This window comes from Pseudomonas lalkuanensis, assembly GCF_008807375.1.
GTDB classification, from domain to species: domain Bacteria; phylum Pseudomonadota; class Gammaproteobacteria; order Pseudomonadales; family Pseudomonadaceae; genus Metapseudomonas; species Metapseudomonas lalkuanensis.
The window spans coordinates 4,893,926-4,947,589 of sequence record NZ_CP043311.1 but is presented as its reverse complement, the minus strand read 5'-3'; the positions used below and the strand labels follow the sequence as shown (position 1 = coordinate 4,947,589).

Below are 53,664 nucleotides of genomic sequence, written 5' to 3'. Positions count from 1 at the left end.
TGAAGCTGGCCTGTTCATCGGGCAGGGCCAGTGCCCCGTTGTGACCGTGGCGAATGTGCTGGGCGGCGGCGGCCTGGTCGAAGGCCACCACTGCAAGGCCGGAAGCCAGGGCCTCCAGCACTACGTTGCCGAAGGTTTCCGACAGGCTGGGGAACAGGAAAAGGTCTCCGGATGCGTAGTGCCGCGCCAGTTCCTCGCCGCGCTGCACGCCGCAGAAGATGGCTTCAGGCAGGGCGCGCTGGAGCTGCGCCCGCTGCGGGCCATCGCCGACCACCACCAGCTTCAGGTTCCGCTGTGGATAATGCTGTTGCAGGCGCTGGAAGGTGTCGCCGAGCAGGTTGAGGTTCTTTTCCGCAGCCAGGCGGCCGACATGGATCACCACGATGTCCTGCTCGCCCACGCCCCACTGCGCACGCAGGTCAGGGCAGCGGCGGGCCGGGTTGAACAGCTGGCCGTCGACACCGCGGGAGAGCAGCTGCAGGCGCTCGAAGCCGCGCCGGGTGAGGTCCTGCAACTGGCTGACGCTGGGTACCAGGGTCAGCCGCGTGGCGTTGTGGAACCAGCGCAGGTAGTTGGTCAGCAGACGAGTCAGCAGGCCGGCGCCGTAGTGGCCGGTGTACTGCTGGAAATTGGTGTGGAAGCCGCTCACCACCGGAATCCCCAGGCGCCGTGCAGCGCGCAGGGCGGAAAAGCCCAGCGGGCCCTCGGTGGCGATGTAGAGCACATCCGGCTTGCGCTGGCGCCAGCGGCGCAACAGCTTGTGCAGGCAGGACTGGCCCCATTGCAGGCCGGGGTAGCCCGGCAGTGGCCAGCCGCGGATCAGCATCAGGTCGTCGTCGCTCCTGCGGCCCTGGTCGCAGGACTGGCGTGGGCGCACCAGTTGCAGCTTGTGGCCGGCGGCGCGCAGCCCGTCACAGAGGCGGCCAAGGGTATTGGCCACGCCATTGACTTCCGGCAGGAAGGTTTCGCTGATCAGCGAGATGTACAGGGGCGCTATGGTCATGACGCCAGTGTCGACACGGGCCGTGTAGCCCGTGTGACGAGGAGATGACGCCTGTGTGACGAGGCCCCGAACGGTGACTCAGGCCTCGGGGACGAGGTGCCTGTCGCCACCCTCGCGCACCCAGAACAGGGTCGCGCCGGCCACGGCGGCGGGCATCATCAGGATGTTGACGAAGGGAATCATCAGCGCCAGGTAGGTGATGCCGCCAAAACCCAGGCTCTGCCAGCGCTTTTCGCGCAGCCAGGCGAGCATCTCGTTCCAGCCCAGCTTGTGGTTGTCCGCCGGGTAGTCGATGTACTGAACCGCCATCATCCAGACGCCGAACACGATCCACAGCGGCGCGGCCACCAGGTTGACGACGGGGATGAAGGAGAGGATCAGCAGGGCGCCGGCCCGTGGCAGGAAATAGGCCAGCTTGCGCAACTCGCGGCCAAGGGTGCGAGGGATCATCGCCATCAGTTCGGCCCAACTGAAAGCCGGGAACTCGTCCTTGCCGCGTACCACCACTTCCACCTTTTCCGCGAGGAAGCCGTTGAACGGCGCGGCGATGATGTTGGCCAGCATGGTGAAGCTGAAGAACACCAGCACCAGGACCAGCAGCACGAAGAGCGGCCAGAGCAGGTACTGGAGGAAGCTCAGCCATTCGGGGAGGCTGGGCATGAAGGCGTCGACCCAGCCGCTGAATTCCTGCACGGCGAAACCGATAAGGGCGGCGAACAGCAGCAGGTTGACGGTCAGCGGCAGCAGGACGAACAGGCGCAGTCCGGGGCTGAGGACCAGTTTCAGTCCTTCGCCGAGGTACTGCGGTCCGGAAAGTGCGGGTGCAGGCATGGTGGTCCCTCGAGGTTGCAAACGCGCCGACCTTAACGGCTTTGCCGGCGGCGTGGAAAGCCTGGAAAAGGCTCGGAACAAATTTGATCGCGGTTATGCAAATAGGTGTCACCTATGGCCGGGATTGAGAGCGGGTATTTCCGCTATAGAATGCCGCCCGGTAACCTTGCGACCATTGCTGGCCAGTCGGAAACGGCCAGCCCCTGTTCAACGGGGCCACTGCATCCAACGCCTTCCCCAAGTGCCGCAGTGGCCCCTTTTTATGCCCCAAGGGGCGGGAGTCAGCCATGTCCGAAGCACGTCATTCGCGGGTCATCATCCTCGGTTCCGGCCCTGCCGGTTACGCCGCGGCTGTCTATGCCGCCCGCGCCAACCTCAAGCCGCTGCTGATCACCGGCATGCAGGCGGGCGGACAGCTGACCACCACCACCGAAGTCGACAACTGGCCCGGCGACCCCCACGGCCTCACCGGCCCGGCGCTGATGCAGCGCATGCAGGAACACGCCGAGCGTTTCGAGACCGAGATCGTCTTCGACCACATCAATGCCGTGGATCTGGCCGGCAAGCCGTTCACCCTGGTGGGTGACAGCGGCACCTACACCTGCGACGCGCTGATCATCGCCACCGGCGCCAGCGCCCGTTACCTGGGGCTGCCTTCGGAAGAGGCGTTCATGGGCAAGGGCGTTTCCGCCTGCGCCACCTGCGACGGCTTCTTCTACCGCAACCGTGAAGTGGCGGTGGTCGGTGGCGGCAACACCGCCGTGGAGGAGGCGCTGTACCTGGCCAACATCGCCAGCAAGGTGACCCTGGTGCACCGCCGCGAGACCTTCCGCGCCGAGAAGATCCTTCAGGACAAGCTGATGGCGCGGGTCGCCGAAGGCAAGATCGTCCTCAAGCTGAACGCGGAAGTGGACGAAGTGCTGGGCGATGACATGGGCGTCACCGGCGTGCGCCTGAAGCGCAATGACGGCGGCAGCGACGAGCTGAAGGTGGACGGCCTGTTCGTCGCCATCGGCCACACCCCGAACACCTCGCTGTTCGAAGGCCAGCTGGCGCTCAAGGACGGCTACCTGGTCGTCAACGGCGGCCGTGACGGCAACGCCACCGCCACCAACATTCCCGGCGTGTTCGCCGCCGGCGACGTGGCCGACCACGTCTACCGCCAGGCCATTACCTCGGCCGGTGCGGGTTGCATGGCTGCCCTGGACGTCGAGCGTTATCTCGACGCGCAATGAGTTCAGCCTGATGAGGAAAAGCCCCGCCGATGCGGGGCTTTTTCTTTTGCGTAGGGCAAACCAAGCTTGCTTGGCGCCAGGCTACACAAGCGCTTCAGGAGGGCTTGGGCCGGGCCGACGCGAGTCACCCCTCGCCCTCTGGGGTGAAGCGGCACGCAGTTGGAAGCATCGCTTCCGGTGCCGATGAACGCCTGAGCGCGCAGCGATCGGGCCGGGGCGCAGGGCGGGGGCTGGGGGAGAGGGATGGGGGCCGCGTGGCAGTCCTTCGGCCTGCTTGGCGAATGAATTCGCCCCTACAGGCAGGGGCGGGTGTCGCCCCGCTGCGGATCAGACCCAGGTATTCAACGACAGCGTTCGCGCGCTCATACGCTGGTAGAGGCCTTGGGCTTCCAGCAGCAGGGACTGGCGGTCCACGGTCAGTTCGATTGCCTTGCGGCCTTCCGCCTCGCAGCGATAGAGGCTGTTCTGGGCTTGCTGGCGCAGGCAGTGGTAGCGCAATTGACGGGCTTCCACCCGCAGGCTCGGCAGGTCGATGTAGGCGACCTGCAATTGCTCGCTCTGGCCTGTGTCCAGGCCGCAGCGTTGCAGGGCCGGCGTGTGGGTGAAGGGCGTGGCGGAGAGCATCACCAGCTGGCACTGGTCGAGGTCGTGGCGGCGCTGGCCGTCAAGCAGCCAGCGTCCGCGGATGTCACGGTCAAGGCGCAGGCTGCGCGAGCCCTGGTTTTCCACCTTCAGCCAGAGATGGCGGAAGCGCCAGCGCGGGTCGCTGTCCAGCACGTAGGTGGCGGCGATGCTCTGGCCGTTGCGGTTCTGCACCAGATGGCTGCTGGCATGGATGCCCTGTTCATCCATGGAAAGATGCAGGCTTTCCACGCCGGACGTCGTCAGGGGCTTCCATACGAGGGTTTGCTGCATCCATGCGCTCCGCAAGAGGTGTTGTCGCTGGGCAATCGTGTGGGAACGATCAGGCCAAACATCCATAACAGATGAGAATCCTACGCGTTTTGCAGAAGAATACTGTCAGCCATTGCCGACAGAATGCGGAAGCCAAAGCGTAAGAAAACCGCCCCGGACGGGGCGGTTGGATGGGGTCAGGCCTTGCGTTGTAGCGGCGGGCGCTCGAAGCGAACGCCGGCCAGGCCCGTGCTCATCAGGGCGCGGATGTTGCCGTGGTCGTTGCCATCCGGCGTGGCCAGCACGGAGCGGTAATGCTCACCGAAGGCCAGCAGGGTTTCTTCCAGGCTGAAGCCTTCCAGCAAGGCCAGGCCGAGGGTCTTGCAGGAGCCTTCGTTCTGGCCGGCGGCGTTTTCCACCGGGCCGTTGGCAAAGGCGCTCTGCTGGTAGTCGTAGCCTTCGGCGATGAAGGCCAGGGTCTCGGCGAAGAGGAACTGGTCGCTGTGCAGGCGGGCGCGGAAGTCGTTCAGGTTGCTCATTCTTTGTTCGCTTTGTTGAAGGCCGATTGTTGCCCGGCGCTGGCTTCTTTCTGGTACTTGGCCTTCCAGTCGGCGTAGGGCATGCCGTAGATCTCTTCGCGGGCCTGGTCTGGCGTCACTTCCAGGCCCAGGTCGTCGGCGGCGGCCTTGTACCACTTCGACAGGCAGTTGCGGCAGAAGCCGGCGAGGTTCATCAGGTCGATGTTCTGCACATCGGGGCGGCTACGCAGGTGTTGCACCAGACTGCGGAAGGCTGCGGCCTCGAGTTCAAGGCGTTCTTGCTCGGTCATGGCAGGATTCTCCTGGGGCTTTCGGGAGGGACTGGCGGGGATGATAGGAGCCCTCCTTGGCCCCGGCAATCGGCTCTGAACAGGTCCGCGACGAACCGGGCCTGTTACTCGCGATGGCTGGCAAGTGTGATCGACACCGATTCGGCGAAGCGCAGCGCGTGTGGCTTGTCCACCTCCACCTCGGCGTAGCGCACGCTGGGGTTGGCCATCACCAGGTCGAGGATTTCCTGGGTCAGGCGTTCCAGCAGGGCGAAGCGGTTCTCTTCGACGTGGCGGATGATCGCCTTGGTGATGGTGCGGTAGTTCAGCGCGTGGTCGATGTCGTTGTCGCGTACGGCCTCGGTGGCCGGGTAGAGGATGGTGAGGTTGATCAGCACATCCTGCTTGTTGAGGATTTCTTCCTCCTTGATTCCGATGAAGGTGCGCAGGCGCAGGTCCTTGACGCGGATTCGCGCCATTCCGGGCTCCAGTCTCGGCATTCTCTAGTTACTCCGTCCGATCAATTTCAGGAATTCGTGGCGGGTGTTCTGGGATTCCCTGAAGGCTCCGAGCATCACCGAGGTGCTCATCACCGAATTCTGCTTTTCCACGCCGCGCATCATCATGCACATGTGCTGGGCTTCGATCACCACCGCCACGCCGGCGGCGCCCGTCACCCGCTGCACCGCATCGGCGACCTGGCGGGTGAGGTTCTCCTGGATCTGCAGCCGTCGCGCGAACATGTCGACGATGCGGGCGACCTTCGACAGCCCCAGCACTTTGCCGGTGGGAATGTACGCCACATGGGCCTTGCCGATGAAGGGCAGGAGATGGTGTTCGCAGAGGGAATAGAGCTCGATGTCCTTCACGGTCACCATCTCGTCGTTGTCCGAGGCGAAGAGGGCGCCGTTGACGAGCTCGTCCAGGTTCTGCTCGTAGCCGTGGCACAGGTAGCGCATGGCCTTGGCGGCGCGCTTGGGGGTTTCGCGCAGACCTTCTCGGTCTGGGTCTTCCCCCAGCCCCCGCAGGATTTCCCGGTAATACAGGTCCAGTTCATCGCTCATGGTGGCAGTCCTCGCGGCGCCTACTTGAGGTGGCGGCCGCCGTTGAGTGTCAGGGTCGTTCCGGTGACGTAGGAATTGTCCAGGAGGTAGCGCAGGGCCTGGTAGACCACCTGCGGACCGGGCTCGATGCCCAGTGCCGACTTGGCCAGGGTCTTCTTGCGGTAGGCGTCATCGTCTTCGGCATTGAACATCACCAGTGCCGGGGCGATGCCGTTGACCTTGATGTCTGGCGCGAAGCGGGCGGCGAAGGACAGTGTGAGGTTGTCCAGCCCGGCCTTGCTGGCGCAGTAGGCGATGCGCTTCTCGCTGCCCCGGCGCGCCACATCGTCGCTCAGGTGGATGATGTCCGCGGGGCTGCTGCGGCGCAGCAGTTCCTCGCAATGCAGGTTGATCAGGTAGGGCGCCAGCATGTGCACGCTGAACATGCGCTGGAAGGCGTCGGCCTCGTGGCCGGGCGTTTCCGTCAGCCAGTCCGACGCATTGTGGACGATGGCGCGCAGGCTGTCGGTGCAGCCCTTGAGCTCATCGATGAAGGCGAGGATGCCGGCTTCGCTGGAAAAGTCCGCAGCGAGCGCCGTGGCGCCGCGTTCGCGCAGGTGCCTCACGCCGTCGCGTTCGGTGCGGTAGCTGATGATCACCGGCTGGCCTTCGTCCAGCAGACGTTCGGCACAGTAGAGGCCGACGCGCTGGCTGGCGCCGGTGATGAGGATGGGAGCGGGTCGGCTCATTGACGCCTCGAAGCAGGAGGTACTGAGGGCGATGGCCGGAAGGTGGTGCAGACGGCCTGATCTGCACCAAGTTATACCAGGGGTGGGGCTTGTACAAATTGCCGGGGCCGGCCTCAGCGGGGTTGCACCGCCGTTGCGCCGCGGACCGGGGCGGGGCGGCTCGACTGCAGCCATGGTGCCAGCAGGCGAGTGGAAAGCGGGATGAACCAATAAGTCATCAGCGGCGTCAGCGCCAGGGTGCTGAGGAATATCCGCAGGGCCAGCGGCAGGTCGCCCAGCCAGCCGCCGAACAGCAGGTTGAAGGCCAGGGACACGGGAAAGAAGGCCAGCCAGATGGCCACGCTCTGCTTCCAGCGCGGCGGCCGCTGCTCGGCCTTGCCGAACCAGGCATCCAGGCCGAGGGCGCGATGCTCATGGGGCTGCTCGAACAGTCCGGCGCCACGCTCCAGCCAGGCGCGGCGCGAAGCGGAGTGCTCCCAGGCGGCCAGGGTCGGCTCGTCGGTGAAACGGAAGATCATCTGGAACTCGTCGTCATCCGGAGGCGGTGCCAGCACGCCAGAGCCGAGGTATCCGGGGAAGTCGGCGGCCAGTTGCTCGCCTTCGCGCAGCCAGGCCATGAAGTCGTGGTAGCGCTCGCGGGCGACGCGGCGGGCCACCATCAGGGTGACGGGATCGGCAGACATCGTGTATCTCCTTGCAACCGAGTGCCCGCCCGGATAGGGCCGGGGCACGTCACGCAGCGCCGGGGTGGTGGGCTGCGCTGAAAAAGAGGCAAGGATTATTCCGGTTTTTCGCCAAAGCGCCAGCGGGAAGGATGACCGGCGGGTCGTCCCCGCGCCTGCCGTGGCCTGTGGTCGATTGGAATCCCCGCAACAAGGTTTAAACTGCGTGAATCCTCCCACTGACGATTTCCACGCCATGACCGACTCCGGTGCATCCATCGCCTCGGCCGCCCCGAAACAGGAAGAACTCTTCCCGATCCGGGAGGTTTCGCGCCTGACCGGGGTCAATCCGGTCACCCTGCGAGCCTGGGAACGGCGTTACGGACTGATCCAGCCGACCCGTACCGAAAGCGGCCACCGCCTGTATTCCCTGGCGGATGTCGAGGCGGTGCGCAGCATCCTCGCCTGGATCGAGCGCGGCGTTTCGGTGAGCAAGGTGGGCAAGCTGCTGGCCCGTAGCAATGCCGCCAGGCTGCCGGTGACACCGATCCACCAGGATGCGGCTTCGGGGGAATGGAACGAGCGCCGAACCCAGGTGCGCAACGCCGTCTCCACCCTGGACGAGGCCGAGCTGGAGCGGGTCTATGGCCAGGTGTTTTCCACTTATCCACTGCACGTGGCGTTCGCCGATGTGCTGATGCCGGTCTGGCAGTCGCTGCTGTTGCGCCAGGACGAGTTCGGTCGCGGCAGCGAATGGGTGTTCTTCGACAGCTTCCTGCGCGCCCGCGTCCTGCAGCGCCTGCAACTGTCGCGCAATAACCAGCAGCAGCGGGTGCTGCTGGCCCCCTTGCCGGGGCAGGGGCGCGAGCTGGAGTTGCTGGTGGCCGGCCTGTTGCTGGGCAGCGGCGAGGTGGTGGTGAACGTGCTCGGCCTGGGTCAGCCACTAGCGGAACTGGCGCTGGTGTGCGGCAAGCTGCAACCCCAGGCGCTGGTGCTGTTCTCCAACCAGCCGCCGGCCGACGACCTCGGCCAACAGCTCAACCGCCTGGCCCTGGGGCTGGACTGCCCCATGGCACTGGCCGGCGAAACCGCCGATCTGATGAGTGAGGAACTGGACGGCACCCCCGTGGCCTGCCTCGGCAGCGAGGGGCGACTGATGCAGCGCCGCCTTCGGCAGTTCCTGGCCGGGCATCTGGATACCTGAACCGGCCGTTGTCCCGTTGCCGGAGCGAGTTCTGCTCGCGAAAGATCCAATCAAAGCGCTTGGCGAGCCCCGCGCGATCCTACCTCTTGAGTTCCGCCAGTTCTGCCTTGAGCCCAGCCACTTCTTCTTCCAGTTCGCGCACCCGCTGGCGGGCTTCCACCTGCTCGGTAACGTCTTTCTGGATGCCGATGAAATAGGTGAGCTGGTCCGACTCGTTGAATACCGGGGTGATGGACAGCTCGTTCCAGAAGGCGCTGCCGTCCTTGCGGTAGTTGCGCAGGATCTGCCGGCACGGCTGGCCATTGCGGATGGCCTGGCGGATGGCGGGGATGCCCAGCTGATTGCGGTCCTTGCCCTGGAGGAACCGGCAGTCCTGGTAGAGGATTTCATCGCGAGCGTAGCCGGTGAGGCGCTCGAAGGCGGCATTGACGTAGATCAGGATGTTGTCTTCACCCTCTTGCTCGGCGACCACGATACCGTCGTTGGACGCGTCTATTACCAGTTGCAGCAGCTTGGCGTTGATCATGTTCCTGGCTCTGTCGATCTGATCGGAAGCAGTCTACGGCATCCTGCGGACCTCGCCAGTTGCGGCATAATGCGAGGCATTTCGCCCCTCTGTTCGGAGTCCCCATGAAAGTCGCCATCCTGTCCGGCTCGGTGTACGGCACCGCCGAAGAAGTCGCCCGTCACGCGGAAAAGCTGCTCAAGGCCGCTGGCCTGGACGCCAGCTACCTGCCCCGGGTGAGCCTGGACGACCTGATCGCCTTCGACCCCGAGGCGCTGCTCACCGTGACGGCCACCACCGGAATGGGCGAGTTGCCGGATAACCTGCTGCCGCTGTATTCCGAGCTGCGCGACCGCCTGCCCAACTGGCGTGGCCGCTCGGGTGCCATCCTCGCCCTGGGGGATTCCAGCTACGACGTGTTCTGCGGCGGCGGCGAGCTGATGCGTGAGCTCTATGCCGAGCTCGGCCTGCGCGAAGTGGTGGAGATGCAGCGCCTGGACGCCAGCGAAACCGTTACCCCTGAACTGGATGCCGAGCCCTGGCTCAATGCCGTCATCGCGGCGCTGAAAGCCTGATGCACCCGCGCGCCGAATTCCTCATCCGCGAACTGCAACTGGAGCCGCACCCTGAAGGTGGCTTCTATCGCCGGGTGTTCGAATCGGCCACCCATCTGCCGGGTGGCCGCGCTGCGTCGTCGTCCATCTTCTTCCTGTTGCCGCAGGGTGGTGTGAGCCGCTGGCACCGGGTAGATGCCGACGAGGCCTGGCACTTCTACGAAGGCGACCCGCTGGAACTGCTGGTCGCCGAATCGCCTGGCGAGGTGCGCCGGGAACTCCTCGGCCCGGTGGCGGAGGGCAGCCTGCCCCAGCGCACCGTACCCGCCCACGCCTGGCAGGCCGCACGTTGCCTGGGTGCCTATACCCTGGTGGGCTGCAACGTGGCGCCCGGCTTCGAATTCGCCGGCTTTCGCCTGCTGTCCGACGACCCGCAGGCGCAGCGGGAATGGCCGTTGCTGGATCGCGATCTGCTCTGAGCCTGTGGGGGCGAACGCATTCGCGATTGCAGGGCGAAGTCCTGCCGTAGGGTGGATGGCGCTTTCTCCATCCACCGGTCAGTGCCAGGCCACACTCCCGAATGGTGGACCGGTGAAGTGTGGTCCACCCTGCGACGTTGCCCCACGGAAGACTGCTCAGGCCTTGCCCTGATCGAGCGGCGAATACTCCCGCAGTAACTCCAGCCAGGCCTGCGCCGCCCGCGACAGGTAGGCACCGCGCCGCCAGACGAAGGCGATGTCCCAGCGCAGGTCCGGCTCGCGCAGCGGTACCAGGCGCAGGCCGGGGCGCTGCAAGGGGCGGGCGACGATGCGTGGCAGCAGCACCACGCCCTGGCCGGCGGCCACCAGCGCGGCGAGGAAATCCGCCTGGCCGCTGCGACCTGCTTCGCGCGGTGTGAAGCCGGCCTGCCGACACGCCTGCAACAGGCGGTCGTTGAGGGTGAAGCTCTGCTGGTAAAGCAGGAAGGGCGATTCGGCCAGTTGCGCCAGCGCGAGGCTTTCTTCGCCCGCCAGGGGATGGTCCTCGGGCACGAGGATATCCAGCGGCTCGTTGCAGAACGCTTGGTAGTCCAGCGCGGGGTCATTGGGGGTGAGGCTGCCGGCCAGTTCCAGTTCCCCCTGCAGCAGCGCCGCTTCCATCAGCTTGCTGCCGCCTTCGAGCAGACTCACCACGATGTTCGGGTAGCGCCGCCGGTATTGGACGAACAACTCGGCGAACAGCACTTCGCCCCCCAGCAGTGGTAACCCCAGGCGCAATTCGCCTCGCCGCAGCTGGCTGAGATCGTCCAGCTCGCTATGCAGGTCCTGACGCTGGCGCAGCATGTCCTCGGCATGGCGCAGCACCACGGCGCCGGCATCGGTCAGGCGCAGGTGCGGGCCGCTGCGCTCCAGCAGTTGCACGCCCAGGCGCTGTTCCAGCTGGGCCACCTGCTTGCTGACGGTGGACTGGGTGGCGTGCAGGGTCTTGCCGGCCTGGGTGAAGCCGCCCTGACGGACCACTTCGACGAAGCTGCGTAACTGGCGGAATTCCATGGCTATTCCAATCTCGAATGGCTGCAAGTCGAACAATTCGCTTTTGGGATGATAGGCGCGGACCTAAGCTGGCCACCAGTACCGAGGGTCACCGCCATGAACCGTTCCCGCCTGCTCCGTATCGCTCGTCTCGCTGCCGAACTCGTTGCCCTTGTCGGCCTTTATGCCCTGGGCTGCAAGCTCGCGGCCGTGCTGGGCTGGCCGATTCCCGGTGGCGTGATCGGCCTTGGCCTGCTGCTGGCGGCCTTCGCCAGCGGCTGGGTGAAACCGGCGGCGCTGCAACTGGGCGCCGGCCTGCTGATGGCCGAGATGCTGCTGTTCTTCATTCCGGCGTTGATGAGCCTTTTGGACTACGGCGCGCTGCTGCGTCAGGACGGATTGCGCATCCTGCTGGTGATCGGCGCCAGCACCCTGCTGGTGATGCTGGCCACCGCGCTGACTGTTGAAGCCGTTTGCCGCTGGAGGATGCGCCATGAACATTGAGCCCATGTCCTGGTTCTGGCTGGCCCTGACACTGGCCGGCTACCTGGCCAGCCGCTGGATGTACCGGCGCACCGGACGCTACCTGCTGTCGCCGCTGATCTTCGTGCCGGCATTGCTGCTGGCGATTGCGGTGCCGCTGCATACCGCCTATGCCGAATACGCCGGCGCCACTCACTGGCTGATGCTGCTGCTGGGCCCGGCTACCGTGGCCTTCGCCGTGCCCATCTGGCAGCAGCGTACCTTGCTCGCCCGCCATTGGCCGGCACTGATGCTGGGCATGCTGGCCGGCAGTGGCGTGGCCATCGCCAGCTCCTGGTGCCTGGGCAATGCGCTGGCGCTGGAGCCCCAGGTGAGCCTGTCGTTGGTGCCGCGCTCCATCACCACGCCCTTCGCCATGCCGCTTGCCCAGGACCTCGGCGGCGTTCCGGAACTGACGGCCGTCTTCGTCATGCTCACCGGCGTATTCGGCGCTGTCGCCGGCGGCCTGCTGATCCGCTGGCTGCCGCTGAAGAGCGCCCTGGCCCGTGGCGCGCTGTTTGGTGTCGGCGCCCACGGCGCGGGGGTCAGCCGGGCCCGGGAAGTGGGCCGCGAAGAGGGCACGGTGGCCGGTCTGGTGATGGTGCTGATGGGCTTGCTCAACCTCTTCGCCGCACCCCTGGTCGCCGCGCTGATCTGACTCGCAAGGCCATTAAGCTGGCTGCCAAGGCGACTATCGCCCTGGCCGCCCGGGGCTAGACTCGTCGCACATACAACAACAACGAGGTTCCGCCATGACCGCCGCTCAAGCCCTCCCGTCGCTCAACCTCAAGGACAAGGTGTCCGCCGCCGAATGGCAGACCCGTGTCGATCTGGCCGCCTGCTACCGCCTGATTGCCCTGTACGGCTGGGATGACCTGATTTTCACCCACATCTCCGCCAAGGTCCCCGGCACCGAAGACTTCCTGATCAACCCCTACGGGCTGATGTTCCACGAGATCACCGCGTCGAGCCTGGTGAAGATCGATCTGGCCGGCAACAAGCTGATGGACAGCCCCTACGACATCAACCCGGCCGGCTATACCATCCACAGCGCGGTGCACGAGGTGCGACCGGACGTGGGCTGCGTGCTGCATATCCACACCACCGCCGGTATCGCCGTTTCCGCGCAGAAGAACGGCCTGCTGCCGCTGTCGCAGCAATCGCTCTTCGTGCTCGCCAGCCTGGCCTACCACGGCTACGAAGGCGTGGCCCTGCACCACGAGGAAAAGGCCCGCCTGCAAGCCGACCTCGGCCAGGCCAACTTCATGATCCTGCCCAACCATGGCCTGCTCACCGCCTTCGGCAGCATCGCCGATGCCTTCCTCGGCATGTTCACCATGCAGCGCGCCTGCGAGATCCAGGTGATGGCCCAGGCCGGCGGCGGCGAACTCATCCACATCCCGCAGCAGATCCTCGACGGTGCCCGGGCGATGATCGCCGGCGTGATGAAAACCTCCACCGGCATGGGCGGTGCGCTGCCGTGGCCGGCGCTGCTGCGCAAGCTCGACCAGCAGTTCCCCGGTTACGACCAATGACGGCCCTGGCCGGCATCCCCCTGGGCGACTGGCGCGCCCAGGCCGGGGACATGGACTTCCGCGGCCTGCGCATCCGCTACTGGACGGCGGGTGAGGGCGAGCCGCTGCTGCTGATCCACGGTTTTCCCACCGCCTCCTGGGACTGGCACTACCTCTGGCAACCCCTGGCCCGGCGCTTTCGCGTCATCGCCTGCGACATGCTGGGCTTCGGTTACTCGGCCAAGCCGCGCGGACATGACTACCGGCTGCTGGAACAGGCGGACCTGAAGCAGGCGCTGCTCGCCCACCTCGGCGTGGAGGGGGCGGTGCACGTGCTGGCTCACGACTACGGCGACAGCGTTGCCCAGGAGTTGCTGGCGCGGCATCACGAAGGGCGCTTCAAGTTGGCCAGCTGCGTCTTTCTCAATGGCGGACTGTTCCCGGAAACCCACCGTCCGGTGCTGCTGCAGAAGCTGCTGCTGAGCCCCCTGGGTGGCCTGGTCGGGCGGCTGTTCTCACGGCGCAAGCTGGCTGCCAGCTTCGCCCAGGTGTTCGGTCCCGACACCCAGCCCAGCGACAGCGAGCTGGACGACTTCTGGCAACTGATCGCCGAGCGGGACGGCCCCGCCGTCATGCACCGGCTGATCCACTACATTCCCGAACGGCGCGAACAGCGCGACCGCTGGGTGGCCGCGATGCAGAGGGGAGGGGTGCCGTTGCGGGTGATCGACGGGGCGGTGGATCCCATCTCCGGCGCCCACATGGTGGCGCGTTACCGCGAGCTGATCCCGGATGCGGACGCCGTTCTGCTCGAAGGCATCGGTCACTATCCACAGACCGAAGCGCCGGAGCAGGTGCTGGAGCATTACCTGGCTTTCCAGGACCGCCTCTGACAACGGAATCGGATCATTCCTAGACCGCCTCCACGGGGCATGGCACTAGTATCCAGACCTCCCTGAACCGCCGGGCAGCGATTGCCCGGCAGCCTCGAGGTCCGTTCATGCTCTTCCGTCTCCTGGTATTCCTCTATCCCGTCATCCGTACCCTTGGGCCGGGCGTCGCGGCCCTGCTGTTCATCTGCAGCCTCAGCCTCATCGGCTATGCCATCCTGCGCGATCCGTGCCTATGGAGCTGGCTGGCCGCGATCGGCTGCCTGCTGGCATCCGCCCTGCTCGCGCTGCTCTGCCACAGCTACAACTGGTGGTTGTTCAAGCTGCGTCCATGCGGAACCCTGTTCATTCCCATCAAGTAACGTCGCCCTTATCGGGCACCATTCATAGCGGCTCCGATTCTTGTGGGGCCGGGGAAGCTGCCGGAGACTCGGCGAATAACCAGAACCCGCCAAGGAACCTGCCCATGAGCGATGCAATCCGCTTCGAAGACAAAGTCGTAGTCGTCACCGGCGCCGGTGGCGGTATTGGCCGCGCCCATGCGCTGCTGTTCGCCCGCCATGGCGCCCGGGTTGTGGTCAACGACCTGGGGGGCAGCACCCACGGTGAAGGCGCCAACGCTTCGGCCGCCGACCGCGTGGTAGCGGAGATCCGCGAAGCCGGCGGCACCGCCGTGGCCAGCCATGACTCGGTGACTGACGGCGAGAAGATCGTCCAGGCCGCCCTCGACCACTTCGGCCGCGTCGACGTGGTGGTGAACAACGCCGGCATCCTGCGTGACAAGACCTTCCACAAGATGGAAGACGCCGACTGGGACCTGGTCTACAAGGTCCACGTCGAAGGTGCCTACAAGGTTACCCGCGCCGCCTGGCCGCACATGCGCGAGCAGGGCTACGGCCGCGTCATCTTCACGTCGTCCACCTCGGGCATCTACGGCAACTTCGGTCAGTCCAACTACGGCATGGCCAAGCTCGGCCTCTACGGCCTGACCCGCAACCTCGCCATCGAAGGCCGCAAGAACAACATCCTGGTCAACGCCATTGCCCCCACCGGTGGCACGCGCATGACCGAGGGCCTGATTCCGCCGCAGGTGTTCGAGCAGCTCAAGCCCGAACTGGTCAGCCCGCTGGTGGTGTTCCTTGGCAGCGAGCAGTGCCAGGAAACCTCCGGCCTGTTCGAAGTGGGCGGCGGCTGGATCGGCAAGGTGCGCTGGGAGCGCAGCCTGGGCTTCGGCTTCGATCCGAAGGCTGGATTCGACGCCGAGGACGTGGCAGCCAACTGGAAGGCCATCTGCGACTTCGAAGGCGCCGCCCACCCTGCGGACAACGTCGAAGCCCTGCGCGAGATGATGGCCAACCTGCAGAAGTACGCCCTCTGATCCCGCCGTTCACCGGGGCAGTTCCGCCAGCAGGCTGAACATTGCTGCCGGGAAGCACTATGTTGAAGGCCGGCCTTGTTGCCGGCCTTTTCATTTCGCTCCCACAAGTACTCCCTTTTCCTACCCAGGAGCTCCCATGAACGTCAGAGTCGAGAGGAACGGCCCGGTTACCACGGTCATCATCGACCGTCCCGAGGTGCGCAATGCCGTCGATCGCCCCACCGCCGAGGCCCTGGCGGCTGCGCTGCGGGCCTTCGAGGCGGACGACGAAGCGCGGGTGGCAGTGCTCACCGGAGCGGGCGGCACTTTCTGCGCGGGCGCCGACCTGGGCGCGGTGGCCGAAGACGGCGTACGGCGCAATCGGCTGGAAGCCGAAGGCGATGGCCCCATGGGACCGAGCCGCATGCAACTGGAAAAGCCGCTGATCGCCGCCATCGAGGGTCACGCGGTGGCCGGCGGCATGGAACTGGCACTGCTGGCGGATATGCGGGTGATGGCCGAGGACGCAATCTTCGGCGTGTTCTGCCGGCGTTTCGGCGTGCCGCTGATCGATGGCGGCACCGTGCGATTGCCGCGCATCGTCGGCCAGGGCCGGGCCCTTGACCTGATCCTGACCGGACGTCCGGTGAGGTCGCAGGAAGCCCTGGCGATCGGTCTGGCCAATCGAGTGGTGCCGGCAGGGCAGGCCCGAGCCGCAGCCGAGGAACTGGCCCATGCGATTGCGGCCTTTCCACAGCGCTGCATGCTGGCCGACCGCGCCAGCGCCTATGCCCAGTGGGAGCTGCCGTTCGAGGCGGCCATCGCCAATGAGTTCAAGGGGGGAATGAAGGTTATCCACAGCGGCGAAACCCGCGCGGGCGCCCGGTCCTTCAAGGCGGGGCAGGGGCGGCACGGCAGCTTCGACGACTGATTGCGATGGAACACCGTAGGGGCGAATTCATTCGCCAGGCAGGGCAACGCCCTGCCGGCTCCAGTTCCATCAGCGGGAAATGATCACGTAGGTCTTGCGCAGCGTTTCCTTCACATCCCACACGCCCAGGCTGTTGGCTGGCAGCAGCAGGGCGTCGCCTGCCTTGATTTCGATGGTTTCGCCGCCGTCCGGGGTGAAGGAGCAGCTGCCATGGGTGAAGTGGCAGAACTCCTGCTCGACGATCTGCCGGCGGAAGCGACCGGGGCTGCATTCCCAGACGCCGGTTTCCACGTTGTCGGTGCGCTCCACCGAATGCACGCGGGTGTGTGGTACCGGCTCGCCTACGGGCACCGCTACCGGGGCTGGTTCGGACAGGGGAAGGTCGTGGGTGTTCTTCAGCAGGGTGGCTTTCATATCGTGGGCTCCGCAAATGCCTGGTGTAGAAGCGAGCTCCGCTCGCGAATGGGTGCAATGAGGTTTCGCGCCGTTCAGCGCATCAGGCCTTCCAGCAGGCCGGCCAGTTTCTGCGCCATGGCCCGGCGCCAGGGCGCGCTGTGGGGATTGGCCAGCACCCGGTCCTCGTGGACGAAGCTGCGGATGATGGCGTTGTAGCCGAGCCAGCGGCAGGGTTCCGGCTCCCAGGCACTGAGGCGCTCCAGTGGGCCGTCGCCCAGCACCCAGGGCTGGCGGGTGAGCAGGGATTCCTTGCCAAGGATCAGGTCGGCCAGGGTGCGCCCGCCCAGGTTGCTGGCGCCCACGCCCTCGCCGCCGTAGCCGCCGGACAGGGCGATGCCGTTCCTGCGGTCCACCAGCATGTGCGGGCGGAAGCGTCGCGCCATGCCCAGGTTGCCGCCCCAGCTGTGGGTGATGCGCACGTTGCGCAATTGCGGGAAAAGCTCGCCCAGCAGGAACCGGCGCAGGCCGACTTCATCCTCGGTGAGCTGGAAGTCCTGTCGCAGCTTGCCGCCGAAGCGATAGCCGCCCCGCGCGCCGAAGGCCAGGCGGTTGTCGGCGGTGCGTTGCGCATAGGTGACCTGGCGGCTGCTCTCGCTGAAGGCCTGGCCGTGTTCCAGGCCGATCTCCGCCCATTGCTCGTCGGAGAGCGGTTCGGTGCCGATCAGCAGGCTCTGCACCGGCAACTGGTACTTGCCCAGCGGCGGCAGGCTGGCGGCGTAGCCTTCGATGGCCGGTACCACCCAGTGCGCCTTGAGTTCGCCCTGGGCGGTGCGTACCAGCCCCGGCTGCCAGTGGCTGGCGGGGCTCTGCTCGAACAGCTGCACGCCCATGCGCTCCACTGCCCGGGCCAGTCCGCGCACCAGCCTGGCTGGCTGGATGGTGGCGCAGTGCGGGGTGTGGATGCCGCCGTAGGGGTTGGCCACCCGCAACTGGCCGTTCAGTTCCTCGGGGCTCAGCCAGCGGTAGTCGGCTTCGGTCAGGCCTTCGGCATAGAGGTCGGCCAACTGCTCACGCAGGTGCTTTTCCTGCTCCGGGTAGCGTGCGGCGCAATAGAGGATGCCGCCCTTGCGGTAGTGGCAGTCGATGCCTTCGCGCTGCAGCACGTCGGCCACTTCGTCGGGGATGCCGTGGAGCAGATCGAAGGACGCCTTGCGCACTTCGCTGGGCAGCGGCGCCAGGGCACGGTCCTCGCCCAGCAGGTTGCCCATCAGCCAGCCGCCGTTGCGGCCGCTGGCGCCAAAGCCGGCGAACTCCGACTCGACGATGGCGATCTTCAGCTCGGGGGCCTGGTGCTTGAGGTAATAGGCCGTCCACAGTCCGGTATAGCCGGCGCCGATGATCGCCACGTCCACCTCCAGCGAACCGGACAGCGCCGGTCGCGGCTCGAGGTCTTCGTCGAGCGTGTCCATCCACAGGCTGATCGAGCGCCAGTTCGGCATAGGCAGGTCCCCGTTGGCAGGTTGTTGTGGCTGGCAAGGCTAGAGCCTGGCCGGGGACTTGTCGTGTGCGCGGGCACGCTGGGAATGTGCTTGTGGCACATGCCCTGCCGCAGGGGGCGCCGAGCGCACCAGAACCCTGGTTCGGGGCTGAATGCCGCTCGGCGCGCATGGCGCACCCTACGATCAGGGCCGTTGCTTGAGATAGGCCTTGGGCGAAAGTCCGGTGTGCTGGCGGAAGCAGCGGTAGAAGGCGGAGAGCGAATTGAAACCGGCGGTGAACGCCAGCTCGTCGATGCGCACCGGCGGCACGGCGACTTCCAGCAGCTTGAGCAGGTGCTGCAGGCGCGCGTGGTTGACGTACTGGTAGAAGCTCTGGCCGAGCATCTGGTTCAGCAGGTAGGAAATCTGGTTGCGGGTATAGCCCGTGGCGCTGGCCACCTGGTGCAGGTCCAGCGCCGGATCCAGGTAGGGTTGGGAACGCTGGAAGTATTCCTCGATGTCCCGCGCCAGCAGGCTGAGCTGGCGCGCCGACAGGCCGAGGCGGCTGGCTGCCGGCCGCTGCGACGGCGTCTTGCTGGACGGGGCAGCAGGCTGCACCAGCAGGGCGTACTCGTTGATCCGCCAGATCAGCCCGTCACGCACGGTGATGGCTTCGCTGGCGCGGAAGGTACCTCCGCCGGCGACACTGATGGCGTACTGGATGAAGGCGGTGTCGCCATCGATGCGGATGCGGTCGTTGTGTTCGAGGAAGTCCTCCGGCCCGCTCGGCATGGTCGCGTGCAGGTAGTCGCGCAGTTCCTCGCGGCGCATGCAGCGGTTCTGGAAGAAGTCGTTGTATTCCACCTCGGGGTGGTAGAGCGCCAGCACGGCCTCGATGTCGCGGGCTTTCCAGCTCAGGTGGTAGCGCATCACCACGTCACGGGTGGCGGCGGTCCGGGAATCGGGGGCTTGGTCGTGCGAACTCATGGGGTGGTCAGGGCGGGAGAAATGCCAAAGCATGCCCGAGCCGCCGGGGTGCCATCAATGCAACGGCTGCACATGCCCGAGCCGGCGCAGGCGCTGGGCCAGTTGCAGGTGCTGGGCCGGGTTGTCGCAGAGCAGCAGGGCGCGCTCCAGGTCGTAGCGCTCCGCCTGGGGGCAGTCCAGGCGCTGGTAGATATCGGCACGCGCCAGGTGGTCGTGCATGTTCGGCGGGCCGAGCAGCAGCACGCGCTCGGCATCCTTCAGTGCGGCGAGGAACTCGCCGGCCTCCTGGTGGAGCAGGCGCAGGTTGCGCGACAGGCGCTGGAGCATTTCCTTCGCACTGGCCGTCTGCAGGTGGGCCGCCTGGAGCTCGGCCTGTGGGCCCTGGACGCGGACCAGCAGGTCGCGGCAATCGCGGGTGTACAGACGACGGCCGCTGCACGGGTCGAGCAGGTGGTCGGCACCGGGCACGCGCAGCAGGAAGTGGCCGGGAAAGCCCACCCCGGTCAGGGGAATACCCAGGCGTGCGGCCAGTTCCAGGGCGATCAGTGCCAGCGACAGCGGCTGTCCCCGGCGCCGGGTGAGCACCTCGGGCAGCAGCGCGGCACGGGGGCGCAGGGGCGTGTCGTCGTCCTCGTGGAAGTCCAGCTCGTTCAGCCGCCGCAACAGCGGCTGGGCCAGTTCGGCCGGCGCCAGGTTCGGCAGGCCGGCCGCCACCAGCTGGAGCAGGCCGCCGAATTCGCGCAGCACCCGTTCCGGGTCCAGGCGCGGATCGTGTTCGGCGGCGATCCACAGGGCAGCCTCCAGCATCGCCGGAGGCTCGCGTTCGAGGCAGGCTAGACAGCGTTGGCGCGGGTCCATGGGTATCTCCGAGAGGTTGTTTCCTTGTAGCCAACTGGTTGATTTTCGTCCAGTAGTGGCACGAACGGCGGTTATCTCGGCGCCCCGGCTTATGTCCGGATGCAAGGGGGCGGATGGCGCAGGCCGACCTATACTGGCCCTAAAGTCAGGAAGGGAGACCGCCATGTTCGCCATGATGGAAACCGCCCGGCTGGAGGCGTTGCACCTCGCCAACGATCCCGCCACCGGACTCAAGGCCATCATCGCCATCCACAACACCCGGCTCGGTCCGGCCCTGGGCGGGTGCCGCTACCTCGCCTACCCCGATGATGAAAGCGCCATCCGCGACGCCATCCGCCTCGCCCAGGGCATGAGCTACAAGGCCGCCCTGGCCGGCCTCGACCAGGGGGGCGGCAAGGCCGTGATCATCCGCCCGGCCCACGTGAATGATCGCGCCTCCCTGTTCGAAGCCTTCGGCCGCATGATCGAGTCCCTCAATGGCCGCTACATCACGGCGGTGGACAGCGGCACCTCCAGTGCCGACATGGACTGCATCGCCCAGCAGACCCGCTACGTCACCAGCACCACCGCGGCCGGCGATCCTTCGCCGCACACCGCCCTCGGCGTCTTCGCCGGCATCCGTGCCACCGCCCATGCGCGTCTCGGCAGCGACGACCTCGAAGGCTTGCGCGTTGCCGTGCAAGGCCTCGGCCACGTGGGCTACGCCCTGGCCGAACAGCTCCATGCGGTAGGCGCCGAGCTGCTGGTCAGCGACCTGGACAGCGGCCGCGTGCAACTGGCCATCGAGCAACTGGGCGCCCAACCGGTGGCCGCCGACGCCTTCCTCACCACGCCGTGCGACATCCTCGCGCCTTGCGGCCTGGGCGGTGTGCTCAACGCCCAGACGGTGGGCCAGTTGCGTTGCGCGGCAGTGGCCGGCGCGGCCAACAACCAGCTCGCCAGCCCCGACATCGCCGACGAGATGGAGGCGCGCGGCATCCTCTATGCGCCGGATTATGTGATCAATTCCGGAGGGCTCATCTACGTTGCCCTCAAGCACAAGGGCGAGACGCTGCCGGCGATCACCGCGCACCTGTCGCGGATTCGCCAGCGCCTTACCGAGATCTACGCGCACGCCCAGGCCGACAAGCGATCCCCCGCGCGGGTCGCCGACGCCCTGGCCGAGCGCCTGCTGTTCGGCTGAACGGCCGCCAACCAGCGGCCCGGCCCGTTAGCTCCCGGAGCCACAAGCCCCGGGCACTGCACAGGCACTCAAAAGGTGTAAGGAGCGAAGCCATGTCCAATCGGATCGATTTGCCCTATACGCGCTTCCTCGACCCCGAGGGGCGGCTGGTCGGCGAACTGCCAGCCTGGGCCGACGATTTCAACCTGCTCAGCGAGCTCTATCGCCGCATGGTGCTGACCCGCCTCTTCGACCAGAAGGCGGTGGCCCTGCAACGCACCGGCCGCATCGGTACCTATGCCCCGACCCTGGGCCAGGAAGCCATAGGCGTCGCCATCGGCAGCCTGATGCGCGACGAAGACGTGCTGGTGCCCTATTACCGCGACACCGCCGTGCAGCTGATGCGCGGCGTGCGCATGGAGGAAATCCTGCTCTACTGGGGGGGCGACGAACGCGGCAGCGACTTCCAGGACCCACGCTCGAAAGAGGACTTCCCCATCTGCGTGCCTATCGCCACCCAGGCCCTGCATGCCTGTGGCGTGGCCACGGCAATCAAGATCCGGGGACAGCACCGCGCAGTGGTCACCACCTGCGGCGACGGCGCCACCAGCAAGGGCGACTTCCTCGAAGCCCTCAACGTGGCCGGGGCCTGGCAGTTACCGGTGGTCTTCGTGGTGAACAACAACCAGTGGGCCATCTCGGTGCCCCGGCGCATCCAGAGCGGCGCCCCCACCCTGGCGCAGAAGGCCATCGGTGCCGGCTTCCACGGCGAACAGGTGGACGGCAACGACGTGCTGGCCGTCTATGACCGCGTGCAATGGGCGCTGGACCGCGCCCGCCACGGCAAGGGACCGATCCTGCTGGAATGCCTCAGCTATCGCCTGGGCGATCACACCACCGCCGACGACGCCACCCGTTATCGCAGCGCCGAGGAGGTCAAGGCGGCCTGGCTGGAAGAACCCATCAAGCGCATGCAGGCCTTCCTCGCCGGCAACCGGGTCTGGGACGAAGGCCGCGAGCAGGCACTGATCGCCGACTGCCAGCGGCAGGTACAGGCGGCTGTGGATAATTTCGAGTCCGCTGGAGTCCAGCCGGTGGAAGCGGTGCTCGACCACGTCTATGCGCGCTGGCCCGCGGCCCTTGGCGAGCAGCGAGAAATGCTCCTGGAACGCGTTGCCCGCCGGGAGGAATCCTCACCCGGCGCTGCGCGCCACCCGCTCCCGCAAGCGGTAGAGGGGGATCGGATGTGCTCTTCGAGCAGCGGAGGCCATCATGACTAACCTCAACGCCACCACCGAAAAACGCGCCCTGCTGGAAGCCGTCAACCTGGCCCTGCACCGCGCCATGCAGGAAGACGAGAACGTCGTGGTTCTCGGTGAGGACGTGGGCGTCAACGGCGGCGTGTTCCGCGCCACCCTCGGCCTGCGCGATCGCTTCGGCTTCAAGCGGGTGATCGACACGCCGCTGGCGGAAACCATGATCGGAGGCCTCGCCGTGGGCATGGCCGCCCAGGGCCTGAAGCCGGTGATGGAAATCCAGTTCCTCGGCTTCATCTACGCCGCCATGGAACACCTGGTGTCCCACGCCAGCCGCATCCGCTGCCGTACCCGTGGCCGGCTCACCTGCCCGATGGTGCTGCGCAGCCCCATGGGTGCCGGCATCCGCGCGCCGGAGCACCACAGCGAGAGCACCGAAGCGCTGTTCGCCCACATTCCCGGCCTGCGGGTGGTGATCCCGTCCTCGCCGGCACGGGCTTACGGCCTGTTACTGGCAGCCATCGACGACCCGGACCCGGTGATCTTCCTCGAACCCACCCGGCTCTACCGGATGAACCCGCAACCGATCATCGACGACGGCAGGCGCCTGCCACTGGACAGCTGCTTCACCCTGCGCGAAGGCTCGGACATCACCCTCGTCAGCTGGGGTGCCAGCGTCCACGAAACCCTGCAGGCTGCCGCGAAGCTGGAGGAGCGGGGCGTCTCCGCCGAGGTGATAGACGTGGCCAGCATCAAGCCCCTGGACCTCGACACCTTGGAGGCGTCGGTGCGCAAGACCGGCCGCTGCGTGATCGTCCACGAGGCGCCGCGCAGTTGCGGCGTCGGTGCGGAGATTGCCGCCAGCCTCTACGAGCGCGCGCTTCTCGACCTGCAGGCGCCCATCCAGCGGGTCACCGCGCCGGATATTCCACCGCCGCTGTATCGCCTGGAGCAGCTCTACATCCCCAGTCCGGACGACATTCTTGCGGCCTGTGACCTGGTGCTGAACTACGCCTGAGACGAGGAGCGCACGATGAAATACTTCAAACTGCCCGACCTGGGCGAAGGTCTGCAGGAAGCCGAGATCGTCCAGTGGCACGTGAAGGTGGGGGACAGCGTCAAGGCCGACCAGTTGCTCGTCTCGGTGGAAACCGCCAAGGCGCTCGTGGATATCCCGGCCCCCCATGACGGCGTGGTGGCCAGGACCTTCGGCAAGGAGGGCGACATTCTCCACGTCGGTGAACCGCTGCTGGGTTACGAGGGCGAGGACGCCGACGCCGGCACTGTGGTTGGCCGCCTGGAAGGCGGCGGCAATGCCCAGGCCGACAGCTTCTTCGTCGGCGCCGCACCGTCCACCCGCGAGCACCTTGCGCCTCGCGCTACCCCGGCGGTACGCCAGCTCGCCCGCCAGCTCGGCGTTGAACTGGCGGCCCTTGCCGGTTCCGGCCCCGACGGCCTGGTGACGCGCACGGATGTCGAGCAGGCCGCGCAAAGCGCCCGCGACAGCTTCGGCGGCGAGCGCTTGCGGGGCGTGCGCCGCAGCATGGCGATCAACATGGCGCGCTCCCATGCCGAGGTGGTGCCGGTGACCATCTTCGGCGACGCCGACCTGCACCGCTGGCCGGAGGCCCGTGACCCGCTGATCCGCCTCGGCAAGGCCATCGCCGCCGCCTGCGAGGTGGAGCCCATCCTCAACAGCTGGTTCGACGGCCGCGCCCTGTCCATCCGCCAGCACGACAAGCTAGACCTCGGCATCGCCGTCGACACCCAGGACGGACTGTTCGTGCCGGTGTTGCGCAATGTGGGCGGGCGCAGTGCCGAGGATCTGAAGGAAGGCATGTCGCGGCTACGGGCCGACGTGAAGGCGCGCTCGATTCCTCCGCAGGAAATGATGGGAGCGACCATCACCCTGTCGAACTTCGGCACCTTGTTCGGCCGCTACGCCAACCCGGTGGTCGTCCCGCCCCAGGTGGCGATCATCGGTGCCGGTGGCATCCGCGATGAAGTGGTGGCCTGGCAGGGCAAGGTGGAAATCCACCCGGTGCTGCCGCTGTCGCTGACCTTCGACCACCGGGCTGTCACCGGCGGGGAGGCCGCGAGGTTCCTCAAGGCGCTGGTGCAGGCGCTGGAGCAGCCCTAGGGCAGGGCTGCGCCCTGCTCAGCGATTGAAATCGCCCCCACAGGGGAAGTGCCACAGGACTGCGCCGAAGATGATCACGAGATCACCCCTCGCCCTCTGGGCTGAAGCGGCACGCAGTTGGAAGCATCGCTTCCGGTGCCGATGAACGCCTGAGCGCGCAGCGATCGGGCCGGGGCGCAGGGCGGGGGCCGGCGGTGAGGGTGGTTTCCGGCGGCTCGGTGCCAATCCATTTCGCGATTGAAATCGCTCCCACAAAACGCCTTGCCGAACCGGCAAGCGGCAGCTATTGCTGACTGCCTGGAACCGGCAGGAGGCCCTCTGATGATCGAATCACCCTGGCAGGGCGCGCTATGGATGGCCCGCGACTTCTGTCTGCTCGATGGCGTTGCCGGCAGTGCGCGTAACCACGCCCACTACGCCCACCAGGCGCTGTTGGCCAAGGCAGCGCCATTGCGCCTGACCCTGGAGGGTGAGCCATGTGGCGGGCGCTTCCTGCTGGTGGAGTCGATGCGCGCCCATGCCATCGAGGACCCCTGCCAGGACATGGTCGCCGTCTATGCCGAACCCCTGGCGTTCAGCCCGGCGACCTTGCGCCAGTTGCTCAAGGATGCCCCGGCGGACCTGGAAGCGCTGACCGCTCTGCTGCTGGCTGCACCACGGCAACGGCTGGACCCGCGAATCGCCAATGCACTGGCGACGGTGGATGCCTTGCTGGAGGAAAAGGTCAGTGCGGTGGCGCTGGCGCAACGGGCCTGCCTGTCACTGAGCCAGCTGGAAAGACTGTTCAGCGACCAGGTTGGGCTCTCGGTGCGGCGCCTGGTTCTCTGGCGCCGCTTGCGCCTGGCGCTGAGCCTGGCCCTGGAAGGCGAGACGCTGACCCGAGCCGCCCTGGACGCCGGTTTCGCCGATGCCGCGCATTTCTCGCGCACCATGCGAGCCACCTTCGGCATCCGCGCCGACCGCAACCTGGCACAGCTGAAGCTGCAACTCATCGGTTAGGCACGGCGCAGTTCGGCCGGTGCTTCCGGGCTGGCTCCCCGGGGCTGGCGGCGGAAAGGCTCGACCATCTGGGCCAGGTAATCGCGGGGATAGTCCGGGCGGCTGCCAATACCCAGGTCATCGACGCCCATGAGGTAATCGCTGTGGAAGGCGGTGCCCAGCAGGCGGTCCCAGAAGCTGAAGAACAGGGCGAAATTCACGTCCCCTGCGCGGCCGTACTTCATGTGGTGGAAGCGGTGCACCGGCGCCCAGGCGAACAGGTGCCGCAGCAGGCCGACGCGTATGTCCACATTGCTGTGCTGCAAGAGCAGTTGCAGGGCGATGGCGAAGGCGAGCAGGGCCGCGACCTGCACCGGCATTCCCAGCATCAGCAAGGGCGCGGTGCCGGCCAGCGCTTCGACGGCCTGATGCAGCGGGTGCTTCATCAGCCCATTGAACCCGTACATGCGCTGCACGCTGTGGTGCACGGCGTGCAGGCGCCAGAGCGGTTCCAGGCGGTGGCTGAGGTAATGCATCAGCGTGACGCCGAGGTCGGCGACCAGGACGGCCAGCAGCAACTGGAGCGGCAAAGGCCAGTGGTGGGGCCAGACGCCGGCATTCGGTATCCAGGCGGCTGCCAGCGGAATGGCTGCGATGCCCAGCAGGTTGAGGGTTTCGTTGACCAGCGCATGCAGGCCGTCCCGCAGCCTGTCCCCTCGTGGCCGGTTCCACTGCGGCTCATAGGGCAGCCAGGCTTCGGCGAGAAAAGCCAGGACGATGGCCGGCAGCAACAGGGCGGCAAGCCAGTAGGCCGGATGCAGGGTGGTTATCCACAACGCAGCGGTGAGGAAGCCGAAGAGAAACAGCGGCGCATAGAGGCAGGCGAAGAGTGAACGCATGGGAGGGCTCCTTGTCCGGGGCCTCCAGCGTCGCGTCTTGCGCCCGTCGGGAATTGAATAAACCGCGCAAGTTGGACCAGGCGATTGCCCTTGTGCGGCAATCGCCTGGCCCGTAGTCACGCGGTCCGGTTACCCACGTTGAACACCAGCATCAGCCCCGCCAGTATCCCGCCCATCCCGGCGATACCCAGTGGCGCGAGGGTGTTGCCGAGGAAGAGGTAATCCATCCCCGCGGTCACCACCGGCACCAGGTAGAACAGGCTGGTGACGTTCACCAGGTTGCCCGCCTGCATCAGCCGGTAGAGCAGCAACTGCGCCAGCACCGAGATCACCAGCGCCAGCCACAGCAGGGGGATGGCGAAGTCCAGGGTCGCCTCGAAGTGAAAGGGTTTGTAGGGCACCAGCAGCAGGCAGGCCAGCAGGCTGGCGCCGTACTGCACCGGCAGGACCTGCAGGGGTGATTGCTTGAGGCCTTTCTGCAGGATGGCGCCGCAAGTCATGCTGCCCAGCGAGGCGAAGGCGTACACCAGCCCGAGGGTGGAGACCTGCGCCCGGCCGATGCTTTGCCACACCAGCAGCACCAGGCCGCCCAGGGCGATGGCCAGGCCCAGCAGGCGCGCCAGGGAGAAGCGCCGCTCCAGCATCAGCAGCGTGAGGATCGGCTGCACCCCTAGCAGGGCGGCGAGCACGCCGGGGGTGATGCCGTTATCCAGGGCCAGCAGGTAGCAGATGGTGTAGCCGCCGATCAGCAGCAGGCCGACGCCCGCCACCTTCAACCGGCTGCCCGGTTGCGGCAGGGTCTGTCCGCGCCATCCGCAGACCAGCAGCAGGGTGGCGAAAGCGAGGGCGAAGCGCAGGGTGAGGAAGGCGAAGGGTGAGGCGTGGTCCAGGCCCAGTCGCGCGAAGATCGCGCCGCTGCTCCAAAGCAGCACGAAGAGTGAAGTCGAGGCGAAAGCGCCCCAGACGGATTTGTCCAACGTCATGAATGTTCACCTGTCAGTGAGCAGCAACAGGCTCCGGCGCGCGCGAACGCCGACCGAAAGCGGTCAGGACCGGAGCGGTATCAGTGGCTGGTGATCAGCCGTGCAGCGCGTACGGGGGCGGCGGCGGAAAGCCGGCCCGCACGGCAGGCGGCGGTGCGACAGGCGGGGACATCGGCGACAGGCAGGCGCGAACGCGCGCACCGACGGGATCGGTGATCATCGCGGAATGGGCGCTTGCGTTGGGCATCTGGGATTCGCCGAAGGAGATGGGCCCCGGAATGGGGACTCGGCGAAATTAGACCGGGATTGGCCGGACGTCAACGGGCAATCTGGCCCTCCCCGCGAGCGGGGGAGGGCGTCGGGATCACTCGCCGGGCAGTTCCAGCTCGGCCAGGGCGTCGGGCTGGTTCTTGAAGGCGCGGGCGAAGGTATCGCGATGCTTGGCCATGAAGATGCCGATGTCTTCCACCTGCTGCTCGCTCAGGGACGGCACTGCCTTCTGCAGGACCTCGGCCAGGGACTCGGCCAGTTCGAGCATCTTGTCGTAACGGTCGGCTTCGGCCTTATCCATGAACAGGCGCTCCGGATCGCGGCTGCTGCGGTACACCACTTCGACGGCCATTCATCACCCCTCACCTTCATTGGTTGGAAAATACTGGATGTGCGTACAGTATTCGGAATGATGGCAAATGGAAATAGCCCGCAGGAAATTTCCATTTGCCGGCCTGTGTCAGCGATCGCTGCGAATCGGTCCGAATTCCGCTGGAACCCAAGCATAGCCCTTGCCTTCGCCTTCGCTACGGACGTGACCGAAGCCGGGGAAGGGCAGGTGCGCGCCGGCTACCCAGAGCTTGTCCTTCGCGGCAGCGGCGAACACCTGCTTGCGGCTGGCGATGGCCTTGGCGTTATCCACATCGAACTCGATGGCGATGTCCGGGTGGGCGAACTGGGTGGCATGGCTGTGCACCACGTCGCCCCAGACCAGCAGTTCCTGGCCGCCGGAGCTGAACAGGTAGCCCGTGTGGCCGGGGGTATGGCCGGGCGAGGGGGCGGCGCTGACGCCTTCCACCAGGGCATCACCAGTGCTGTAGGTCTTCAGCTTGCCGGCGGCCTGGTAGGGCGCCACGGCCTTCTGCGCCATCTCGAAGAAGGCTTTCGAGTCTGCCGGAGCCTTGGCCGCTGCCTCGGGGTTCAGCCAGAAGCCGGCTTCATCCTGTGCGACGAACACCGTGGCATTGGCGAAGGCCTGTTTGCCCTCGGCGTCCAGCAGGCCGCAGGCGTGGTCGGGATGCAGGTGGGTGAGCAGCACGCTGTCCACTTGCTCTGGCTGGTAACCGGCGGCCTTGAGGTTGCCGAGGATGCCGCCGAGGGTAGGGCCGAAGCACTTCGACGAACCGGTATCCACCAGCACCAGCCGCTTGCCGGTGTTGACCAGATAGGCGTTGACCGCGGTCTGCATGCCCTTGCCGGACTCGATGAACATGCGTGCCAGCAGGCTCTGGATATCTTCGGCGCTGGCGCCCTTGAGCAGGTTGGTGCCGAGGTCTACGTAGCCGTCGTAGAGTGCGGTGACTTCCAGTTCGCCCACCGCCATGCGGTAGAAGCCGGGTACCTGGGTCTGCTGCCTGGCTGCCGGCGCGGCCTGGGTGGTGATCGGCGAAGCGAAAGGCAGGGCCAGGGCGAAGGCTGCGAAAAGGACGTGGCGGGGGTAAAGCGGGCGGATCATGACGAAGCTCCATTTCGGGATGAGCGGTGTTTATGCGTGGTGAGCGACGGTGATGTCCAGTGCGCAGTTTTTTCCTGCGTGACGCACCTGGCGGCAAGGGCTGCGACAACCTGCCTCGTGGCGCAGGCGATAGGGCGGCCCCCATCCTGCATAACCCCAATGTCACCTTTCCCCGTCACCATCGGGGCCGTCGTCGCAAGGAGCTGTATCGTGAAAATCAACTGGGCTGAACGAACGCGCGAAAACGTCCATGGCCTGGCCGAGTCGCTGGGCAATCTCCTGGTGGAGAGCTTCCACTACCTGGCGTTGTTCGCCATCGGCGGGATCACCGCCTGGGCTGCCGTGGTGGCTTTCCTGGGGATGGTGGACAAGGGGCACGCCACGGTCGATGACATCCTGCTGCTGTTCATCTACCTCGAACTGGGTGCCATGGTCGGCATCTACTTCAAGACCAACCACATGCCGGTGCGCTTCCTGATCTACGTGGCGATCACCGCGCTGACCCGCCTGCTGATTTCCGATGTCTCGCACCACCACCGGCCGGACCTGGGCGCGGTATTCGTGTCCGGCGCCATCCTGCTGCTGGCGCTCGCCATCCTGGTGGTGCGCTATGCCTCCTCGCGCTTCCCCTCGGTACAGACCGACGCCCCGCCACGTCGTCGCAACCTGGCGCGCCGGGTCGAGGTGGAAGAGGAAGCCTGACGCCGTGCACGGATAGCGTGCATCAGATGCGCGCTATCTGTGCGGCGTTCACCCGTCCGGTGCGCACCGGTGCCACATGACCGCCGGTCATGCTGGTGAGCAACTCCCCCACCTTGTTCCCGCTCTCGATGGCGATCCCCAGGCGAACGCTTTCGATCACCCGCTTCAACCGGACCGGGTCGTTGCGCTGGGCCGCGCTGATCATGCGCCGCGCTACCACCCCCTGTTCGTTGGTCAGGGTCAGCATGATGCCGCCGTCCGGGCTGACGAGGCTGAGGTTGACCCGGAACTCCGTCTGGAACGCGTCGGTGAGAATCTGGAAGGGGTTGTACATGGCCTGTCACCTGGTTGGTCGAGCGATGAGTCGATGGACGTCCGGACAACTGCAAAGTTCGAACCGCCAGGACCGGCGGTAGGGGGCTGTTCCGACCAGGTGTCGCAGATAGCCGGATCGGGGTCGTTCTCTGCGGGTTGATAGAAATTGTCTGTTGCAATCAATAGTCGTATGTGAATAATTCTCAAGATTATTTCTGGAAATTCTTTCGCCTCTGCCGGATCGCGTTCCGCCAGGGCGCCCTCGAGCAAGGTTGCAACGTGAGCAAAGCCAAGACCTCTTCGCGCCGGGACGTGACTGCGCGGGTGCTGGCGGCGATTCTCGGCGGCTACGCCCTGGCCTACGCGGCTACGGCGTTCCTGTCGGTCTACCTGCCGCTGGTGCGCAGCGACCGGGTGGTATTCGCCAGCCTGTCCTGCTTCGCGGTCTACACCCTCGCCATCCTCTACGCCTTTGCCGCACGCTCGGCCCTGCAGGCCTGGCTGGTGCTGATCGGGGCAACCGTCCTGATGGCCCTGGCGGCCTACCTGCCCGGCGACTTCGGAGTACGCCCATGAGCCTGCGCCAATCGATGGCCGGACTGCACACCTGGGGCGGACTGCTGCCGTCCTGGCTGCTGTTCGTGATCTTCTTCGCCGGCAGCATCGCCTGCTTCGACAAGGAACTGGAGCGCTGGATGCGCCCGGCGCTGCATGAACCCTCCAGCCACGGCATGACCGTCGATCAGGTGCGCGACGCGATGCTGGCCAAGGCGCCGGATGCCCATGCCATCTGGATTCGTCCGCCGAGCGAGCGCGAACCCTTCTACTGGGCCGGTTACGAGCCGGCGGACGAAAGCGCGTTCGTGCGCTTCGCCCTCGACCCGGTCACCGGCGAGCCGATGCCGGAAACCGTCGGCGGGCTGTTCTTCTTCACCCTGCACTACGACCTCAACGCCGGCATGGTCGGCATGTACATCGTGGCCATCGCCGCCATGCTCATGCTGGTGGCGCTGATCAGCGGCATCATCATCCACCGCCGCATCTTCAAGGACTTCTTCACCCTGCGCCCGGACGCCAACGGGCAGCGCGCCTGGCTGGATGCGCACAACCTGTTCGGCGTGGTGGGGCTGCCGTTCCACCTGCTCATCGCCTACACGGGCCTGGCCATCTTCGTGGTGTTCTACATGCCCGCCGGTATCCAGCGCGCCTATGACGGCGATGCCGAAGAGTTCTTCCACGATGTGATGGGCGCCTATTCGCGCGAAGACGTGAAGCAGCCGGCGCCGCCGCCCATGTCCCTCGACCGCCTGGTGGCTGATGCCCAGCGTCGCTGGGGCGGTAAGGAAACCGGTTGGATCAGCGTGCATCACCCGGCCGACGCCGCCGCGGTGGTGGATATCCGCCGCTACGATCGCTCGGGCATCGTCGACTTCCAGTGGACCTTTTCTTACGACGCCGCCACAGGTGAGCTCCTCCACGAACAGAAACCCTACAGCCCCGGCTACCAGAGCTACGCTTGGCTGACCAACCTGCACATGGCGCAGTTCGGCGGGCAGATCGTCCGCGCCCTCTACCTGCTGCTTGGCCTGATGGGCTGCGCGATGCTGGTGGCCGGTCTGCAGGTCTGGCTGCGCAAGCGCGAAGCGCGCGGCGGTTACGGCATCGGTCTGGTGCGTGCGCTGAACGGCGCGGTGGTCGGCGGCCTGCCGGTGGCCAGCCTCGGCCTGCTCTATGGCAACCGCCTGCTGCCGGCCGGCATCGCCGAGCGCGCCAGCGCAGAAACCTGGGTCTTCGTCGGCGTCTGGCTGCTGGTAGCGGGCTGGGCCGTGCTGCGCCGCAACAGCGGCAAGGTCGCCCGCGACGTGCTGGTTGTGGTGGCCGTCCTGGCCCTCGGCCTACCGCTGCTCAATGCACTGCTCACGCCCCAGGGCAGCCTGCTGGCGACCCTGGCGCGCGGTGACTGGGACATGGCCGGCATCGACCTCGTGCTGCTCGCCTCCGGCGTGCTCTGCGGTTTGTTCGCCTGGCGCCGTTCGCAGCCGCAGGTGGCGAAAGCGCCGCGCGTCCGCCGTCGCCTGGCGGAGGAGAACGCCTGATGCTGGCCCTGAGTTTTTCCTGCTGCTACCTGGCCATGACCGGCTTGGCCCTGGCGATGTCGCGCCAGCACAAACTGCTCTTCAGTGCCGCCCCGAGCGAATCCCGCAGCCGCCTCCTGCGGGTGGGCGCGGTGCTCGCCATGCTCGTCGGCCTGGCCCTGGCCATTGCCGAACTGGGCGGAGAAATCGGTGGCGTGATCTGGCTCTGCCAACTGATGCTTTCCGGACTGCTGCTGGTCGCCCTGCTGGCCTGGCAGGTCCGCTCGGTGCTGCCGCTGGTGGCCCTTCTGCTGCTGGGTGGTGGCGTGCTGGCGCTGGTCTGAACCGTACGACTGAAGCGGCCACCCATTGTCATCGGCGAGCGTAAACTGACCGTGGCGGTGTCCCGCGTCATCGCCAGGAGGTGTTCCATGCGACCCACGTTGCCCCTCATCGTGCTGGCCCTGGTGATCCTGTCCCCGACTGCGCTGGCATCCTCCACCGAGGTCAGCTTCAGCCATCCGGACACGTACAGCGACGCGCGCCTGTACCGTGATTACGGCCGTGGTGCGGACGACTTCGTGCTGAAGGATCTCAAGGCCCACATCGAGAAGCTCGGCAAGCGCTACCTGCAGCCCGGGCAGACGCTCAAGGTGGACATCCTCGACATCGACCTGGCCGGTCAGTACGAACCCTGGCGGGTGAACTTCCAGGGTGTGCGCTTCATGCGCGAAGTGACCTGGCCCCGGATCAAGCTGCACTACAGCCTGGAACAGGACGGCAGGGTCCTGGTCAGCCGCGATGCGACGGTGATCGACCAGTCTTACCTGCAGCACGGCAACTACTACTTCAGCAACGACCGCCTGCGTTACGAGAAGACCATGCTGGACGACTGGTTCCGCTGGAACATCGGGCCGAAGTACAAGACGGTGTCCTATTGAGGGGCGGACCTGCGGCCCGCATGGCGAATGAATTCGCCCCTACAGGGTTGTGCCTAAGGTCGGCAGAGAGTCACCCCTCTCCCTCTGGGAGAGGGGCGGGGGTGAGGGCGATTCCGGCCGCTCGGTGCCATTTCATTTCTCGAATGAATTCGCCCCCACAAAATCCCCTCCAGGACTGCACCGCAGGTGAGCCGAGAGTCACCCCTCGCCCGCTTGCGGGAGAGGGGCCGGGGGTGAGGGAGGTCCGTTAAAACTCCACGCTGTAACTCAAGCTGTAGGTACGACCACGGCCGTGGTAGTCGAACAGGTCGGCAGGGATGTTGGCGCTGTAGAACACCTGCGCACGCTGGCCCCAGACGGTGGTGTAGTCCTTGTCCATCAGGTTCTGGATGCCGAAGTTGAGGGTGCCGACCGGCAGGACCTGGCTGCCCAGCAGGTCGAAGGTCGCGTAGCCGTCGATCTTGTGGTCGTTGCCGTCGAACTGGCCGCTGGCGAGTACGTTGCCGTCGTCGGAGAGGTTGAAGGTGCGCACGCCTTGCAGGCGCAGGCTGGTGTGGTCGTCGCGCCAGCCGATGAAGGCGGTCAGCTTGGAGGGACTGGCGGCGGTCACGTCCTGCTTCTGCCAGCGGTCGTCGATCTTCTGCTGGGAACGGATGGCCAGGGCGCTGGTACCGATCTGCCAGTTGTCGTTCAGCCAGTAGTTGGCCTGGCCTTCCAGACCGTAGTTGCGCTTCTTGTTGTCCAGCTGCTCCACCAGCAGGGTGGTGCGGTTGTAGGTGATGCTCTTGTCGGACCAGGCGTAGAAAGCCGCGAGCTGGGCATCCAGGTTGCCGTCGTAGTGGCGCCAGCCGAGTTCCACCTGCTTGGTCTTGATGCCGTCCAGGGCCGAGTCCTTGACGTTCACGCCCTTCTGCAGCACCCAGCGGCCATTGACCGGCGCCGCCGAATAGGTGCCCTGGCCGTAGTACTTCGCCGGGTCGGGCAGCTCGAAACCTTCGGAGTAGTTGGCCCAGACCTGCTGCGCCTTGTTCAGCTTGTAGACGGCACCGAAGTTGTAGAGGTCGACCTGGTAGTCCTTCTCGCCGCCGGGGATGGCGTCGGCGCTGGTGCCGTTGCCCTTGCTGATCTGGATCTGCTGGGCCGCCGCGACGAAGTCACCCACATCATTGTTGGTGCGCTGGCGACGCACGCCGCCGGACAGGGTGAGGTCGTCGGTGGCGCGCCAGCTGCCCTGGGCGAACAGCGAGTTGCTGTCGGTGTCGATGCCCGGGTAGCGGCCGACCTTGGCGTATTCATCAGCCACCAGGCCGCCGGTCCGGGCGGCGGTGTTGAGGTCGAACAGGGCCTGGTCGGAGTCGAAACTTTCACGCTCGATATCGGCGCCGTAGGTCAGGGTGAAGCGGTCCCACTCCTTCACCAGCACGGCTTTCAGCCCGTAATAGTCGGTGTCCTGCTGGGATGCCGAGTAGTAGGAGCGGCTCGGGTTGATGGCGCCGGTGCCGGTGAAGCTGATGCTCGGGTAGGGCTGGAAGGCCATCTCTTCGCTGCGGTAGTAGGCCTGCAGGTAGAGGTCGTGGCCCAGCACCTCGGGGGCGTGGTAGGTGGCATTGAACTGGGTGCGTTCGGTGCGCGGCTCGCGGTCGAAGCTGGCGCCGCCTTCGATCTCGAAGGGCTCCAGGCCACGCAGGCCGGCGAAGTTGCGACCGAGGTCGACGCCCTTGTCGCCGTCGTAGCCGGAGTCGTACCACTGGGCGCCGAGGCTCAGGCTGTGGCCGTTGGCGAAGGCGAAGTCGAGGCTGCCCATCACGTCCACCGACTGGTTGTACTGCAGGTCGGTCTGGGTGATGTCGAGCATCACCTGGTCGCCGCTGCCGTCGTAGGCGGCGCCGTTCTTCTGGTAGGCCACCGAGGCGCGGCCCTTGATCTGCTCGCTGCCGCCGCTGACCGACTGGGCTGCGCGCCAGTCGTGGTCCTGGCTGGTCTCGAAGCCGCTGCGCAGGCCCACTTCGCTGTTGAAACGCGCCGGTCCCGCCTCGCCCTTCTTGGTCACGATGTTGATGATGCCGCCGGTGGCGCCGCCGCCGTACACCGCGCTGGCGCCGGAGAGCACTTCGATGCGCTCGATGTTGAACGGGTCGATGGAGTCGAACTGGCGGCTGATGCCACGGGAGCTGTTCAGGGATACCCCGTCGATCATCACCAGGGCGCTACGGCCGCGCATGTTCTGGCCGTAGTTGGTGCGGCCCTGGGGGCCGATGTCGAGGCCGGGGATCAACTGGCCCAGGGCTTCCTTGAAGGGCACGCCGCCCTTCGTCTGTTCCTGCAACTGCGGCGCGTCGATGATCCATACAGTGCCCGGCAGTTCACTGATGCTGGTGGGTGCGCGGGAACCGACCACCACCTGGCGGTCCACCTCGATGGCGCCGCCGGAGGATTGCAGGCTGTAGCCGCCGTCCCGGGCCACGGCGTGCAGGCCGCTGCCGGCCAGCAACTGGTTCAGGCCCTCGTCGACGCCGTACTGGCCGTGCAGGCCCTGGGTCTGGCGGCCGGCGGTCAATTCGGGGCTGAAGGACAGCAGTACGCCGGCTTCACGGCCGAACTGGTTGAGCGCGGCTTCCAGCGGGCCAGCCGGGATGTCGAAGGCCTGGCGCTGGCTTTCGGCGCCGATTTCCAGGCTGGCGGCAATGGCTGCACTGGGCAGGGCGGCAGCCAGGCTGAGGCCGAGCAGCAGCGGCTGCATGGCACGGACCAGGGGCTTGCGGGCAAAGCGATGGAGGCGGTGCGGATACTGCATGGAGGCGTCTCGACTGTGAATTGGGAAGGTCTCTGCCTGCCTTGTCACGCGAGATCGGAAAAAAGGCTCAGCTTTCACAAAAAAATCTGGATCTCGCCGCATCGGCCCTTGCGTAGGGCGATGTCGCATTTCACATCCACCAACGGAGCTCGAGCGGGCCTCGAACGGCGGACCGATGAAGCCTGGTCCACCCCACGAACTGCACGGCCTCGTGGGATGGCGCCGAGCGCAGCGATACCCATCGTTCCGAGCGTCAGGGGGTCACCCCGTGGCGCGCGGGTGCACCTTGATCCAGTAGCGTGTCAGGCTGTGCACCTCCACCGGCAGCGCCCTGGGCAGCATGGCGAGGATGCGTTCGGTGTTGTCCAGCGGGTAGCTGCCGGAAATCAGCAGGCCGGCCACCTGTGGGTCGCAACTGAGGTGGCCGCGTCGGTAGCGGCCGAGTTCAGCGAGGAAGTCGTCCAGGCGCATGTGGCTTGCCACCAGCATTCCCTGGGTCCAGGCCAGGCTGTCTTCGCTGGCGCTTGCGGGCGGGGCGATGCGGGTGGGCGAGAGGTTGGCCTGTTGGCCGGGCAGCAGCGACTGGCGCTGGCCATCGGTGAGCAGGTCGGCACTGCCATCGAACAGGCTGACGCGGCTGCTGCGTTCGAGGATGCGCACGTTCAGGCGCCCGCCACGGCTTTCGATCAGGCCCTGGGGCGTGTGGATGCGCAGCGGTCGTGGGTCGCTGACGCCGTCGAGGAGGATTTCCCCCTGACGCATCTCGATCAGCCGCTGTCCCGCATCGAAGCGGATATCCACGGCGCTGGCGGTGTTCAGTTCCAGCCGCGATCCGTCGGCCAGGCGCAGGGCGCGGCGCTCACCGACGCCAGTGGATTCGTCGCTGCGCATGGCCAGCAGCGGTTCGCTGTCGCGCAGGCTGAAGGCACCACCGCCGAGGAGGGCGCAGAGCATCAGCAGCTTCAGTGCTTCGCGGCGGTTGCGCTGGGCGGGGGCGCCGAGGGCTGCCAGGGCCAGCGGCGTATCCAGGCCGCGCAGCCCCTGATTGACGGCTTCGATGCGTTGCCAGGCGCGCTCGTGTTCGCTATCGGCGGCGCGCCATTGTTGCCAGGCCTGGCGGCGTTGCTCGCTGATGTCGCCGCCCTGCAGTTCCACCAGCCATTCCACCGCCTGCTCGGCGACGGCCGGGGCGATGCGGCTGCGATCAACCGTGGAAAGCCTCATCTCAGAAGCTCTCCGCGAAGTAGCAGCGCTGCGCCGCCCTGACCATGTGGCGCTTGACGGTGGACAGGGATATGTCGAGTTGCTCGGCGATTTCGGCATAGGTCATGCCATCCACCTGGGCCAGCAGGAAGACCTTCTTCGCCAGCGGCGGCAGGCCGTCCAGCAGGCGATCCAGTTGCACCAGGGTTTCCAGGATGATGGCGCGCTCTTCTTCGCTCGGTGCCAGCGCTTCCGGTTGGGCGGCAAGTGCTTCGAGGTAGGCACGCTCGATGTCCTGGCGGCGGAAATGGTTGGCCAGCACGCGCCTGGCCACGGTAGTGAGGAAGGCGCGGGGCTCGAGGATCACCGGTTTTTCCCGCGCCAGCAGCACACGCAGGAAGGTGTCCTGGGCGAGGTCGGCGGCATTCTGCGGGCAGCCCAGGCGACGGCGCAGCCAGCCTGTCAGCCAGCCATGGTGGTCGCTGTAGAGCTTTTGCAGGGAGTCGGCCGGCGGAGGTGAAAGGGCGTCGGCGCCGTGATTCAAGAGCTGGTCTCGGGAGCAAATGGGAATGTTTCGCATTCTATAGTTGCTCGCCAGACTTCAGCAATAATCACAGGGTATCGAAGAATCTTCTTAACTTGCTGTAGGAAGGTTGGAACCGCCCAACACGCTTCGTGGTCAACTGGCAACAATACCTGGAGAAATCACTATGCTTTCGCGTCACTGCAACCGTCGTCTCGCTTCCGTCCTGATTGCCGGCCAGTTCGTCTTCCTTGCCCAGATGCCACTGGCCCAGGCCGCCATGATCGGCACGCCGCAGGCCATGCAGGAACAGTCGCTGCAGCAGCATCAACCGGTCGACCAGGCCCAGTTGCGCGCCATGCTCGACGACAAGCAGGTGCAGCAGAAGCTCGAATCCCTCGGCGTGCCCCGCGAGCAGGTGGAGGCGCGGATCGCCAGCCTGACGCCGGCGGAGCTGCAGCAGTTCAACCAGCGCCTGGAGCAGGAACCGGCCGGCGGCTGGGTGGGGATCATCGTGCTGTTCCTGGTGATCTTCATCATCACCGACATGCTCTGCGCCACTGACATCTTCAGCTTCATCAAGTGCATCAACTGATGCGGCTCTGGCTCGCCGTCCTGGTGCTGGCCCTGGCGGGTTGCGCCGGGCAGCAACCCATGCTGACGCCGCAGAGCGACCGGCTGCCCCAGCGGGTGGAACTGATCCAGACGCCGTTCTACCCGCAGGAAATCTACCAGTGCGGCCCGGCCGCGCTGGCCACCCTGCTGGTGCAACGGGGCGTGAAGACTTCACCCGAAGAGCTCACCCCCAAGGTCTATCTGCCCGCCCGTGAGGGCAGCCTGAAGCTGGAACTGGTGGCCGCTGCGCGCCAGTACGGCATGTTGGTCTACCCGCTCGAACCGAACCTGGATGCACTGCTGGCCCAGGTGGCCGCGGGCAACCCGGTGCTGGTGATGCAGAACCTCGGGCTGGACTGGCTGCCGCGCTGGCACTTCGCGGTGGTGGTGGGCTACGACCGCGGCAAGGATGAGCTGGTGCTGCGCTCCGGCACCGAGAAGCGTTGGGTGACTGACCTGCGCAGCTTCGACCGCACCTGGCAGCGTGCCGAGCGCTGGGCCGTGGTGACATTGCCGACGGACAAGCTGCCGGCGCAAGCGCAACTCGAACCCTGGATCAAGGCGGCCAGCGACCTGGAACAGACTGCCCAGCGCCCGGCAGCGGAACGTGCCTATCGCACGGCTGCCGAGCATTGGTCGAAGGAGCCGCTGCCGCTCTTCGCCCTGGCCAACGCCCGCTATGCGGAGGGGGATCGCGACGGCGCCGAAGCGGCCCTGCGTCAAAGCCTGAAGCGCAAGCCGGACTATGCCCTGGGCTGGTTCAACCTCTCCGAAGTACTCAACGAGAAGGGCTGCGCGGCCCAGGCTCAACAAGCCCGTGCCTGCGCTCGCCAGTTGGCACCCGGGGACGTGCGCCTGGCGTCGCCTCTGGGGACACCGGCAACCGGAAAAGGGCAGTGCGGCGCACTGCCCGTGTGCGGGGAGGGGGCGGCGATTCGGGAGTAGAGGTCACCTGTGATTCCTGATCCTGTGCGAGCGAACTCATTCGCGATTGAAATCGCTCCCACACAAGAAGGGTCGACCGAAACAAGAAAGCCCCGCGGATGCGGGGCTTTTTTTGGGGGGGCTTGGCCTTACAGGCGCAGGCCGCCGTCCAGCTCCAGGACACGACCGGTGTAGTAGTCGTTTTCCAGGATGTAGGCGACCGAGTGGGCGATCTCCATCGGCTTGCCCAGACGGCGCAGCGGGATGCCGGAGGTCATCTTTTCCAGGGCTTCCGGCTTCATGCTGGCGACCATGTCGGTCTCGATGAAGCCAGGGGCAACACCGGCCACACGAATGCCATAGCGAGCCAGTTCCTTCGCCCAGACCACAGTGTCGGCAGCCACACCGGCCTTGGCGGCGGAGTAGTTGGCCTGGCCCATGTTGCCGGCGCGGGAGATGGAAGAGATGTTGATGATGGCGCCTTCGTTCTCCAGCTCGATCATCTTGGCGGCGACTTCGCGGGTGCAGAGGAACACACCGGTCAGGTTGACGTCGATCACCGCCTGCCACTGGGCCAGGCTCATCTTGGTCATTTCGCCGTCCTTGACCTTGATGGTCAGGCCGTCGCGCAGGATGCCGGCGTTGTTCACCAGGCCGTTGATGGCGCCGAAGTCTTCGGCCACCTGGGCGACCATGTGGGTCACCTGCTCCTCGACGGCCACGTTGCAGATGTAGGCGCGCGCGTCGCCACCGGCGGCCTTGCAGGCGGCTACGGCTTCATCCAGTTTTTCCTGATTCAGGTCCACCAGGGCGAGCTTTGCGCCCTTGGCGGCCAGATACTCACCCATGGCACGGCCGAGGCCCTGGCAACCACCGGTAATGATGATGACCTTGTCTTTGAGTTGCATGAGAATCCCCTCGAATAACTGTCGCTTTGCCCCCGCTTTCGACCTGAAACCGCTATTCTGGCCGCTCGTCCGTTTCCGACGGATTCTTTGCGAGGAGTCATAAGGTGAGCGTGAAAGCCGCAAAGCATGCACGAGAATTGCTGCTCAAGGAATACCAGGGTGTGCTGTCCACCCATTCCAAAGCCATGCCGGGCTTCCCTTTCGGATCGGTGGTTCCCTATTGCCTGGACGCCGAAGGCAGGCCGCTGATCCTGATCAGCCGCATCGCCCAGCACACCCATAACCTGCAGAAGGATGCCAGGTGCTCCCTGCTGGTGGGCGAGCGCGGCGCCGAAGACGTCCAGGCTGCCGGCCGCCTGACGTTGCTGGCCGAAGCGCGGCAGATAACCGATGGTGCCGAGGTGGAAGCCGCCGCCACCCGTTACTACCGCTATTTCCCCCATGCGGAGGACTACCACCGGACCCACGACTTCGATTTCTGGCGCCTGGAACCGGTGCGCGCCCGCTTCATCGGCGGTTTCGGCGCCATCCACTGGGTGGATCAGCTGGTGCTGGCCAATGCCTTCGCCGGCGAGGCGGAGATCAGCATGCTGGAGCACATGAACAGCGACCACGCCACTGCCATTGCCCACTATGTGGAGCTGGCCGGGCTGCCGAAGGAGCCTGCCGCGGAGATGGTCGGGATCGACACTGAAGGATTCCACCTACGTATTGGTCAGACACTTTACTGGCTACCCTTCCCAACATCCTGTAACAACCCTGGCTCGGTCCGTCAGGCCTTGGTACAGCTGGCTCGCGCCGAATCCTGGCCGACCAGTGGAGAGGCGGTAGCTTGAATTGGGAGGAGGGCGGCTTCATCTAACGGATTGCCGGACGCCGTTCTTCCACCAAGGAAACCCCAGATGCGCGCTTTTCTCTTTCTGTTCCTGCTCTTTCCGCTGATCGAGCTGGCCGTCCTGATCCAGGTCGGCAGCGCGATCGGCGTCCTGCCGACCCTGCTGCTGGTGATCGGTACCGCCGTGCTCGGCAGCGTCTTGCTGCGGGTGGCCGGTGTCGCCACCGCCTGGCGTGCCCGTGAGCGCCTGGCCCGCGGCGAGGTGCCGGAGCAGGAAATGCTCGAAGGCCTGCTGATTGCGGTCGGTGGCGGCCTGCTGCTGTTGCCGGGCTTCATCAGCGACATCTTCGGCCTGCTGTGCCTGATCCCCTTCACCCGCCGCCTGTTCATCCGCAACCTGCGCCAGCGCGCCGAAGCCCAGGCCATCCGTCAGCGCGCCTTCGCCGACGACCTGGCCGCTCGCACTGGCCAGACCCGCCCGCACGTGATCGAAGGCGAATACGAGCGCCGCGACCAATAAAAGTGCATTTTTTTTGCGGGTGCCCCTTGAAATGGTTCCGGGCGCCCCTATGTATCCGTCACCGCAAGGTTCCTGCCCGACGGCAGGTCAGATTCCAGCGGCGCGCCTGACGCGCTGCAACCGGCACCGCCGGCAATTCCAACCCACCGGTGCGAGCACCGGTCGAGCAACAACACTATTGGGAGAGATCGACAATGAAGCTTCGTCCTCTGCATGACCGCGTCGTCATCCGTCGCAGCGAAGAAGAGACCAAAACCGCTGGCGGCATCGTGCTGCCGGGCTCGGCCGCCGAGAAGCCGAACCGCGGCGAAGTCGTCGCTGTAGGCACCGGTCGCCTGCTGGACAACGGCGAAGTGCGTCCGCTGGCCGTGAAGGTCGGTGACCAGGTGGTGTTCGGCCCGTACTCCGGCAGCAACACCATCAAGGTCGATGGCGAAGAACTGCTGGTGATGGGCGAAAGCGAGATCCTCGCTGTCGTCGAAGCCTGAGTTCCGCGAATCTCCGTCTAAACACCAAAGAATTGAGGACAAATCAACATGGCTGCTAAAGAAGTCAAATTCGGCGATTCCGCTCGCAAGAAAATGCTGGTCGGCGTGAACGTACTGGCCGACGCCGTTAAAGCCACCCTCGGCCCGAAAGGCCGTAACGTGGTTCTGGACAAGAGCTTCGGCGCTCCGACCATCACCAAGGACGGCGTTTCCGTTGCCAAGGAAATCGAGCTGAAAGACAAGTTCGAGAACATGGGCGCCCAACTGGTGAAAGACGTTGCCTCCAAGGCCAACGACGCTGCCGGTGACGGCACCACCACCGCTACCGTCCTGGCCCAGGCCATCGTCAACGAAGGCCTGAAGGCCGTTGCCGCCGGCATGAACCCGATGGACCTGAAGCGCGGCATCGACAAGGCGACCATCGCCATCGTTGCCCAGCTGAAAGAGCTGGCCAAGCCCTGCGCCGACACCAAGGCCATCGCCCAGGTAGGCACCATCTCCGCCAACTCCGACGACTCCATCGGCAACATCATTGCCGAAGCCATGGAGAAAGTGGGCAAGGAAGGCGTGATCACCGTTGAAGAAGGCTCGGGCCTGGAAAACGAACTGTCCGTCGTAGAAGGCATGCAGTTCGACCGCGGCTACCTGTCCCCCTACTTCATCAACAAGCCGGACACCATGGTCGCCGAGCTCGACGGCCCGCTGATCCTGCTGGTCGACAAGAAGATCTCCAACATCCGCGAAATGCTGCCGGTCCTGGAAGCAGTCGCCAAAGCCGGCCGCCCGCTGCTGATCGTCGCTGAAGACGTTGAAGGCGAAGCCCTGGCTACCCTGGTTGTGAACAACATGCGTGGCATCGTCAAAGTCGCAGCCGTCAAGGCTCCGGGCTTCGGCGACCGTCGCAAGGCCATGCTGCAGGACATCGCCATCCTGACCGGCGGCACCGTGATCTCCGAAGAAGTCGGCCTGTCCCTGGAAAGCGCTTCCCTGGAGCACCTGGGTAACGCCAAGCGCGTTGTCCTGAGCAAGGAAAACACCACCATCATCGACGGCGCTGGCGCCCAGGCTGACATCGAAGCCCGCGTTGCCCAGATCCGCAAGCAAGTCGAAGAGACCACCTCCGACTACGACAAGGAGAAGCTGCAAGAGCGTCTGGCCAAGCTGGCTGGCGGTGTTGCCGTGATCAAGGTCGGTGCGGCTACCGAAGTCGAGATGAAAGAGAAGAAGGCCCGCGTTGAAGACGCCCTGCACGCTACCCGTGCTGCCGTCGAAGAAGGCGTGGTTCCTGGCGGTGGCGTAGCCCTGGTTCGCGCCCTGCAGGCCATCGAAGGCCTGAAAGGCGACAACGACGACCAGAACGTCGGTATCGCCCTGCTGCGTCGCGCTGTTGAAGCTCCGCTGCGCCAGATCGTGGCCAACGCCGGCGACGAGCCGAGCGTAGTGGTCGACAAGGTGAAGCAGGGTGCCGGCAATTTCGGCTTCAACGCTGCTACCGGCGTTTACGGCGACATGATCGAGATGGGCATCCTGGACCCGGCCAAGGTCACCCGTTCCGCCCTGCAGGCTGCGGCCTCCATCGGCGGTCTGATGATCACCACCGAGGCCATGGTTGCCGAAGCGGCTGACGACAAGCCGGCCCCGGCCATGCCTGACATGGGCGGCATGGGCGGCATGGGCGGCATGATGTAAGCCACCCGGCCATCCGGTCCGAAGAAGCCCCGCCTTGTGCGGGGCTTTTTCTTGTCCGCGAGAATGCGCGGGAGCACGCAGCGTGGTTATGATCGGTGACTGGGCGCCGACGGGATCTCCCACGGGGTACCCGGTCGAAGGCGCGTTGGCCCGCAAGTGGCCATCTTTGGGCTGTTGAATGGAGTTGAGCCGATGCGGATCCTGCTAGTCGAAGACAACAACGACATCCTCGGCAACATGGTCGACTTCCTTGAACTCAAGGGCTACAGCGTCGACTGCGCGCGGGACGGGCTCTCCGGCCTGCACCTGGCCAGCAGCGAGCACTACGACCTGATCGTGCTCGACATCATGTTGCCGGGGCTGGATGGCTACAATCTCTGCCGCCGCCTGCGCGACGAAGCCCGGCGCGATACGCCGGTGATCATGCTCACCGCCCGCGACGGCCTGGACGACCGGCTACAGGGCTTCAAGTCCGGTGCCGATGACTACCTGCTCAAACCGTTCGCATTGTCCGAGCTGGCCGCCCGCATCGAGGCGGTGCTGCGCCGTTCCCAGGGCGGCGGCAAGCGCAGCCTGAAAGTGGCCGATCTCAGCTATGACCTGGACACGCTGGAGGTCACTCGCGCGGGCAAGACGCTCAAGCTCAACCCCATCGGTCTCAAGCTGCTCGCCGTGCTGATGCAGAAGAGCCCGCACCTCGTGCGCCGCGAAGCGCTGGAAGAGGCGTTGTGGGGGGACGACTGTCCCGACAGCGACAGCCTGCGCAGCCACATCCACCAGTTGCGCCAGGTGATCGACAAACCCTTCGGCAAGCCGTTGCTGCACACCATGCATGGGCTGGGCTACCGCCTGGCGGAGTCGGCCGATGGAGTTTAAGCAGAGCCTGGCTCGACGGATTCTCATCGCCTTCGTACTGATGACCGCGCTCGTGGGCGGCACCTTCGCGGTGGGGATCATCGAGGTGGTGCATGTAATCGAGGAGCAGCTGATCTCCCGCGACCTGAACAACGAGCTCACGCGGGTCCTGACCCAGAACATCGCCCAGGGCCGGACGCCCAGCCTGGACAGCGACACCCGTTTCTACAGCAGCGACGGACGTGGCCCCTACGCCCTGCCAGAAGACCTCGCCGGTCTGAAGCTGGGGTTCCACGAAGTCTTCGAGGGCGAGAACTCCTACCATGCGCTGGTGCGCGAGATCGATGGCCGACGCTATGTGATGCTGCAGGACCAGAGCGATTTCGAGGCCCGCGAACAGGTGCTCTACCGCGTGGTGATGGTCGGCTTCGGCATCAGTGTGGTACTGGCCCTGCTGCTGGGCTGGCTGCTGGCGCGCAAGGTCATCGAGCCCGTTGTTCGCCTGGCCGGCCAGGTCCGCCATCGCGATCAGTTGCTGGGCATGGCGCCGCCGCTGGCGCCGGATTACGCCTCCGACGAGGTGGGCCAACTGGCCCAGGCGTTCGACGACACCCTGGGCCGGCTGCACGAGGTACTGAACCGCGAGCGCCTGTTCACCAGTGACGTCAGCCACGAGCTGCGTACGCCGCTGATGGTGCTGGCCACATCCTGCGAGCTGTTGGCGGAGAACCCCAGCCTCGATACCCGGGGCCGCAACCAGGTGGAGCGCATCGCCCGTGCCACCGAGGAAATGCGCGACCTGGTGCAGACCTTCCTGATGCTGGCGCGCTCCCAGCGCGATGAGGCCAGCGTGGCGCCCCAGGCGAGCCTGAGCAGCGTGGCCGATGACCTCGCCAGCCAATGGCGTGGCGCTATCGAACACAAGGGGCTGCGCTTCGAATACCAGCCGGGGCAGCCCCAGGAGCGGCGCTATAACGCTTCTTTCCTGCGCTCGGTGCTGGGCAACCTGTTGCGCAACGCCCTGCACTACACCGACAGCGGCAGCATCCGCCTGGTCTTGAAGGACGACGGATTCGTGGTGGAGGACAGCGGCGTCGGCATCCCCGAGGAGGATCGCGAGGCGATGTTCCGCCCCTTCGTCCGGGGGCCTGCCAAGCGCGGCGACGGCCTGGGTCTGGGCCTTTCGCTGGTGCAGCGGATCTGCGACAACCAGGGCTGGACCGTCAGCCTGAGCGCCTCCCAGCCCACGGGTTGCCGTTTCGAGGTGGACCTCAAGGGAAACGCCAATCCCGCTTCTTGACGATTTTTTCACCAGTTGCCGGCTACATTGGCCACCCAGCACTTCCCGTCCCGCCTTGAAGTTCCCGTTCACTCGAACTGCAACAATCGGCTGCTAACCTCGACCGCCTGGACCAGGGCGGCAGTCTTTCGGCTGGCGGAATGGCGCCGAAGAGGCCGGGCAGTGGGCCTCGCGCCTGCGCACGGCCCGGGGAGAAAAAGGCACCATTCGTCGCTGCATTGGGCACACGGGTAGTTGCTGATCTACGGTTATGAAGCAGCGTTTGGCAGCGCTATCAAGGGGTTGCGATCATGAAGTTAGAAGTCACGCGAGCTTTGTTCCTCGTCGGCGCCTTGGGAGTGGCCTCCCTGGCGGTGGCTGCCTGGCATGAGCCTTCGCCCTCCGTGGTCAGTGTCAATGGCCTGGGCTATTGCCCGCTGCCACCCAACGCCCGGCTGAAGGCCAATGTGCAGCCGGACCAGAACCTGCTGCTGTTCATGTTTGGCCTGTCACAGGGGCTACGTGGCCAGGAGTGAGAGCAGGATACGCCGAAAACCCCGCGAACTCGGGTAGGGTGCACCGCGCGCACCAACGGCGTTAGCCGGTTTCCTTTGATCCCCATTCAGGCGCGGAGCCGGTGCGCATGGCGCGCCCTACGATGAGGCAGGCAAAGAAAAGCCCCGCAATTGCGGGGCTTTTCGTTATCGCGTCCGGGCTCAGTGGCTGGCCGCCAGCTGGCCCTCGGGCTGCAGGTCCTTCTTCGCCAGCAGCGTGTACACGCACGGCAGCACGAAGAGGGTGAACAGCGTACCGATGGACATGCCGGTGGCGATCACCAGGCCGATGTCGAAGCGGCTGACCGCACCGGCACCGGTGGCGATGATCAGCGGCACCATGCCGAACACCATGGCCGCGGTGGTCATCAGGACCGGACGCAGGCGGATGGCGGCCGCTTCCTCCACCGCTTCGCGGGCCGACAGGCCCTTCTCGCGGCGCAGCTGGTTGGCGAACTCCACGATCAGGATGCCGTGCTTGCTGATCAGGCCGATCAGCGTCACCAGGCCCACCTGGGTGTAGATGTTCATGCTCGACCAGCCGAGGAACAGCGGGATCAGTGCCCCGCAGATGGACAGCGGCACCGTCACCAGGATCACCAGCGGGTCGCGGAAGCTCTCGAACTGCGCCGCCAGCACCAGGAAGATGATCGCCAGTGCCAGGGCGAAGGTGACGTAGAGTGCGCTGCCTTCCTGCACGTACTGGCGCGAGGCGCCGGCGTAGTCGAAGCCGTAGCCGCGCGGCGCTTCCTCGCGGGCGATCTGCGACACGGTGTCGATGGCCTCGCCCATGCTCACCATCGGGAAGCCTTCGATGATTGCCGAGTTGAGCTGCTGGAACTGCTTCAGGCGGGTAGGCCGGGCGCTGTCATGCACGCTGATCAGGGTCGACAGGGGCACCATGGCGCCGCTATCGCTCTTCACGTAGTAGTTGCTCAGCCAACCCGGATTGTCCCGGTAGGCGCGTTCCACCTGGGCGATCACCTTGTAGCTGCGGCCGTCGATGGTGAAGCGGTTGATCTCCCCTTCGCCCAGCAGGGTGGCCAGGGTCGAGCCGAGGTCTTCCATGGAAACGCCCATCTGCGCGGCCTTGGCCCGGTCGATGTCCACCACCACCTCCGGCTTGTCGAACGCCAGGTCGACGTTGAGGAAGGCGAACTTGCCCGACTCCAGGGCGCGAGCCTTGATGCGCTCGGTCACCTGCAGCAGCGACTCGTAGTCGTTGGGGGTGTTGATCACGAACTGGAACGGCAGGCCCTCACCGGTACCCGGCAGCGACGGCAGGTTGAAGCCGAAGATCTGCAGTCCTGGGATCTGGTTGAGCTTGCCCTGGACCTCGTGGAGCAGCTCCATCTGGGTGCGCTCGCGCTCATCCCAGGGCTTGAGCAGGAAGCCGCCGATGCCCGACTGCACGCCGTCGAATCCGTTGATCTGGAACGAGGAGTAGTACTCGGGAAACTCCTTGAAGATCGTCACGAACTTGTCGGTGTAGGCGTTCAGGTACTCCAGGTTGGTGGGTTGCGGAGCCTTGGACATGATGAAGACGATGCCCTGGTCTTCGTCCGGGGCCAGTTCGCTCTTGGTGAACTTCAGCAACACCGGGATCAGGCACAGCACGATGAGCGCGAACACCACCACCACCGGACGGGTGTTGAGGGTGCCGTGCAGGGCGTGCTGGTAGCGCCGCTTGAGGCGGTCGAAGATCATGTCCAGGCGGTGCGCCAGACCCGTGGGGTTCTCGTCGTGGCGCAGCAGCTTGGAGCACATCATCGGCGACAAGGTCAGCGCGACGATGCCGGAAATGATCACCGCGCCCGCCAGGGTCAGGGCGAATTCGCGGAACAGCGCGCCGGTCAGGCCCTCGAGGAAACCGATGGGCGCGTACACAGCCGCCAGGGTGATGGTCATCGAGATGACCGGTACGGCGATCTCGCGGGCGCCCTCGATGGCGGCGTCGAAGGGGGTCTTGCCCTCTTCGATGTGCCGGTGGATGTTCTCCACCACCACGATGGCGTCGTCCACCACCAGGCCGATGGCGAGCACCATGGCCAGCAGCGTCAGCAGGTTGATCGAGTAACCCATCAACTGCATGAAGAAGAGCACGCCGATCATCGACAGCGGGATGGTGATCACCGGGATCAGCACCGAGCGGAATGCGCCGAGGAACAGGAACACGACCACGATCACGATCAGCACCGCTTCGCCAAGGGTCTTCACCACTTCGTCGATGGAGGCCTGGATGAAGCGGGTGGCGTCGTAGGCGATGGATACCTTGAGGTTCGGCGGCAGCTGGGATTCCAGCTCCGGCATCAGCGCGCGCACGTGCTTGATCACGTCCAGCGGGTTGGCGCTGGGGGTGCCCTTGATGCCGATGTAGACCGAAGGGATGCCGTCGAACGAGCTGATGGAGTCGTAGTTCTCCGCGCCCATTTCCACCCGTGCGATGTCGCGTACCAGCACGCGGCTGTCACCCACCGTCTTCACCGGGATGGCGCCGAAGGCATCCGGCGACTTGAGGTCGGTGGTGGCGTTGATGCTGGTGACCACGTACTGGCCTTTCACTTCGCCAGCGGCGGAGAGGAAGTTGTACTTGCGCACCGCTTCGCGGATGTCGTTGGCGGTGATGCCATAGGCGGCCATCCGCACCGGGTCCAGCCACAGGCGCATGGCGAAGACCTGGTTGCCGAGGATTTCCGCTTCGGCCATGCCGGGCAGGGTGGCCAGCTTGGGCTGAATCACCCGCGACAGGTAGTCGGTGATCTGCGGGTTGGACAGCTCATCGCTATAGAAGCTGATGTACATCAGCGCCGTGGAGTCTGCCGCTTCCTTGGACAGCACCGGGTCTTCGGCGTCCTGGGGCAGCTGGTTCTTCACTTCGTTGGCCTTGGCCAGCAGTTCAGTGAAGAGCCGGTCGGAGTTGGCGCCGATGCGCGCGTAGATCTGGATGACCGAGGCGTTCTGCTGGCTCGCCGAGGTCATGTAGTCGATGCCTTCGGCGCTGGCCAGGCTCTGTTGCAGCGGTTGGGTGATATAGCCCTGGATGGTCTCGGCGTTGGCACCGGGGTAGGCGGTGGTCACCGTGATCAGGGCGTTTTCCATCTGCGGGTACTGGCGGATCACCAGTTTGCTGAAGGCCTGCATGCCCAGCAGCACGATCAGCAGGCTGACCACGGTCGCCAGTACCGGGCGACGGATGAAAGGATCTGTGAAAGCCATGTTCCGTTCCTTCGCGCGCGTGCGTGTCACTCGGCGCGGGCTTGATTTTCCGGTTTGGTGGCCAGGGTCTGGTCAGGGACGATGGCGACGTGGGAACCGTTGTCCAGCTTGAGCTGGCCGGAAGTCACCACCTGTTCGCCGGCCTGGAGGCCCTTGAGGATCACGACCTTGCCGTCACGACGCTCACCGGTCTCGACGAAGCGGCGTTCCACCACCAGCTGGGGCTGGCCGTCCTGGCCTTTCTCGGGCTGGCCCTCGGCGTTCTTCTTCTCGTTGATGACGTACACCGAGTTGCCGTAGAGCGTGTAGGTAATGGCGCTTTCCGGCACCACCACGCGCTCCGTGTCACCCGGCAGCAGCACTTCGAGGTTGGCGAACATGCCCGGCAGCAGCTTGCCGTCGGGGTTCTGCAGCACCGCGCGGACCTGCAGGTTGCGGGTGCTTTCCTCCACCTTGGGGTTGAGCGCGGCGATGTCGCCTTCGAAGTACTCGCCGGGGAAGGCGGCCACGCTGATGCGTACCTTCTGTCCGACCGCCAGCAGCGGAGCGGATTGCTCCGGCAGGAAGAAGTCGACGAACAGGGTGTTCAGGTCCTGCAGGGTGGCGATGATGGTGCCGGAGGAAAGGAAGTCACCCACGTCCACCTGACGGATGCCGATGGTGCCGGAGAAGGGCGCGATGATGCGCTTCTTGTCCATCATGGCCTTGAGCTGGGCGACCTTGCCGGTGGCGGCCTGGAGTTCCGAGGACAGGCGGTCGAACTCGCTCTTGGAGATGTTCTGGCGGCTGACCAGGCTGCGGCCGCGTTCGAACTCGACGCGCGCCAGGGCCAGCTCGGCCTCGGCGGTGGCCAGGGTGGCGCGTTCCACATCGCTGTCCATCTGGATCAGCGGCTGGCCCTGTCTGACCTTCTCGCCGGAGAGGAACAGCACGTCCTGGACGGTGCCACTGGCTTCCACGGTGAGGTCGACACCCTGGAAGGCCTTCAGCGAGCCGATGGCGGGCAAGCGGCTTTGCCAGGGCAGCTCGACGGATTTCTCGGCGGAGACATTGATGGGCGGCTGGGGCGCAGAGAACTGCTGGACCTGCTGGTAGATCGAGAGGCCTTTGTAGGCGGCGAGGGCGAGCACCACGAGTGCAACCACCCCCAGCATGATGAGCATGCGGCGGAGCAACATATTCCGGTTCCTTGGCAGGGGAAAATAGGCCTGGGAATAGGCGAGGGATGCACCTTAGTACCAGAGCCGGATCCAAGTCAAAGACAAGAAATTGCAGGACGTTGCGTTCTGCTGATTAGACTATTCCAACGGCGAATAATCCCGGTAGATCGCGACTTTTCGTGTCAGTTGCCTGAGGGGCGATCGGGCCCTTTCTGATCAACGGGTGGGGGCTGAAGGCACTTCCCTGTGCCCTGTGCCGGTCAGGCGTGGAGGCGGGCGGTGAGCTGGTTGAGGTCGCCGGAAAGACCTTGCAGGTGCTGGCTGGCGCCCTGGGTGCGCTGCACGTTGCCCTCGTTGGTGGTGGCGATGGCGGTGATCTCGGTGAGGTTGCGCGAGATGTCCTCGGCCACGGACGTCTGCTCCTCCGCTGCCGTGGCGATCTGCCGGTTCATGTCGCGGATCGCTTCCACCGCATCGGTGATGCGCTGCAGCATGGCGCCGGCCTCGGTGACCTGGGCGACGCTTTCCTCGCTGCGGCTCTGCCCGCTCTCGATGGCGCGCACGGCGTTGAGGGCGCCGGTCTGCACGGTGTCGATGATCTGGTGGATCTCGGCGGTGGATTCGGCGGTGCGCTGGGCCAGGGTGCGGACTTCGTCGGCGACTACGGCGAAGCCACGGCCCTGGTCGCCCGCGCGGGCGGCTTCGATGGCGGCGTTCAGGGCCAGCAGGTTGGTCTGCTCGGCGATGCCGCGAATCACTTCCAGCACCTTGCCGATGCGGCCGCTGTCGCTTTCCAGGCGGCGGATCACTTCGGCGGTGTTGGCGATCTCGCCACGCATGCCGGTGATGCTGTGGATGGTGGCCTGCATCACGGCACCGCCCTGTTGCGCCGAATGATCGGCCTGGTCAGCCGCGCCGGCGGCCTCGGCGGCATGGCGCGCGACTTCCTGGGCGGTGGCCGACATCTCGTGCATGGCGGTCGCCACCTGGTCGGTGCGGGAGAACTGCTCGCGGGTGCCTTCGGCCATCAGGCTGGCGATGGCGTGGAGTTCGCCGCTGGCGCTGTCCAGTTGGTCGGTGCTCTGCTTGAGGCGGTTGAAGGTGTCGGCGAGGAAGTCCCGCAGGGTGTTGGCGGCACGGGCCAGGCGACCCAGTTCGTCTTCGCGGGTGGCCTCCACACGCTGGCCGAAGTTGCCCTGGCTGAGCTGGGCGATGTAGTCGATCAGGGAGGTGATGGGCGCGATCAGGTTGCGATTGATCAGCCACAGGCTGAACAGGCCGATGCCGAGGCTCGACAGCAGCATCACCACGATGCCGAGGTTGACGGTGCTGTCGGCGCTGGCGCTGATGGCCTCGGACTGCTGGTTGCCACGGGCGTGCAGTTCGGCCACCAGGGCGCCCATCTGCTCGCTGGCCGCACGGTCGATGCCCTTGACCGCGTTGTCACCGGCCACCGGGTCGGCGCCTGCGGCGATGAACGCTTCGCGGCCCTTGCGGTAGGCGACGCCGAGGTTGCGGTGTTCATTGCGCAGGCTTTCCACCTTGCTCCTGAGGACGCTGTCGCCCATGGCCTGGGCCCTGACCACCAGCTTGCCGAGCACGGCCTGGACCTTGGCTTCCTGGCCTTCGAACTGGCTCCAGTACTTGTTCAGGCTCTCCTGCTCCTTGCCGCGCAGGAGCACGTTCTTCCACTCCTGGACCTGCACCTTGAATTCGAGGTTGGCCTCATCCACAAGGCTCGATGCTTCCAGCGTGCCGTCCACCAGCCCGCGATAGGACTGGATGCCGCTGGAAAGGAAGTGGAAACAGGCCAGGGCGATCAGCAGCAGTAATAGCAGGCTGCCGCCCAGCAGGGTGAGGATCTGGCCACGCAGGGAGCGTCGCAGAGACATGGTGTTGCGCCTCTTGGAATAGGAAAGGAGATGTGGGCTCTCTACCAGACGAATGTTGCAGTTGTGCGATCGCCGGAAGGGCGCATCTGGGCACGTCGGGCAGGCATTCACTTAGTCGGCACGGCGAGGTGCCGCTGAAGGGTGCAAACAGGGAGTTTGTGGGGTACGAATGTGCCAGGAAGCCAGGCGTGGTGGGGCTTTCGCTCGGAGATCAAGGCGGTCGGTGCATGTACTGTGGGAGCGAATCCATTCGCGAATGAATTCGCTCCCACAGCCTATCAGGCCAGGTGCAGGTGGTTGTCCCAGAAACTGGCCGGCAGTTGCAGCGGCGTGGCGATGAACTGTTCGCCACGGCAGTCGTAGACACGGCAGCGGCCCTGGCCGGAGGTGACCACGAAGCCGTCCTTCACCGCGCCGACGCCGGCGCAGTCCGGCAGGGGGGCGTCCAGGCGTACGGCGCCGCTGTCCAGGTCCCAGATGAAGAAGCGGTTGCCGCGTGGCGCGGTCAGGGCCACCAGGCGCAGTTCGTCATGGATGGCGACGCTGGCGGTGTACTGGACCATCGCCAGGCGTTGCTCGTCCTCCAGCGGGAAGGGCTCGAAGGGCTGGCCGGGACGCTTGATGGCGAGCAGGTCGGCATGGTCCGTGGCATCGCCCATGTACTGCTGGCCGGCGACTATGGTGCCGTCGGCACCGATGGCCAGGTGACGGATGCTGTTCATCTGCTGCGGCAGGGTTTCCTTCGACAGCAGGCTGCCGTCTCGGCGCATCAGCACCAGGCTTGGCTCCATGGCATCGAGGTTCATCTCCACCCGGCTTTCCGCCTCGGTGCGGATACCGCCATTGGCCACCACCAGGGTTTCGCCGTCGGGCATCCAGGACACCTGGTGCGGGCCCAGGCCGTGGGTGGAAAGCTCGCCGTCGTGGATCAGCTGGCCGCCTTCGAAGCGATAGCGGCCGAGCATGCCCCGGCCCGGGTCGGTGGTGTCGTTCTCGGTGGTGTAGAGCCATTCGCCGTCGCGATGCCAGACGCCATGGCCGTAGAAGTGGCGGTCCTTCAGCGAAGTCAGCGTCTGCAACAGTCGGCCGTCGGTGAGGTC

General features: G+C 65.8%; 58 protein-coding genes (2 of these 58 only partly in view). 30 read left to right on the top strand and 28 right to left on the bottom strand.

Translation table 11 applies throughout. From position 1 onward, the window contains the following. A protein-coding gene (locus FXN65_RS22940) for a glycosyltransferase family 4 protein (protein ID WP_151136735.1) crosses the window boundary here: on the bottom strand, positions 1–1,003 show its 5' portion. The gene continues 185 nt to the left of window position 1, outside the view; only the first 1,003 of its 1,188 coding nucleotides appear in the window; the start codon lies at positions 1,001–1,003; its stop codon lies beyond the left edge, outside the window. A gap of 78 nt (positions 1,004–1,081) precedes the next feature. Continuing rightward, on the bottom strand, positions 1,082–1,834 hold the full coding sequence (gene cysZ / locus FXN65_RS22935; protein ID WP_151136734.1) for a sulfate transporter CysZ: 753 nt from the start codon (positions 1,832–1,834) through the stop codon (positions 1,082–1,084). A 287-nt stretch (positions 1,835–2,121) separates the two neighbouring features. Here cysZ and trxB point away from each other — a divergent pair, with 287 nt between their 5' ends. Next, on the top strand, positions 2,122–3,069 hold the full coding sequence (trxB, locus tag FXN65_RS22930; protein WP_151136732.1) for a thioredoxin-disulfide reductase: 948 nt from the start codon (positions 2,122–2,124) through the stop codon (positions 3,067–3,069). Positions 3,070–3,396: 327 nt separating this feature from the next. On the opposite strand, the gene FXN65_RS22925 is transcribed toward trxB, so the two are convergent. From FXN65_RS22925 to FXN65_RS22895, 7 genes are all read right to left on the bottom strand, one after another. After that, positions 3,397–3,984, bottom strand: a complete 588-nt coding sequence (locus tag FXN65_RS22925; protein ID WP_151136730.1) for a putative glycolipid-binding domain-containing protein — start codon at positions 3,982–3,984, stop codon at positions 3,397–3,399. A 176-nt stretch (positions 3,985–4,160) separates the two neighbouring features. Further along, entirely contained in the window at positions 4,161–4,502 is a 342-nt protein-coding gene (locus tag FXN65_RS22920; RefSeq protein WP_151136728.1) for a HopJ type III effector protein, read from the bottom strand. Further along, positions 4,499–4,792: a DUF1244 domain-containing protein gene (locus FXN65_RS22915; RefSeq protein WP_151136726.1), complete on the bottom strand. Its 294-nt coding sequence runs from the start codon at positions 4,790–4,792 to the stop codon at positions 4,499–4,501. Before FXN65_RS22915 ends, FXN65_RS22920 begins: the two co-directional genes overlap by 4 nt. A gap of 104 nt (positions 4,793–4,896) precedes the next feature. Continuing rightward, entirely contained in the window at positions 4,897–5,271 is a 375-nt protein-coding gene (gene folX, locus FXN65_RS22910) for a dihydroneopterin triphosphate 2'-epimerase (RefSeq protein WP_151136724.1), read from the bottom strand. Positions 5,272–5,274: 3 nt separating this feature from the next. Next, complete coding sequence (folE, locus tag FXN65_RS22905; RefSeq protein ID WP_151136722.1) at positions 5,275–5,835, bottom strand: GTP cyclohydrolase I FolE; 561 nt, start codon at positions 5,833–5,835, stop codon at positions 5,275–5,277. 20 nt (positions 5,836–5,855) lie between these two features. Beyond that, a complete protein-coding gene (gene folM / locus FXN65_RS22900) occupies positions 5,856–6,563 on the bottom strand; it encodes a dihydromonapterin reductase (protein WP_151136720.1) in 708 nt (235 codons plus the stop codon). Positions 6,564–6,676: 113 nt separating this feature from the next. After that, entirely contained in the window at positions 6,677–7,246 is a 570-nt protein-coding gene (locus tag FXN65_RS22895; RefSeq protein WP_151136718.1) for an antibiotic biosynthesis monooxygenase, read from the bottom strand. 235 nt (positions 7,247–7,481) lie between these two features. On the opposite strand from FXN65_RS22895, the gene FXN65_RS22890 reads away from it, so the two are divergent. Then, positions 7,482–8,429 carry a MerR family transcriptional regulator gene (locus FXN65_RS22890; RefSeq protein ID WP_151138921.1) on the top strand — a complete coding sequence of 316 codons (948 nt, stop codon included), beginning with the start codon at positions 7,482–7,484 and terminating at the stop codon, positions 8,427–8,429. Positions 8,430–8,508: 79 nt separating this feature from the next. Here the strand turns inward: FXN65_RS22890 and FXN65_RS22885 are convergent, their stop codons facing one another. Beyond that, positions 8,509–8,955, bottom strand: coding sequence for a PAS domain-containing protein (locus FXN65_RS22885; protein WP_151136716.1), 447 nt, complete (start codon positions 8,953–8,955; stop codon positions 8,509–8,511). Positions 8,956–9,059: 104 nt separating this feature from the next. On the opposite strand from FXN65_RS22885, the gene FXN65_RS22880 reads away from it, so the two are divergent. Both FXN65_RS22880 and FXN65_RS22875 read left to right on the top strand, forming a co-directional pair. Further along, on the top strand, positions 9,060–9,509 hold the full coding sequence (locus FXN65_RS22880; protein ID WP_151136715.1) for a flavodoxin: 450 nt from the start codon (positions 9,060–9,062) through the stop codon (positions 9,507–9,509). Next, positions 9,509–9,967, top strand: a complete 459-nt coding sequence (locus tag FXN65_RS22875; protein WP_151136713.1) for a cupin domain-containing protein — start codon at positions 9,509–9,511, stop codon at positions 9,965–9,967. Before FXN65_RS22880 ends, FXN65_RS22875 begins: the two co-directional genes overlap by 1 nt. Before the next feature lie 156 nt (positions 9,968–10,123). Here FXN65_RS22875 and FXN65_RS22870 read toward each other — a convergent pair whose 3' ends face one another. Further along, positions 10,124–11,020 (bottom strand): LysR family transcriptional regulator, encoded by an 897-nt coding sequence (locus tag FXN65_RS22870; protein WP_151136711.1) that lies wholly within the window; start codon positions 11,018–11,020, stop codon positions 10,124–10,126. Between the two features lie 96 nt (positions 11,021–11,116). Here FXN65_RS22870 and FXN65_RS22865 point away from each other — a divergent pair, with 96 nt between their 5' ends. The 7 genes from FXN65_RS22865 to FXN65_RS22835 all read left to right on the top strand — a co-directional run bounded on the left by FXN65_RS22865 (position 11,117) and on the right by FXN65_RS22835 (position 16,213). Then, the gene (locus tag FXN65_RS22865) at positions 11,117–11,503 is read left to right on the top strand and encodes a CidA/LrgA family protein (protein WP_151136709.1); all 387 of its coding nucleotides are present in this window, start codon (positions 11,117–11,119) and stop codon (positions 11,501–11,503) included. After that, positions 11,493–12,179 carry an LrgB family protein gene (locus tag FXN65_RS22860; RefSeq protein ID WP_151136707.1) on the top strand — a complete coding sequence of 229 codons (687 nt, stop codon included), beginning with the start codon at positions 11,493–11,495 and terminating at the stop codon, positions 12,177–12,179. Before FXN65_RS22865 ends, FXN65_RS22860 begins: the two co-directional genes overlap by 11 nt. Before the next feature lie 94 nt (positions 12,180–12,273). Continuing rightward, complete coding sequence (locus FXN65_RS22855) at positions 12,274–13,056, top strand: class II aldolase/adducin family protein (protein ID WP_151136705.1); 783 nt, start codon at positions 12,274–12,276, stop codon at positions 13,054–13,056. Further along, complete coding sequence (locus FXN65_RS22850; protein ID WP_151136703.1) at positions 13,053–13,928, top strand: alpha/beta fold hydrolase; 876 nt, start codon at positions 13,053–13,055, stop codon at positions 13,926–13,928. The genes FXN65_RS22855 and FXN65_RS22850 overlap by 4 nt, the downstream gene beginning before the upstream one ends. A gap of 107 nt (positions 13,929–14,035) precedes the next feature. Beyond that, on the top strand, positions 14,036–14,287 hold the full coding sequence (locus tag FXN65_RS22845; protein ID WP_151136701.1) for a hypothetical protein: 252 nt from the start codon (positions 14,036–14,038) through the stop codon (positions 14,285–14,287). A 104-nt stretch (positions 14,288–14,391) separates the two neighbouring features. Beyond that, entirely contained in the window at positions 14,392–15,303 is a 912-nt protein-coding gene (locus FXN65_RS22840; RefSeq protein ID WP_151136699.1) for an SDR family oxidoreductase, read from the top strand. A gap of 136 nt (positions 15,304–15,439) precedes the next feature. Beyond that, positions 15,440–16,213, top strand: coding sequence for a crotonase/enoyl-CoA hydratase family protein (locus tag FXN65_RS22835; RefSeq protein ID WP_151136697.1), 774 nt, complete (start codon positions 15,440–15,442; stop codon positions 16,211–16,213). A gap of 69 nt (positions 16,214–16,282) precedes the next feature. On the opposite strand, the gene FXN65_RS22830 is transcribed toward FXN65_RS22835, so the two are convergent. From FXN65_RS22830 to FXN65_RS22815, 4 genes are all read right to left on the bottom strand, one after another. Next, positions 16,283–16,627, bottom strand: a complete 345-nt coding sequence (locus FXN65_RS22830) for a cupin domain-containing protein (protein ID WP_151136695.1) — start codon at positions 16,625–16,627, stop codon at positions 16,283–16,285. A 74-nt stretch (positions 16,628–16,701) separates the two neighbouring features. Beyond that, positions 16,702–18,108 (bottom strand): NAD(P)/FAD-dependent oxidoreductase, encoded by a 1,407-nt coding sequence (locus FXN65_RS22825; RefSeq protein WP_151136693.1) that lies wholly within the window; start codon positions 18,106–18,108, stop codon positions 16,702–16,704. Between the two features lie 183 nt (positions 18,109–18,291). Further along, on the bottom strand, positions 18,292–19,074 hold the full coding sequence (locus tag FXN65_RS22820) for an AraC family transcriptional regulator (RefSeq protein WP_151136691.1): 783 nt from the start codon (positions 19,072–19,074) through the stop codon (positions 18,292–18,294). 54 nt (positions 19,075–19,128) lie between these two features. Continuing rightward, complete coding sequence (locus FXN65_RS22815) at positions 19,129–19,932, bottom strand: SirB1 family protein (RefSeq protein ID WP_151136689.1); 804 nt, start codon at positions 19,930–19,932, stop codon at positions 19,129–19,131. 163 nt (positions 19,933–20,095) lie between these two features. On the opposite strand from FXN65_RS22815, the gene FXN65_RS22810 reads away from it, so the two are divergent. From FXN65_RS22810 to FXN65_RS22790, 5 genes are all read left to right on the top strand, one after another. Further along, positions 20,096–21,115 (top strand): Leu/Phe/Val dehydrogenase, encoded by a 1,020-nt coding sequence (locus FXN65_RS22810; RefSeq protein ID WP_151136686.1) that lies wholly within the window; start codon positions 20,096–20,098, stop codon positions 21,113–21,115. A 92-nt stretch (positions 21,116–21,207) separates the two neighbouring features. Beyond that, the gene (gene pdhA, locus FXN65_RS22805) at positions 21,208–22,374 is read left to right on the top strand and encodes a pyruvate dehydrogenase (acetyl-transferring) E1 component subunit alpha (RefSeq protein ID WP_151136684.1); all 1,167 of its coding nucleotides are present in this window, start codon (positions 21,208–21,210) and stop codon (positions 22,372–22,374) included. Next, positions 22,367–23,368: an alpha-ketoacid dehydrogenase subunit beta gene (locus FXN65_RS22800; RefSeq protein WP_151136682.1), complete on the top strand. Its 1,002-nt coding sequence runs from the start codon at positions 22,367–22,369 to the stop codon at positions 23,366–23,368. Before pdhA ends, FXN65_RS22800 begins: the two co-directional genes overlap by 8 nt. A gap of 15 nt (positions 23,369–23,383) precedes the next feature. After that, entirely contained in the window at positions 23,384–24,490 is a 1,107-nt protein-coding gene (locus FXN65_RS22795; protein ID WP_151136680.1) for a dihydrolipoamide acetyltransferase family protein, read from the top strand. Positions 24,491–24,811: 321 nt separating this feature from the next. Further along, positions 24,812–25,489 carry a helix-turn-helix domain-containing protein gene (locus tag FXN65_RS22790; protein WP_151136678.1) on the top strand — a complete coding sequence of 226 codons (678 nt, stop codon included), beginning with the start codon at positions 24,812–24,814 and terminating at the stop codon, positions 25,487–25,489. Here FXN65_RS22790 and FXN65_RS22785 read toward each other — a convergent pair. The 4 genes from FXN65_RS22785 to FXN65_RS22770 form a co-directional block, all read right to left on the bottom strand. Continuing rightward, positions 25,486–26,367, bottom strand: a complete 882-nt coding sequence (locus tag FXN65_RS22785; RefSeq protein ID WP_151136676.1) for a sterol desaturase family protein — start codon at positions 26,365–26,367, stop codon at positions 25,486–25,488. The two genes, FXN65_RS22790 and FXN65_RS22785, sit on opposite strands and share 4 nt — an antisense overlap. Before the next feature lie 116 nt (positions 26,368–26,483). Then, positions 26,484–27,350 carry a DMT family transporter gene (locus FXN65_RS22780; protein ID WP_151136674.1) on the bottom strand — a complete coding sequence of 289 codons (867 nt, stop codon included), beginning with the start codon at positions 27,348–27,350 and terminating at the stop codon, positions 26,484–26,486. A gap of 364 nt (positions 27,351–27,714) precedes the next feature. Then, a complete protein-coding gene (locus tag FXN65_RS22775; protein WP_151136672.1) occupies positions 27,715–27,972 on the bottom strand; it encodes a YebG family protein in 258 nt (85 codons plus the stop codon). A 108-nt stretch (positions 27,973–28,080) separates the two neighbouring features. Beyond that, entirely contained in the window at positions 28,081–29,076 is a 996-nt protein-coding gene (locus FXN65_RS22770) for an MBL fold metallo-hydrolase (protein ID WP_151136670.1), read from the bottom strand. Positions 29,077–29,286: 210 nt separating this feature from the next. Here FXN65_RS22770 and FXN65_RS22765 point away from each other — a divergent pair, with 210 nt between their 5' ends. After that, the gene (locus tag FXN65_RS22765; RefSeq protein ID WP_151136667.1) at positions 29,287–29,778 is read left to right on the top strand and encodes a phosphate-starvation-inducible protein PsiE; all 492 of its coding nucleotides are present in this window, start codon (positions 29,287–29,289) and stop codon (positions 29,776–29,778) included. Between the two features lie 22 nt (positions 29,779–29,800). Here the strand turns inward: FXN65_RS22765 and FXN65_RS22760 are convergent, their stop codons facing one another. Then, the gene (locus tag FXN65_RS22760; RefSeq protein ID WP_151136665.1) at positions 29,801–30,112 is read right to left on the bottom strand and encodes a DUF3509 domain-containing protein; all 312 of its coding nucleotides are present in this window, start codon (positions 30,110–30,112) and stop codon (positions 29,801–29,803) included. Positions 30,113–30,372: 260 nt separating this feature from the next. Here FXN65_RS22760 and FXN65_RS22755 point away from each other — a divergent pair, with 260 nt between their 5' ends. The 4 genes from FXN65_RS22755 to FXN65_RS22740 all read left to right on the top strand — a co-directional run bounded on the left by FXN65_RS22755 (position 30,373) and on the right by FXN65_RS22740 (position 33,109). Beyond that, positions 30,373–30,669, top strand: a complete 297-nt coding sequence (locus tag FXN65_RS22755) for a DUF3649 domain-containing protein (RefSeq protein ID WP_151136664.1) — start codon at positions 30,373–30,375, stop codon at positions 30,667–30,669. Further along, positions 30,666–32,189: a PepSY-associated TM helix domain-containing protein gene (locus FXN65_RS22750; RefSeq protein WP_151136662.1), complete on the top strand. Its 1,524-nt coding sequence runs from the start codon at positions 30,666–30,668 to the stop codon at positions 32,187–32,189. The genes FXN65_RS22755 and FXN65_RS22750 overlap by 4 nt, the downstream gene beginning before the upstream one ends. After that, positions 32,189–32,512, top strand: a complete 324-nt coding sequence (locus tag FXN65_RS22745) for a DUF3325 domain-containing protein (protein WP_151136660.1) — start codon at positions 32,189–32,191, stop codon at positions 32,510–32,512. Before FXN65_RS22750 ends, FXN65_RS22745 begins: the two co-directional genes overlap by 1 nt. Before the next feature lie 87 nt (positions 32,513–32,599). Beyond that, positions 32,600–33,109 carry a DUF3016 domain-containing protein gene (locus tag FXN65_RS22740; protein ID WP_151136658.1) on the top strand — a complete coding sequence of 170 codons (510 nt, stop codon included), beginning with the start codon at positions 32,600–32,602 and terminating at the stop codon, positions 33,107–33,109. A gap of 247 nt (positions 33,110–33,356) precedes the next feature. Here FXN65_RS22740 and FXN65_RS22735 read toward each other — a convergent pair whose 3' ends face one another. The 3 genes from FXN65_RS22735 to FXN65_RS22725 form a co-directional block, all read right to left on the bottom strand. Further along, positions 33,357–35,903 (bottom strand): TonB-dependent receptor, encoded by a 2,547-nt coding sequence (locus FXN65_RS22735; protein WP_151136656.1) that lies wholly within the window; start codon positions 35,901–35,903, stop codon positions 33,357–33,359. A 261-nt stretch (positions 35,904–36,164) separates the two neighbouring features. Beyond that, positions 36,165–37,127, bottom strand: a complete 963-nt coding sequence (locus tag FXN65_RS22730) for a FecR domain-containing protein (protein ID WP_151136654.1) — start codon at positions 37,125–37,127, stop codon at positions 36,165–36,167. 1 nt (position 37,128) lies between these two features. Then, positions 37,129–37,650 carry a sigma-70 family RNA polymerase sigma factor gene (locus FXN65_RS22725; RefSeq protein WP_394351256.1) on the bottom strand — a complete coding sequence of 174 codons (522 nt, stop codon included), beginning with the start codon at positions 37,648–37,650 and terminating at the stop codon, positions 37,129–37,131. 166 nt (positions 37,651–37,816) lie between these two features. Between FXN65_RS22725 and FXN65_RS22720 the strand changes: the two genes are divergently transcribed. Beyond that, a complete protein-coding gene (locus FXN65_RS22720) occupies positions 37,817–38,224 on the top strand; it encodes a PA2779 family protein (RefSeq protein WP_151136652.1) in 408 nt (135 codons plus the stop codon). Then, positions 38,224–39,189: a PA2778 family cysteine peptidase gene (locus FXN65_RS22715; protein ID WP_178119383.1), complete on the top strand. Its 966-nt coding sequence runs from the start codon at positions 38,224–38,226 to the stop codon at positions 39,187–39,189. Before FXN65_RS22720 ends, FXN65_RS22715 begins: the two co-directional genes overlap by 1 nt. 128 nt (positions 39,190–39,317) lie before the next feature. Here FXN65_RS22715 and FXN65_RS22710 read toward each other — a convergent pair whose 3' ends face one another. After that, positions 39,318–40,076: an SDR family oxidoreductase gene (locus FXN65_RS22710; RefSeq protein WP_151136650.1), complete on the bottom strand. Its 759-nt coding sequence runs from the start codon at positions 40,074–40,076 to the stop codon at positions 39,318–39,320. Between the two features lie 104 nt (positions 40,077–40,180). Here FXN65_RS22710 and FXN65_RS22705 point away from each other — a divergent pair, with 104 nt between their 5' ends. The 7 genes from FXN65_RS22705 to FXN65_RS22675 all read left to right on the top strand — a co-directional run bounded on the left by FXN65_RS22705 (position 40,181) and on the right by FXN65_RS22675 (position 46,278). Further along, positions 40,181–40,912, top strand: coding sequence for a HugZ family pyridoxamine 5'-phosphate oxidase (locus FXN65_RS22705; protein ID WP_151136648.1), 732 nt, complete (start codon positions 40,181–40,183; stop codon positions 40,910–40,912). A gap of 66 nt (positions 40,913–40,978) precedes the next feature. Next, complete coding sequence (locus tag FXN65_RS22700) at positions 40,979–41,431, top strand: FxsA family protein (RefSeq protein ID WP_151136646.1); 453 nt, start codon at positions 40,979–40,981, stop codon at positions 41,429–41,431. A gap of 194 nt (positions 41,432–41,625) precedes the next feature. Next, positions 41,626–41,919: a co-chaperone GroES gene (locus tag FXN65_RS22695; protein WP_028628402.1), complete on the top strand. Its 294-nt coding sequence runs from the start codon at positions 41,626–41,628 to the stop codon at positions 41,917–41,919. Positions 41,920–41,967: 48 nt separating this feature from the next. Then, complete coding sequence (groL, locus tag FXN65_RS22690; protein WP_151136643.1) at positions 41,968–43,608, top strand: chaperonin GroEL; 1,641 nt, start codon at positions 41,968–41,970, stop codon at positions 43,606–43,608. Positions 43,609–43,800: 192 nt separating this feature from the next. Next, positions 43,801–44,484 carry a response regulator transcription factor gene (locus tag FXN65_RS22685; protein ID WP_151136641.1) on the top strand — a complete coding sequence of 228 codons (684 nt, stop codon included), beginning with the start codon at positions 43,801–43,803 and terminating at the stop codon, positions 44,482–44,484. Next, positions 44,474–45,763, top strand: a complete 1,290-nt coding sequence (locus FXN65_RS22680) for a sensor histidine kinase (RefSeq protein ID WP_151136639.1) — start codon at positions 44,474–44,476, stop codon at positions 45,761–45,763. Before FXN65_RS22685 ends, FXN65_RS22680 begins: the two co-directional genes overlap by 11 nt. 290 nt (positions 45,764–46,053) lie before the next feature. Continuing rightward, the gene (locus FXN65_RS22675; protein ID WP_151136637.1) at positions 46,054–46,278 is read left to right on the top strand and encodes a hypothetical protein; all 225 of its coding nucleotides are present in this window, start codon (positions 46,054–46,056) and stop codon (positions 46,276–46,278) included. A gap of 180 nt (positions 46,279–46,458) precedes the next feature. Here FXN65_RS22675 and FXN65_RS22670 read toward each other — a convergent pair whose 3' ends face one another. The 4 genes from FXN65_RS22670 to FXN65_RS22655 all read right to left on the bottom strand — a co-directional run. Further along, a complete protein-coding gene (locus FXN65_RS22670) occupies positions 46,459–49,512 on the bottom strand; it encodes a multidrug efflux RND transporter permease subunit (RefSeq protein ID WP_151136635.1) in 3,054 nt (1,017 codons plus the stop codon). Positions 49,513–49,538: 26 nt separating this feature from the next. Continuing rightward, positions 49,539–50,690 carry an efflux RND transporter periplasmic adaptor subunit gene (locus tag FXN65_RS22665; RefSeq protein WP_151136633.1) on the bottom strand — a complete coding sequence of 384 codons (1,152 nt, stop codon included), beginning with the start codon at positions 50,688–50,690 and terminating at the stop codon, positions 49,539–49,541. A gap of 242 nt (positions 50,691–50,932) precedes the next feature. Next, complete coding sequence (locus FXN65_RS22660) at positions 50,933–52,564, bottom strand: methyl-accepting chemotaxis protein (RefSeq protein WP_151136631.1); 1,632 nt, start codon at positions 52,562–52,564, stop codon at positions 50,933–50,935. Between the two features lie 278 nt (positions 52,565–52,842). After that, positions 52,843–53,664 carry the 3' portion of a DUF1513 domain-containing protein gene (locus FXN65_RS22655; protein WP_151136629.1) on the bottom strand. The gene runs 273 nt beyond the window's last position, so 822 of the gene's 1,095 nt are visible here — the last part of the coding sequence; its start codon lies beyond the right edge, outside the window — the gene reads right to left on this strand; the stop codon is at positions 52,843–52,845.

Excerpts from the sequence above, each read along its gene's own strand:
- cysZ (WP_151136734.1), bottom strand. The coding sequence starts at position 1,834 with ATGCCTGCACCCGCACTTTCCGGACCGCAGTACCTCGGCGAAGGACTG.
- trxB (WP_151136732.1), top strand. The coding sequence starts at position 2,122 with ATGTCCGAAGCACGTCATTCGCGGGTCATCATCCTCGGTTCCGGCCCT.
- FXN65_RS22925 (WP_151136730.1), bottom strand. The coding sequence starts at position 3,984 with ATGCAGCAAACCCTCGTATGGAAGCCCCTGACGACGTCCGGCGTGGAA.
- FXN65_RS22920 (WP_151136728.1), bottom strand. The coding sequence starts at position 4,502 with ATGAGCAACCTGAACGACTTCCGCGCCCGCCTGCACAGCGACCAGTTC.
- FXN65_RS22915 (WP_151136726.1), bottom strand. The coding sequence starts at position 4,792 with ATGACCGAGCAAGAACGCCTTGAACTCGAGGCCGCAGCCTTCCGCAGT.
- folX (WP_151136724.1), bottom strand. The coding sequence starts at position 5,271 with ATGCCGAGACTGGAGCCCGGAATGGCGCGAATCCGCGTCAAGGACCTG.
- folE (WP_151136722.1), bottom strand. The coding sequence starts at position 5,835 with ATGAGCGATGAACTGGACCTGTATTACCGGGAAATCCTGCGGGGGCTG.
- folM (WP_151136720.1), bottom strand. The coding sequence starts at position 6,563 with ATGAGCCGACCCGCTCCCATCCTCATCACCGGCGCCAGCCAGCGCGTC.
- FXN65_RS22895 (WP_151136718.1), bottom strand. The coding sequence starts at position 7,246 with ATGTCTGCCGATCCCGTCACCCTGATGGTGGCCCGCCGCGTCGCCCGC.
- FXN65_RS22890 (WP_151138921.1), top strand. The coding sequence starts at position 7,482 with ATGACCGACTCCGGTGCATCCATCGCCTCGGCCGCCCCGAAACAGGAA.
- FXN65_RS22885 (WP_151136716.1), bottom strand. The coding sequence starts at position 8,955 with ATGATCAACGCCAAGCTGCTGCAACTGGTAATAGACGCGTCCAACGAC.
- FXN65_RS22880 (WP_151136715.1), top strand. The coding sequence starts at position 9,060 with ATGAAAGTCGCCATCCTGTCCGGCTCGGTGTACGGCACCGCCGAAGAA.
- FXN65_RS22875 (WP_151136713.1), top strand. The coding sequence starts at position 9,509 with ATGCACCCGCGCGCCGAATTCCTCATCCGCGAACTGCAACTGGAGCCG.
- FXN65_RS22870 (WP_151136711.1), bottom strand. The coding sequence starts at position 11,020 with ATGGAATTCCGCCAGTTACGCAGCTTCGTCGAAGTGGTCCGTCAGGGC.
- FXN65_RS22865 (WP_151136709.1), top strand. The coding sequence starts at position 11,117 with ATGAACCGTTCCCGCCTGCTCCGTATCGCTCGTCTCGCTGCCGAACTC.
- FXN65_RS22860 (WP_151136707.1), top strand. The coding sequence starts at position 11,493 with ATGAACATTGAGCCCATGTCCTGGTTCTGGCTGGCCCTGACACTGGCC.
- FXN65_RS22855 (WP_151136705.1), top strand. The coding sequence starts at position 12,274 with ATGACCGCCGCTCAAGCCCTCCCGTCGCTCAACCTCAAGGACAAGGTG.
- FXN65_RS22850 (WP_151136703.1), top strand. The coding sequence starts at position 13,053 with ATGACGGCCCTGGCCGGCATCCCCCTGGGCGACTGGCGCGCCCAGGCC.
- FXN65_RS22845 (WP_151136701.1), top strand. The coding sequence starts at position 14,036 with ATGCTCTTCCGTCTCCTGGTATTCCTCTATCCCGTCATCCGTACCCTT.
- FXN65_RS22840 (WP_151136699.1), top strand. The coding sequence starts at position 14,392 with ATGAGCGATGCAATCCGCTTCGAAGACAAAGTCGTAGTCGTCACCGGC.
- FXN65_RS22835 (WP_151136697.1), top strand. The coding sequence starts at position 15,440 with ATGAACGTCAGAGTCGAGAGGAACGGCCCGGTTACCACGGTCATCATC.
- FXN65_RS22830 (WP_151136695.1), bottom strand. The coding sequence starts at position 16,627 with ATGAAAGCCACCCTGCTGAAGAACACCCACGACCTTCCCCTGTCCGAA.
- FXN65_RS22825 (WP_151136693.1), bottom strand. The coding sequence starts at position 18,108 with ATGCCGAACTGGCGCTCGATCAGCCTGTGGATGGACACGCTCGACGAA.
- FXN65_RS22820 (WP_151136691.1), bottom strand. The coding sequence starts at position 19,074 with ATGAGTTCGCACGACCAAGCCCCCGATTCCCGGACCGCCGCCACCCGT.
- FXN65_RS22815 (WP_151136689.1), bottom strand. The coding sequence starts at position 19,932 with ATGGACCCGCGCCAACGCTGTCTAGCCTGCCTCGAACGCGAGCCTCCG.
- FXN65_RS22810 (WP_151136686.1), top strand. The coding sequence starts at position 20,096 with ATGTTCGCCATGATGGAAACCGCCCGGCTGGAGGCGTTGCACCTCGCC.
- pdhA (WP_151136684.1), top strand. The coding sequence starts at position 21,208 with ATGTCCAATCGGATCGATTTGCCCTATACGCGCTTCCTCGACCCCGAG.
- FXN65_RS22800 (WP_151136682.1), top strand. The coding sequence starts at position 22,367 with ATGACTAACCTCAACGCCACCACCGAAAAACGCGCCCTGCTGGAAGCC.
- FXN65_RS22795 (WP_151136680.1), top strand. The coding sequence starts at position 23,384 with ATGAAATACTTCAAACTGCCCGACCTGGGCGAAGGTCTGCAGGAAGCC.
- FXN65_RS22790 (WP_151136678.1), top strand. The coding sequence starts at position 24,812 with ATGATCGAATCACCCTGGCAGGGCGCGCTATGGATGGCCCGCGACTTC.
- FXN65_RS22785 (WP_151136676.1), bottom strand. The coding sequence starts at position 26,367 with ATGCGTTCACTCTTCGCCTGCCTCTATGCGCCGCTGTTTCTCTTCGGC.
- FXN65_RS22780 (WP_151136674.1), bottom strand. The coding sequence starts at position 27,350 with ATGACGTTGGACAAATCCGTCTGGGGCGCTTTCGCCTCGACTTCACTC.
- FXN65_RS22775 (WP_151136672.1), bottom strand. The coding sequence starts at position 27,972 with ATGGCCGTCGAAGTGGTGTACCGCAGCAGCCGCGATCCGGAGCGCCTG.
- FXN65_RS22770 (WP_151136670.1), bottom strand. The coding sequence starts at position 29,076 with ATGATCCGCCCGCTTTACCCCCGCCACGTCCTTTTCGCAGCCTTCGCC.
- FXN65_RS22760 (WP_151136665.1), bottom strand. The coding sequence starts at position 30,112 with ATGTACAACCCCTTCCAGATTCTCACCGACGCGTTCCAGACGGAGTTC.
- FXN65_RS22750 (WP_151136662.1), top strand. The coding sequence starts at position 30,666 with ATGAGCCTGCGCCAATCGATGGCCGGACTGCACACCTGGGGCGGACTG.
- FXN65_RS22745 (WP_151136660.1), top strand. The coding sequence starts at position 32,189 with ATGCTGGCCCTGAGTTTTTCCTGCTGCTACCTGGCCATGACCGGCTTG.
- FXN65_RS22740 (WP_151136658.1), top strand. The coding sequence starts at position 32,600 with ATGCGACCCACGTTGCCCCTCATCGTGCTGGCCCTGGTGATCCTGTCC.
- FXN65_RS22735 (WP_151136656.1), bottom strand. The coding sequence starts at position 35,903 with ATGCAGTATCCGCACCGCCTCCATCGCTTTGCCCGCAAGCCCCTGGTC.
- FXN65_RS22730 (WP_151136654.1), bottom strand. The coding sequence starts at position 37,127 with ATGAGGCTTTCCACGGTTGATCGCAGCCGCATCGCCCCGGCCGTCGCC.
- FXN65_RS22720 (WP_151136652.1), top strand. The coding sequence starts at position 37,817 with ATGCTTTCGCGTCACTGCAACCGTCGTCTCGCTTCCGTCCTGATTGCC.
- FXN65_RS22715 (WP_178119383.1), top strand. The coding sequence starts at position 38,224 with ATGCGGCTCTGGCTCGCCGTCCTGGTGCTGGCCCTGGCGGGTTGCGCC.
- FXN65_RS22710 (WP_151136650.1), bottom strand. The coding sequence starts at position 40,076 with ATGCAACTCAAAGACAAGGTCATCATCATTACCGGTGGTTGCCAGGGC.
- FXN65_RS22700 (WP_151136646.1), top strand. The coding sequence starts at position 40,979 with ATGCGCGCTTTTCTCTTTCTGTTCCTGCTCTTTCCGCTGATCGAGCTG.
- FXN65_RS22695 (WP_028628402.1), top strand. The coding sequence starts at position 41,626 with ATGAAGCTTCGTCCTCTGCATGACCGCGTCGTCATCCGTCGCAGCGAA.
- groL (WP_151136643.1), top strand. The coding sequence starts at position 41,968 with ATGGCTGCTAAAGAAGTCAAATTCGGCGATTCCGCTCGCAAGAAAATG.
- FXN65_RS22685 (WP_151136641.1), top strand. The coding sequence starts at position 43,801 with ATGCGGATCCTGCTAGTCGAAGACAACAACGACATCCTCGGCAACATG.
- FXN65_RS22680 (WP_151136639.1), top strand. The coding sequence starts at position 44,474 with ATGGAGTTTAAGCAGAGCCTGGCTCGACGGATTCTCATCGCCTTCGTA.
- FXN65_RS22675 (WP_151136637.1), top strand. The coding sequence starts at position 46,054 with ATGAAGTTAGAAGTCACGCGAGCTTTGTTCCTCGTCGGCGCCTTGGGA.
- FXN65_RS22670 (WP_151136635.1), bottom strand. The coding sequence starts at position 49,512 with ATGGCTTTCACAGATCCTTTCATCCGTCGCCCGGTACTGGCGACCGTG.
- FXN65_RS22665 (WP_151136633.1), bottom strand. The coding sequence starts at position 50,690 with ATGTTGCTCCGCCGCATGCTCATCATGCTGGGGGTGGTTGCACTCGTG.
- FXN65_RS22660 (WP_151136631.1), bottom strand. The coding sequence starts at position 52,564 with ATGTCTCTGCGACGCTCCCTGCGTGGCCAGATCCTCACCCTGCTGGGC.